The sequence below is a fragment of the Synechococcus elongatus PCC 11801 genome, assembly GCF_003846445.2.
GTDB classification, from domain to species: domain Bacteria; phylum Cyanobacteriota; class Cyanobacteriia; order Synechococcales; family Synechococcaceae; genus Synechococcus; species Synechococcus elongatus_A.
The window spans coordinates 112,819-168,065 of the sequence record NZ_CP030139.2 but is presented as its reverse complement, the minus strand read 5'-3'; the positions used below and the strand labels follow the sequence as shown (position 1 = coordinate 168,065).

Sequence of the window (55,247 nt, the reverse complement as noted above, 5' to 3'; positions counted from 1 at the left end):
GCGAATTGTTGCCCTCTCTTTTGGCGATCGCCCTGGCGATCCGCCGCGCTTTCAACTGCTGCTGGAAGTGATGGGCAAATACAGCAACCTCGTCCTGCTCAATGCCGATGGCGAAATTGTGACGGTGGCACATCAAGTTAGCGATCGCCAATCGCGGTTACGAACCGTACGGACGGGCGAACCCTACGAATGGCCGCCGGCGCTAACGACACAGATTCCCAATCTGGATGAACCTTTTGAACGCTGGCGCGATCGCCTGCAGTTGGTCCCGGGACGCCTCGATCGCCAGTTAATCCAGTGCTATCGCGGTCTCAGTAGTCGCCTAGTGCAGCAGCTCTGCCGACAGGCAGACTTGGATCCACAGCAGAATACAGCCGCGATCGCCCCGACAGGATGGCAGCAGTTGCATAGCGCTTGGCAAGACTGGCTGCGAGGCTTGCAGGGCACAACAGCATTTCAGCCGCAGTTGCAGGAGTCGGGCTATCGCCTGTTGCCCACAGGGCCAGACTCTGCCGATAGCGTCAACGCGGTGATTGCTACTTACTACGATCGCCAACTGCTTTCGCAACAGTTTCAGCAACTGCGCCAGCAACTCTCGCAACGATTGCAACAACAACAGCAGAAGCTACAGCAAAAACAACAGGACTTTCAGGGCCGCCTAGATGCCGCTGAAGATGCCGATCGCTGGCGACAGCAGGGCGATCTCTTGATGGCTTCTTTAGACCAGTGGCAGCCCGGACTAGAGTCCCTGAGTTTGCCGGACTTTGAGACGGGTGAACCCCAGCAGCTCCAGCTCGATCCGGCTTTGAATGCTGTGCAAAATGCTCAGCGTTTCTATCGTCGCCACCAAAAAGCCAAGCGATCGCGCCAGGCGGTTTTACCCCTGCTGGCGGAAGTAGAGGCCGAACTCCGCTACCTCGACAGCATTGCGGCGGCCTTAGCTCCCCTGCAAACAGCTCAAACCCGCGCTGACTGGCTCGCCTTGCAGGAGATTCGTGAGGAGCTGGCGCAACAGGGCTACTGGCCCTACAAAACTGATCGCCCTCGACCGACACGATCGCAGCCTGATTTTCTGCGTTACCAAAGCCCCAGCGGCTATGAGGTTTGGGTCGGGCGCAACAATCGCCAGAACGAAATTCTCACCTTCCAAAGCGCCACAGATTACGACCTCTGGTTTCACGCCCAAGAAATTCCCGGCAGTCATGTCCTGCTGCGCTTACCCGCAGGCGATCGCCCAGATCCGGCTGACCTCCAGTTCAGCGCCGATCTCGCAGCGCTCCACAGCCGAGCAGCTCAAGCGGATCAAGTCCCCGTCGTTTGGACTGAACCGCGTAATGTCTGGAAGCCCAAGGGAGCCCATCCGGGCATGGTGCTCTACCGACAAGAGCGGGTAGTTTGGGCACAACCCCAACAGCGGCGATCGCAACTCACCGATAACCTAGCGTTATCAACCGCTAAGTAATTATTCCTAAATCTCTATGGGCTGAAAACGTAGCCACGATTACATTTTTGTTACACTTGAACCATAAGGGTACTCCCAAGCTTTACAGGGGTTGTCTGCGGATTGGGACTGCAGAACAGCTACTAGCCTGTATCAACTTCATTCAATCAGCTAAGGTCAGCACAGGCTGGCCTTTTTGTTTGACCTGAATTGCTGAAATGCGAGCAGCAATCGAGACAGAACAAAATTGTCAGCGATCGCTGCGACCTTCCTGATCCCCCAACTCCCGCTCTCCGTTTTGTATCGGGAGAGGAGTTGAGAGGAGGAAAGCATTGTCTGGGTTGGACTGATAGATGCTCGATCAAGTCGCAACTAAGGCTTGATTCAGGCTGGCGCTACTGCCCTGAGTTCGTGTCAAAGTTTCCTTTGATCGCCCGCAGCCGTGTACTAAGGCTGGCGATCACATCGAGGGCAAAGACAGGCGAATTGTGGATCAGAAAGAGGAAGCGCTCACGATCAAGGGTCGCCAGTTTGCAATCCGTTGCAGCAATCGCGGTGGAAAACCGTTGGTGCTGATCTTGTGCGATCGCGCCTTCACCAAAGACATCCCCAGCCGAAATCCGCTCAAGCTCTTGATCGCCTCGTTTAAGAACGACTTCTCCTTCTAACAGCCCATACATCGTATTGCCTTCTTCCTCTGCGCTGAAGATGACGGACCCTGCAGGCACCAACAGGGGTTCCCCATGCTTCTGCCAAGCTTCCACAATTTCGGCAGGGCGAATACGAGGCATGACAGCATCTCCAATCAGCAACAGCTAGGCGTGGTACTCGCTGAGCATCACACCCTTTTCGACCTATAGCAGGCTTAGATTCAGAAGGGGTTAAGACGATGGGATTTAACTGCGATCGCAGAGCTGGCGATGACTGACTAGGCGCTGGAACCAACAGGATCGATCTCAGCAGTTCCCTCATTGCCGAGGATCTGTAAGCGTGTGAGATGCTCGTTCATCTCTTCATGGAAAATGTGCAGCTTGGCATCCAGGAGCGAGTCCAGACAGGACTGCTCTCCACCGCAGTCCGCAGCTGGGTCAGATGCATCCGCCACCAGCAAATCGCCCGGTTGACAGTTCAGCGCCTGGCAAAGGCGATCGAGTTCGTGAGCCGTTAGCGGCGGCATCAACCGCTGTTGGAGCCAGCCTTCGACCAAGGTTAGCGGCAGCCCCGTCACCTCAGCCAGAGACGCTGCATTGAAGCTGCGATCGCGTGCTAGCCGAGGGAGATTCCAGAGAATGGCCATGGTAGGTCCTCTTCTTGGCAGTCCGCCTTTCAGGGTGCCACGCAAAATCTGAATCGACCTGAAATGTCAGGATTTTTCCGCACACTGGAGTCTTCAATAGCCCCGAATTACCGACTCAACAACCGTGAGTGACATCGGTTTTTCAGCACGGAGCGACCCAAGGGCACGGTAGGCTGAAGGGTGCTTCTTTGCTCAAGATTGCCACCATGCGCCTTTCTCAGATGCTGTTTGTGACCCTCCGCGAGGATCCAGCCGAAGCGGAAATTCCCAGTCACAAATTGCTCTTGCGGGCGGGCTACATCCGCCGGATTGCCAGCGGTATCTATGCCTACCTACCGCTGATGTGGCGGGTGCTGCACAAGGTGTCGCAGATTGTGCGCGAAGAAATGGACGCCACCGGCGCACAGGAAACTTTGTTGCCGCAACTCCAGCCAGCGGAACTCTGGCAAGAGTCAGGCCGTTGGGAAACCTACACCAAAGCTGAGGGGATCATGTTCTCCTTGGACGATCGCCAGCAACGGCAGTTGGGCTTGGGGCCGACCCATGAGGAAGTGATCACGGCGGTGGCGCGGGATCTAATTCGTTCCTATCGCCAGCTACCCCAGAACCTCTATCAAATTCAGACGAAATTCCGGGATGAAATTCGGCCGCGCTTCGGTCTGATGCGGGGTCGCGAATTCATCATGAAGGACGCCTATTCCTTCCATGCCGATGAGGAGAGCCTGCGCCAAACCTACGCGACGATGGATCAGGCTTATCGCAATATTTTCCGGCGCTGTGGTCTGCAATTCCGTGCGGTTGAAGCGGATTCGGGGGCGATTGGCGGTTCCGCCTCACAGGAATTTATGATTCTGGCAGATGCGGGCGAAGACGAAATTCTCTACACGGAAGATGGGCGCTACGCTGCCAACGTCGAGAAAGCTGTCTCATTACCTGCAGAAGCGATCGCCTCTCCCTTCACGACCTTTGAAAAGCGAGAAACCGTCGGTACTGACACGATCGCTACTCTCTGTGAGTTCTTGCAAGCCGATCCAACGCAGGTAGTGAAGCAAGTTCTCTATCAAGCAGTCTTCGATAACGGCAAACTGCTGCCCATTCTGATCAGCATTCGTGGCGACCAAAGCGTCAACGAGGTCAAGCTGACCAATGAGCTGACCCGTCGCGCGGCGGACTACGGTGCTAAAACCGTGATTGCCCTGACAGTGCCAGATGCGGAAGCCCTGAAAAAATGGACAGCGGCTCCGTTGCCCCTCGGTTATCTCGGCCCGAATCTGGCGGATGCGGCGATCGCAATAAACGAGGGCGTCATTCCCAAGTTCCTGCGCTTGGTGGATGCGACAGCTGCCGATCTCCAGAACTTTGTGACGGGTGCCAACGAGATCAACTTCCATGTGGTTGGCGCCAATTGGGAAACGAATTTCCCGAAACCAGCGGTCGTAGATCTACGGACAGCCCTAGTCGGCGATCGCGCTCAACATGACCCCAGCCAAGTTTTGGAATCTGCTCGCGGAATTGAGGCCGGTCATATCTTCCAGTTGGGGCTGAAATACTCCCAAGCGATGGGGGCGACCTTTACGACGGAAAGTGGTGCCGAACAACCACTCTGGATGGGTTGCTATGGCATTGGGGTGTCGCGGGTGGCTCAAGCCGCAGTGGAGCAGTCCTACGACAAGGACGGCATCATTTGGCCGGTGGCGATCGCGCCCTATCAAGCGGTGGTGGTAATTCCCAACATCACCGATGCGGAGCAAGTCGCAGCGGCTGAGAAAATCTATGCGGAGCTGACGGCTGCGGGCATCGAAACGCTGCTCGACGATCGCGATGAACGGGCGGGCGTCAAATTCAAAGATGCGGACTTAATTGGTATTCCCTATCGAATCGTCACAGGGCGATCGCTCAAGGAAGGCAAGGTCGAGGTGGTGCAGCGGGCTAGCAAGGAATCGAGTGCGATCGCAGTGGAAGCGGTGGTCGAAACCTTGCAGGGTTGGATTGCAGAAGCGATCGCCTAAAGGCAGATAAGATCGCCTCCAGCCAAAATTAGTTTGGTAAGGCGATCTCATCGCTAGCAGAACGCTTACTACAGCAGACGACTCAACTCAGGGATGGTTTGCCACTCGCCACTCCGCTGCGACTGCCAGCAGAGATCAATCAACAACTGCGAGTACAGCCCTTCCCTGAGGCTGGGCGCTGTCATCTCACCACAGCGAATATCCGCCAGCCAGTGATCGACCACTCGGAGCACCGGCGCTAGGCGGCCATCGGCAAATTCCTGCGGGAATGCTAGTCGGCTTGGGATGCTCAACGCTTGCAGCTCCTGCCCAGCCGCAGCAAACCAAACCTGAAAGCCGTGGACGTAGTCCTTTTGATTGCTGCTGCCCAGAATGAGGGTGCCGCGATCGCCATAGACTTCCAGCCAGTGACCACGACCCTGACGGCAGACAGAACTCAGGCTGATTTGGCACGGAACGCCGTTGGCTAATTCCAACTGAATCAGATCCGTGTCGTCGGAATCGACAGGCTTTAACTGGCCATCACTGGGATCAGGTCGTTCTTGAATCGCAGTAAACAACCGAGCTTGCAACCGCCGAGCTGGACCCAATAACCACGCCAGGTAGTCAAAGCTGTGGCTGCCTAAAGCCCCAAGAGCTCCGCCCCCCTGCGATCGCTGAGCGTACCAATTCCAAGGGCGACTGGCATCAGCTCGGCTAGACATGAGCCAATCGAGTTTAACCAGCCAGGGCTGCCCGATCGCGCCTTCTGCTAGTAGTTCAGCCACATACTGCCAGGCCGGCACAAAGCGATATTCAAAGTCGAGCGTGACCGTCAAGCTTTGACTACTCGCCAGTTTCCAGAGAGCGCGGGCTTCTTCGACATTGAGGGTGGTCGGCTTTTCGAGCAGGACTGACTTCCCCGCCGAGAGCGCCGCCCAAGCCATGGAGTAGTGCAAAAACGGCGGGCTGGCGATCGTGACGGCTTCGATCGCGGGATCGGCCAGTAACGCTTCGAGATCGCTGTAGGCCGAGGGGATGCCAAATTGTTGGGCGATCGCAGCAGCTTGCTCCGGCCGGCGATGGTAAACCGCCTGCACCGTTGTTTCAGAATGGTGCTGCAGAGCTGGAATATGAACCTTCGCTCCAAACCCCGTTCCAAGCACCGCCACACGCAGTGGCTGACGGGCATCAAATGGGCGCATGGGGCTAATCAAAAGGGATGGGAGTGGGTCGGGTCGATGAAGCAGTCGTCGTCGATGCGCCACGACTGGCTAGCCACGATCGCCACGGCTCTTGTTGCGGCGATTGCTGAAGCACTGCACTGAGGAGTCCTGCCCCAAAAGCGATCGGATCTTTCTGAATCCGTTCCCACAGTGGTGTCAACTCATCCAAAGCCATCGCTCACCATCTAGCTGCATTCATGGCGTATGGTACCGCGATCGCCCTCCGCCCGTTCTGAAGCTTGGCCGGCCTAAGATCGCAGACCTCTCGCTGCCACGACAGTTCATTGAAGGACGCGCAGGTCTCGGTCCCAAGGGCTAGGGCAGCTCAATCCACTGGGTTTGTTCTGGCGTCAAGAGATAAGCCGACAAATGCGAAATGCGAGACAGAAAGGCGTAGCGCAAACGATGTCCCCCGTCGATCAAAACCGGTAACACGGTTTCCGGATGCTCCTGACGTGCTTGGGCGACAATCAAAGGCCGACTGAGGTCAAATTGCTCCAGGCCTTTGAGCGCGCGATCGATCCGTAGGTCATTGATGGAACGTCCCTGCGCCAGCCGGTTCTTGTCGCGGAAGGGACTGGGTTGTTCAGGATGGGGATAGTCGATGCCCTCAAAGCGCGCCATGGCGGGCACATGGATGTGATTCCGCAGGCAGGCAACCTGACCTTGAGCAATCAAAAACTTCGCCTTAGCAACACTCCAGACCCGGCGATAGAACCGAAACTGTTCATCACATTCGGGATAGGGGAGGCTTTGGCGAAAGCGCTCATATTCCTGCTCGCTGGGCAACCAGCAGGTGGGGGCGGTCAGTATGGGCATCGCGTTAGCCCTCAAAGTGCTTAACATCCAAAGCTAGGTCGGGACTGACTTTTAATTCGTAGCTGCGAATACTGTTTGCAAGCGCAGTCTCAACGTTGTTGCAAGTCTTATTCAAGTTTGTGGTGAGCACTGACTTCCCCTAATCTGTTGCAAGTTGGATCCGTGCGTGTTTCTGTCCGCTTCCCCCCCTTTGCATGACCTATTGCCTCGGCATCGTTACCCAAGCTGGCCTGATCATGGCGGCCGATTCTCGCACCAATGCGGGGATTGATTACATCTCGACCTATCAAAAGCTGTTTGACTTTTCGCTGGCGGGCGATCGCACCATCGTCATCTGTTGCTCGGGCAACTTGTCGATTACCCAAGCAGTTCTCAGCCAACTCCGCCGCGATTTGGCCGGGCATTCCGACCTCAATCTGCACACCCTGCCCACGATGTATGACTTGGCCCGCTATCTGGGGCAAAAAGTGCGGCAGCTGCAAGAGAGCGATCGCAACTGGTTGAAGCAGGATGGCATTGACTTCTACTGCAACTTCTTGCTGGGTGGCCAGATTCGGGGTGGGCCGATCGAGCTGTACTTGATCTACGGCCAAGGCAACTGCATCCACGCCACGCCCGAGACACCCTATCTCCAGATCGGCGAAACCAAGTACGGCAAGCCAATTCTCGATCGCACGATCAGTTTCGAGACCTCGCTGGACATGGCTGCCAAATGTGCCTTGATGTCCCTCGATTCCACCATGCGATCAAACCTCTCGGTGGGACCGCCCCTCAACCTCGCCCGCTACGAGCGCGACAGCTTCGTTGCACCGATGCTCGTGCAATTCCCTGCAGGGCATGAGTACCTCGTGGAAATGCGTCGCCGCTGGGAAATTTCCCTCAAGGATGCATTCATGCGGCTACCAGACATCGAATGGAGCCAACATCTGCCGCGATCGCTCAGTCCGACAAGCGAACCAGTACCACTTGATAGCTCAGAGTTGCGCTAATCCCAGGACCGTAGTAGCTGCCCTCAGTGGGGGCAGCTTGACTGGGCAGTGGCGCACTAGCGATCGCGATATGGGCTTCTGCCGTCGCCAAGCCGATGGTGGGATCGAAGCCACGCCAACCGGCACCAGGCAAGTAAACCTCAGCCCAAGCATGCAGATCAAACGTTTCTGCCTCTGGCCCGCCCCAATGGTAGCCACTGACAAAGCGACCGGCCAGACCCACAACCCGACAAACTTCGAGAAAGAGCACCGTCGTATCGCGGCAAGAGCCTTGACCCAGCGCAAGGGTTTGACCGGGCCAGCGAGGATCTCCAAAGGGTCGCTGGACATAGCGAATCCGTTCGTACAAATATTGGTTGAGCAGCAGCAGGAAGGACAGGGTGTCGTTCTTAGCCTGTTCGAGTAGCTGTTGGGCGAGGCGGACACAAGCCGGATCAAAGCCACCGGGCAAGAGGCTGCAGCGGTAGGGCGCTAGGCGATCGTGCTGGGACTGGGCTTCAGATCGCAGGGGTAAACGAATGGCCCAAGGTTCCAGCAGGAACTCAAAGGGGTTGTCGAGACAGGTCACCACTTCTGCAATCGCTTGCAGCTTGAAGTGATCGCTGGGGCGATCGAACCAAGCGCGCTGGCAGAGGTTACCATCCAACTCCTGCACCTCAAACAGGCGATTGGGCTGGGGATGAATTTGTAATTGGAAGGAGCGGAGTTGCTGGAAGTGATTGCCTCGAGGCTGGAGTCGAATCCAATGGGGCTGCAACTCCACCGGAGCATCGTAGCGATACTCAATCTGATGCTGAATGCGAAAGTGAGGCATTCGGTTAAGCCGCGATCGCGTCCAGCGTAAAGAACGTTTCAAAAATTTGCTGATCGACGTGGTTCATTTTCTGTTCCAAATCATCTAGAAATTCGTGCAGACCAATATCAAAAATTTCAGACATGGTTAGATAGCCAAGTTCAGCGCTCAGGCGTCCGATCGCTCGTTGTGCCAAGTTCGACCAAGTGCCTGCTGGCGTGCCACAAATCTTATGCAGTGAAGACTCGACGCGACCTAAGGAATGACGAATAGACCGGGGGAAAATCGGATTCAGGATTAAAAACTCCGCTACGCCCAAGGGGGTAATACGTCGTCTTCCCTGTTTGCGATACATTTCATAGGCACTGGCGGATCGCAATAAGGCAATCCACTGCAACTCATCGAGCAGTGTCCCCACATCCTGGGGTGAAGGGAGCAGGATGAAGTACTTAACATCCAAGATGCGTGCAGTTTTATCAGCTCGCTCCAACATCCGTCCGAGATGACCAAAGTGCCAGCCCTCATTGTGAGAGAGCGTCGCATCCATCACTCCTGCAAAGAGATGGCTCGCCATCTTAACCTCTTGGAAAAAGCGCGGGAGATCCACCTCATCAATCTGTTTAGAGGTGTCCTGAACCATCCAGTAAAACGAGTTAACCTGCTCCCACATTTCTGAGGAGATGATCTCGCGGATTGATCGTGCATTTTCCCGAGCAGCTGCTAGGCAACTCAAGATTGAATTGGGATAGTTGCGATCGAAGGTCAAAAATTTGAGTACATTTTCTTCTGTAGCTTCGCCATAGCGATCGCGGAATAGATCATGATCGCCAGTTGTAATAATCAGAGGTTCCCATTGCTGAGAAGTATTGGAACCAATATCCAGATTCAAGCTGAAGTTAACATCTACAAAACGAGCAATATTCTCAGCTCTCTCGATATAGCGATTCAGCCAATAGATTGAGTCAGCAACTCGGCTCAGCATCAGACAGCCTCCTAGGGTGTTATTGCACTTGAACTTGGGTAGAATTTAAATCTCCGGCATCAGTCAATACCCAAGTATCTTTGCTGCCGCCTCCTTGAGAGGAATTCACAACCAATGACCCTTTCCGCATGGCAACTCTTGTAAAGCCGCCAGGGGTTACATTGATCGTTTCGCCACAGAGAATATAAGGCCGTAGATCAACATGACAGCCGACTAGCTCACCATCAATTAATGTGGGCGATCGCGACAAGCTCAGAGTCTTCTGGGCAATGTAGTTACGCGGATTTTCCTGAATTAAGCGAGCAAATTTTTGACGCTCTTCTTCACTGGCCTGCGAACCAATTAACATGCCGTAGCCTCCGGACTCACCGGCTGCTTTGACCACGAGCTCATCGAGGTGATCCAGGACATAAGCCCGCTGGTCTTCTTCCCAACAGAGATAAGTCGGTACGTTATCCAAAATCGGATCTTCACCGAGGTAATAACGAATCATCGCCGGTACATAGGTGTAGATCACCTTATCGTCAGCAACTCCTGTCCCCAAGGCATTGGCGATCGCCACACGCCCCTGGCGATAGACTTCCAGCAAGCCCGGAATACCCAAGAGCGAATCTGGTCGGAATGCAAGTGGGTCAATAAAGTCATCATCAATCCGCCGATAAATGACATCCACCCGCTTCAGTCCACGGGTTGTCCGCATTTGTAAATAGCCATCAGCAATGACTAAATCCCGACCTTCAACTAACTCTGCACCCATTTTCTGGGCGAGATAGGCATGTTCAAAATAGGCTGAATTGTAGATGCCAGGACTGAGGACAACAACCGTTGGATTATCAACTTGATCCGGCGCTAAATGGAGCAGCGTATCTAGCAGATGTCCCGGATATTCATCAACCGGTAAAACCCCACCTCGGTTGAACACCTCAGGGAAGGTTCGCTTCATCACTTGGCGGTTTTCCAAGAAATAGGAAACACCAGAGGGACAGCGGACATTATCTTCAAGAACGTACCAAGCACCATCGCGATCGCGCACCATATCAATGCCAGCAATATGGCACCAAATTCCATGGGGTGGCTTTAGGCCAATACAGGGTTTAAGAAAACCATTTGCCGAAAGAATTAACTCCTCAGGAATCACCCGATCCTTGAGAATTTTTTGGTCGTTATATACATCTTGTAGAAAGCAGTTAAGCGCTGTAATTCGCTGCTTTAAGCCTCGCTCTAAGGGCCACCATTCAGTAGCATTCATTAAGCGCGGAATAATATCAAAGGGAATAATGCGCTCAATGCCGCCTTCTGCACCATAGACATTAAAGGTGGCACCCATTTTCATCAGGAAGTTTTGGGCAAGTTGCTGCCGACGCTGGATTTCTTCAACCGGTAGAGAATCCACCTTGCGCACTAGAAGCTCTGCTTCAGGCCGTGGTTGTCCAGCAGCAAGGAACAGCTCGTCGTAGAAGTCCCCCGGATCGTAGCTTTGAAAGAGCACGCCCGTCTCACCCCGTAAATGTCATGAAAGGACTATAGAAATCGCCTAGAGTCGACTTCTGTAGTTCGGGATACGGCAGGATCATCTTTCGGATTTGATTAAGATGCGACCGCATGTCGATGGATGGTGGCGATTCAGTCGGACTGGTGCTGTTCTCGGGTATAGCAACAGCAGGACAGCGATCCGCGATCGCTCAAATTGACACAGTTGCGAGATCCCTGTCTAAAATTTGGATCCCTGTGTGGTGCATCACAGAGGATCCGATAACTTTGCGGTCTAATGAAATCGAGTTCAATCGCCGACCTATGATGAACTTCCGCTTTCTGCAGCTGGGCAAATCCGTCGGTTCTTGCTTAATTCTGCAAGGGCTGTTACTGCTGCTCATTTCTAGCATTCTCAAGGTTGATCCCCTTCAGCCAGCGCATTACAACAGCACAAGTTTCTTTTGGGAAAACTGGGATGTTGATCAGCCGCAGCCCATTCCTCAAATGCCTTAAACCAAGGGCTGAAGTGTCTGGGCGATCGCAGTTTGTAAATGGGAGCGTGTCCGCTGATTTTCCGCAGGGCTCCCAACGGTAATTCGCAGTCCACCCGCCGTCTGACGCACGAGCGTTCCTTGGGCTTTCAACTGCGCTGCAAGGTCTGTGACCCGCAAGGAATCGTTCGCTTTCACAAAAAGAAAGTTAGCAGCGCTGGGCCAAACCTGAAGTTGGGGCAAGGCTTGCAGGTCATGATAGAGGCGATCGCGTTCCACCAGTAATTCAGGGATAGCAGACAGCAGCTGCGATCGCGATTGTAGGGCGAGGGTTGCCGCCAGTTGCGCCACAGTCGGCAGGTTATAGGGCAAGCGAATCGCTTCGAGGGCGGCGATCAGTTGAGGATCACCGACCCCATAGCCGACGCGATGCGCTGCCAGCCGCAGTGCCTTGGAAAAAGTCCGCGTAATCAGCCAGTTAGGGTGCTGAGGGAGCTCGGCTAGTAAAGTCTCACCGCTGAACTCGAAGTAGGCCTCATCAATCACCACGAGAATTTGCGGCGGCACTTGGCGCAGCCAGTCCATCTCGGCTTCCGTCAGCGGATTAGCCGTGGGTGAATTGGGATGAACGACGAAGCAGAGCCGAACCGGTACCCCTTCCGTTTGGGTAATAGCCTGCTCAGCCGCCACCAGATCCATCTCCCAAGTTTGGGGATCCCGCCCGACTCGAACCACCGGAATTCCCAGCGTTTCCGCCACAATCCCGTACATCGAGAAGGTGGGGTCTGCCACCAAGACCGATCCCTGTCCCCCAAGACAAGTGGCAATTAAGATCGAGCGAATGAGCTCATCAGAACCATTACCAACGGTCACATGTTCCAGCCCAGGTTCCCAGCAACCTTGGGTCTGCTCACCTAGGTAATCTGCGATCGCCTCCTTGAGATCTCGGTGGCTGCCGTCGGGATACCGGTTCGCTGCGATCGCTTCCACATAACGCTGAGCCAAGGTTTGCTTAAGGGCAATCGGCAAATCGTAGGGACATTCATTGGTATCAAGAATGTCCAGCGCGATCGCGTCGCCGCCCGGATTGGGGTGATAGGGCTGACAATTGGCAAGCTCAGGGCGGAGAAACGGCAGCATGGGGCAAGGGGGGTGAGGAGAGAGGCGGAAGTTAACGCAGGGCGATCGGGAAGACCCAGTCTTGATAGGCCGGAAGTCGTCCTTCGGTAATCAGAGTCAGCTGCTGGCGAATTTTGTCAGTGATCGGGCGATCAGACGACAAGTAGTAGTTTTCTACCTGCTTGACCGGCGTCACCTTGGCAGCCGTTCCGCTCAGGAAGACTTCATCAGCAACGAAGAGTTCAGATTTATCGACTGGACGCTGCTCCACCGGAATCCCCAAATCTTCAGCAACACGAATGACGCTGTCGCGGGTGATACCTTCCAGAATGTCTTGATCGTAGCCGGGGGCAATCAAGCGGCCATTGCGAACAATGAAGAGGTTCATGCCTGTAGCTTCAGACACTTTGCCCTGGCTATTCATCAAGATCGCTTCGTCAAAACCGGAGGCGACGGCTTCTGTCTTGGCTAAGGATGAGGAAATGTAGGCGCCGCTAATCTTGCCGCGCAGCGGTAGGCTGCGGTCCTCTTGGCGATACCAAGAGCTAATCCGGCAGCTCACCCCTTCAGGCGAGAGGTAGTCGCCCAGAAGCAGGCCATAGATGAAGAAGTCTTTTTCGATGTTGTGCAGACGCGGCGCAATCCCCAAGTCGGAGGTGTAGACGAAGGGGCGCAGGTAGAACGACTGGCGAGGCTGATTCTTTTGTACAAAAGCTTCGATCGCTTTGTAGATATCCTCAGCACTCAAGTCAAAATGCAAAAACTTGGCACTTTGGCTCAGCCGCTGACAGTGGCGATCGAGGCGAAATAAAAGCACGCGCTCGGGGTTTTCAGGATCGGGGATGCCCCGCAGACCGCCAAAAGCACCCGTACCGTAGTGCAGGGCATGGGTGGCAATCGAAATTTGAGCCTCAGGGAAGGGCACTAACTGTCCACGGAAAAAGGCATAGGGCAGAAAGTTGTAATCGTGCATGGCCCCGATCGAGACTCCCAATGGCGATGGATCAAGCAAGGCTGCAGTGTGATGACTGGGCCTGCGTTATTTTCTCACCATCTCGATTGCGTCCACAAATCCAGAAACCCTAACGAGTCGCTCAGCATGGGGATTTTGGCGGGCAGGCTACTGCTGGTGACTACTGCAGCAGGTCAGCGGATCGATGCTGTGATCAGCGATCGCGAGGACGGTCAAAAACAAAGACGGGCGATCGCAAAAACCCCCGATGATCGGCCAGCGTTCAGCCACATCATCGGGGGCGATGGAGTTCAACAGGAGCATCACAGGGACAGGCGACTAAACAGCCGCTTCCATGCTTTCGAACAGGCGATCGCGAATCACTGAGGTGAGCTGGGGATCGCGGTTAACGTCACGATCAGTGAGGAGGAACCACCAAAGGCGTAGATTGCTCAACATTTTGTAAATACCTCGAAAAAATTCTTAACTCTTGTTAACAATCTAGCAGGCAACTCCTGATGGGGGAGGTGAGGAAACCGACCCTTCAGGATCGGTTGTCTTGAGTGCAGGGCAACGTAGAGCCGCAAAAGTCGCTCGAGCAGGGCGTTTTCCCTCGTTGCAACGCGGTCAAGGGGGAGTGCGTCAAAATGCGAAAGCACTGTTCCAGACAAAGACCGCATGACTGTCGCTATGGCTACCGCGATCGCCCAAGACTGGCATTGGCAAGGGCATCAGATCCGCTGGACTGTAGCTGGAGAAGGCCAACCGTTGATTTTGCTGCACGGATTTGGTGCGAGCTTGGGGCACTGGCGCAACAATATTCCCGTGCTTGCAGCCGGGGGCTACCGTGTCTACGCCTTAGATTTGTTGGGCTTTGGTGCTTCGGATAAGCCCGATCGCGATTACAGCCTTGATCTATGGGCTGACTTAGTCACGGACTTTTGGGACGCCCACATTCAGCAGCCCACTTGGGTGATTGGCAATTCGATCGGAGCGCTCCTGAGCCTGATGTTGCTCGTCAATCAGCCCGATCGCTTTTGCGGCGGTGTCTTACTTAACTGTGCCGGTGGTCTCAATCACCGCCCTGAAGAAATGATCTGGCCCTTGGGCTGGGTGATGAGCAGCTTTGCCAAAGTCGTCAACACCCCCAAGATTGGCCCGTTTTTGTTCAATCAAGTCCGCCAGCGCTTCCGCATTCGTCAAACCCTGCGGCAGGTCTATGGCAACCGCAAAGCAGTCACCGACGAGCTGGTTGACCTCATCTATGAGCCTTCCTGCGATCCAGGAGCCTATGAGGTGTTTGCAGCCATTTTGCGATCGCCCGCTGGCCCCTCTCCCCAAGAACTGCTGCCACAATTGCAACGACCATTGTTGGTGATCTGGGGTGAAGCCGATCCTTGGACACCAGTTTCTGCCGGCAAGATTTTTCAGAAGGCTAGCGGCCAACAAACCATTGAATATCTGACCTTGCCTGCCACGGGTCACTGTCCCCACGATGAGCGACCGGAGTTGGTGAATCCGCTGATTCTGAACTGGCTCGATCGCCAAACGATCACCAATCGAGCCCTTGCCGTCGTCTAGCATCAGAGTCAGGCACCGGCAAGATCGCCCCGACTATTGAGGATGCGCCCTGCGATCGTTTCCGGTTGCAGGGCTGACAGAATTACATGGCCCGAATCAGCAACCAGCACAGCACGGGTGCGACGGCCACAGGTTACATCAACGAGTTGCCCGCGATCGCGGGCTTCGGTAATGGTGCGTCGAATTGGAGCGGAGTCGGGGCTAACGATTGCAATCAGGCGATCGGCAGCGACAAAGTTACCAAAACCAGCATTGAGTAAGGCTTGTGCCATCGCTGCACCGATCGTGGGCTCTCGCCCCATGCTAGGGGCTGCGATCGGTTCTGTCCGAAGGTCAATCAAAGAATATTGCGCTAGAGAATCACGTCAGAGCGTTCCTCGCCTGCAGCAATCGCAGCAAGGCTTCATTTCCTCTGGAGCGCTAACTGGGAGGAAATAGATCCTCAAGAGTAGCGACGAGACTGCTCTGCTGCCGCCAATGTTGCAGGAGTTGCTTCGCCCGAGCCAGAGCGGTCGTTGCGCCCTCTTGCTCAAAGGCGTTGCACGCTTGTTGTAAATCAGCGATCGCCTCTTGGGGCTGATGCAGTTGCCACTGAGCCAAGGCTCGGAGGTAGCGGGCTCTTGCTGCACTCGACTGGAGTTCTAGTGCTTGGGTGCAGGCACTCACGGCTCGAATGGGCTGGGCGCGGTGCAGCTCACTCATGCAGAGGTCGGTGTGCAAATCAACAGCCGCGATCGCGTCTGAAGCGGGGAGATGCGAGAGCGCTTGTTGAAAGTCGGCGATCGCTTCCTCGGTTTGGGCGGCATCCAAATGCGCAAGGCCGCGATTGTAATAAGCCCGATAGTCGTTGGGGGTCTGCTGGAGGATCTGGCTGAAATCTGCGATCGCTTCTCGGGCTTGACCTTGGCGATAGTAAGCCAAGCCTCGATTCAGCCAAGCTTCGGTTTCATGGGGCTGCAGGGCAATTGCTTCACTGCAGTCAGCGATCGCCTCCTCGTACTGTTCGAGGAACAAACGCGCTAAGCAACGATTGCTGTAGAGCACAGACTCCGCTGGCGATTGGGCGATCGCATGGGTCAGTTGCCGATTGGCGAGGGAATACTGTCCCGCTTGGATCGCCGCAAAGCCAGGAACGGGGGGCTGAGCCCAGACCGATCCTGCCCAGCAGATGAGACAACCGCAGATCAGAATCAGACTGAGCTTCAGCCAAGCAGTCATCAACCTTGCCAGCCTTTCTCAGATTGGTCGAGGACATAGCTTGCCACGTCAGCGATGTCTTCGGCACTCAGTTTGCTACCAAAAGCAGGCATCGCACCCTTGCCATTGGTCACTTGAGTCGTGATGGCTTCAATCGAGGCCATGCCGTATTGTTCAAGGTCAGCTTTCTGCAAGGTTTTCGCTGCATTGACAACGTTGCGGCCACCCAAGTGACAAGCAGCGCAGTTCGCAGAAAAAATCTGACCACCGTGGGCGAGGTCGGCGGCTTGGGCGGGGGCGACAAAGGCCAACAGCGCGACGATGGCGGCGAGCGCCGTACCCAAAACTCGTTTCATAACGTGTGGGGGCTTACAAAACTGCGTCTATCTTGCTGAAGCCTTCAAGTTAGGGTCAATCACGGGATTATGAAAAGTTACACTTTTTTACATTACCAGCAATAAAGTAATTGCATAGAAAAATTATCATTTTTGCGACTCAGCAGCAAGCATTTATGATTTGTGTTTGACAATCATTTCCAAGCGAAACAAATTCAATAACAGAGTCAAGATTTAGCTAAGCTTGACAACTACTTAGAATAACTCCGGTTAATCTATAAATCAGTGAGAACTGAAATTTTTACAAGATAATTTGTATAACAAGCGGGTATCGCTTTAGCTTTATGCAAGCTATACGGCTTGATTGTCATCAGGCTTCTAGAATTGATTTGGCGCCATATTTATTCAGGGAAATTCACACACTTTATAGAGATTATAAGATTAGCGATCGCCAGCATTGAAAAGCATCATGAAGAACTCATTAAGAATCCTGTGTCGCACGAACAAGAAACTAAATTTGAAGTAATAGCTTTTAATGCTCAGCATTGAGCGGCCAAGGGAAGGGAACGCTATGAAAAAGGTCTGTGCTGTTTTTGGTCTGCTGCTGCTGATTAATACTGCGTTAGTGCTCCCTGCTGTTGCACGACCGACAAGAGGGGGAGGGGGTAGTCGACCCAATGTCAGCCGACCAGCACCAAGTCGACCAGTGAGTCGACCGAGCCGACCAGTCAACGTCCCCAATCGACCCGTCAATACACCCAGCAGACCGATCAACGTCCCCAATCGACCCGTCAATACACCCAGCAGACCGATCAACGTACCCAACCGACCCGTCAATACACCGAACAGACCGATCAACGTACCCAACCGACCCGTCAATACACCGAACAGACCGATCAACGTACCCAACCGACCCATCAATACACCGAACAGGCCGATCAACGTCCCTAATCGACCCGTCAATACACCGAACAGACCGATCAACGTACCCAACCGACCTATCAATAATCGGCCCGTTATTAATCGCCCGATTGGTTCTGGGAATACGATTATTAATAATCGCCCCATCAATATCAACAACATCAATACTCGTCCAGCTTGGGTTAATCGAAATTGGGCTGTCTCGCGTCCATGGGGAGGTTATGGCTGGTATGGTGGCTGGACTAGTCCTCCCTGGGGCTGGTGGACAGCAAATACAGCAATCTGGGGAATTACAACACTCGCTAGTGCAGCAATAATTAGCAGTTCTGTGAATAATGCAATTAGTAATAACGTGGTTTATATCCCTGTTCCCAACAGCTCTTACCAGCTCTACTACGGAACCATTAATCCCATTAATACTTCTCAAGTTGAGTTTGCCTTTGGCTATCAGGATCAAACCTTCCAAGTCAATGCTGACTGTGAACAAGGACTACTGAATGGGCAACCTCCTAGTACCGCTGAAGAAGCGGAATTGCTCAATGCAGCTTGCCAAATTGCCTTTGCTAGCTTTTAGGGCAAGTCATCTTTGAGAATGGCGATCGATGAGCGATTGCTCATGTCTCAATACTCAAGTTATTGAGGCTTGAGACATGAGCAACAGTGGCGAGAAGTCAGAACAATCTGCGCTGTCATAGTCATGCATTCTGGTGCTTGCTCCAGTCCACTAAGCGATCGGCGTTTGCCCTGAGGGCACCGCATGGAGATACTCGCTGCCCGATGCAGGCCATTGCCGCCAGGTGTGCGCCTCAGCCGGATCACCCCAGCTAAGCTGCAAAATCCACTCTTGACCGCCCGATCGCGGCTCTTGTCGAAGGGTGGCCCATTCACTCCGGGACACAATCAGCGCGATCGCCTCAGGTTGAATCGGTTCGAAGGCGCGACGGCGATCGACCGCTAAGAAGCAGTCCAAGCCCCGACTGACTTGCTCCCAAAAGGCCAACACCGACGGTAAGGCCGCCTGCAATTGCTGGCGATCGTTTTCCAAAGCCAGCAAATCAGGATGCACCTCAGGAAACAGCAAGAAGGCTCCCTCGGTACGGAACTGCTGCCAGACTAGACCCGAAATTTGATGTTGTTGCTGATAGTCCTGTACCCGACTGCGGAAGCCCGCAAAAGCAGCATATTTCTGCAAACCTTCGGTTTGAAAGAAGCGATCGAAGACCGGATGGCCGGTCGGGGGGGTGAGTAAATCCAAGCGATCGCCCCGTAAACAGGCCTGTCGTTCACGCGCCAAAATCTCGATTAAGTCAGCGGTGCTGTAGGTCATGGCCGCAGTGTAGGCAGGATTCAGCGAAAGGTCCTGCGCTGATTTTGAAGGATGGCGGGCCTCGTTCACTGCTCCAGAGTCTGGATGTGAGCCTGTTTTGGTCTCCTCTGCCGCAGGATTGGCGATAACAATTACCCTTGGCGCTCACAGATCCGCTGGCATTCACCCGTCCGCCACAAGGCCGGAGATCCCTATCTCTCAGTCGCTTGTCGCGGTTGGGGGCGATCGCTAGCGTGGAAACACTCGCGTTTTGGTTGGCGATCGCAGTGACAGATCCCTCCCTTGAGTCTCATCCAGCGACAGCTTCCCCAGAACCGATATGGCAAAAAGCGCTGGAAACTTGGCGACAGTGGTTTGGCCTCGATCGGGCGCGCGCAACACAACTACTGGAATCGGTACAGCAACAGCTCGCACCCACCGAAATTATTCTGATTGGCAAAACCCAAGCCGGAAAAAGTTCGATCATTCGGGGATTAACAGGAGCTTCATCTGACATCGTCGGTCAGGGCTTCCAGCCTCATACGCAGCACACCCAGCGCTACGACTATCCCTCTGAACTCCTTCCGCTGCTGACTTTTATTGACACCGTGGGGCTGGGCGAAGCAGGGTCGGAACCCGCAGCAGTCCTCACGGAACTCAGCCAGCAATTAGACCGTGAAAGTCATCGCCCCCGTCTCTTAGTTTGGACGGTCAAGGTCAGCGATTTTGCGGTTGATGAGGTCTTGCAACTTGCCCACAGCCTACGACAACGCTTTCCAACGGTGCCGGCGCTCTTGGTGCTGACCTGCCGCCATGAGTTGTATCCGCCGGAGCAAGTAGATCACCCCAGTCCAGGCGCATTGGAACAACTCGTCGATCTGCAACGGGCGATCGCGTCTCACCGCCAGACCTTTGCCAGTTGCTGCGATCGCGTAGTCGATATTGATTTCACGCGACCCGAAGATCCCTTCCATTGCCAGTTTGAGGGGCGCGATCGCCTAATTGAAGCCCTGAGTGAACTTTTGCCCCAAGCCGAGGCTCATGCCTTGCAACAGCTCGTCTCGGGCGAAGTGGCCCAAGCCCTAGAGCAGCTCTATCGCAGCGTCAGTCATCGCTATCAACTCTCTTTTAGCCTCGCAGCGGCGGGAATTGCTGCCACACCCCTCCCATTTGCAGCAATGCCGCTGCTGACAGCACTCCAGACATTGATGGTCGTGGCCATCGGTCGTGTCTACGGCCAAACCCTCAACTGGGCTCAGGCCAGTGCCCTCATTGCCAGTATTGGCGGAGGCTTCTTGGCACAGCTAGCGGGGCGAGAACTGCTGAAATTCATTCCCGGCTTTGGCAGTGCTGTGTCAGCTGCTTGGGCAGGTGCCTACACCTGGGCCTTAGGTGAGGCAGCCACCTTTTACTTTGCAGAAGGCTGGCAGGGCAAAATTCCCGATCGCGATCGCATTCGTCAACTGTTGCAGCACAGCTTCGCCCGCTACCGCGCCCATTGGCCCCCAGCCGACGGAGAGGAGGAATCACCATGATGCGTCTGACGCCACTGCAGTGGACTGTGCTAGCCATTCCCCCAGCCCTCCTTCTGACAGGGCTCGTGGGAGCTGCCGCCTGGCAACTCCACAACTGGCATCTGACTTGGCTCTGGCCTTGCTTTTTTCTTGGATTTTGGGGCTGGCGCTGGCTCTTGGTCCGCTGGACACAACCAACAGCGGTTGAGCGATCGCCCGTTGCTGAAATCTTGCCCCTCGAGTCAGATCGAGATGCCCAAGCTCGAGACCTCTTGCAGCGCGTTTTGGCTGCCAGCCGCACCGACCGACCCTTTTGGGAAGATTGGCCAGGGTTTTGGCAGCGCTGTCTAGAGCTGGTGCAGGGTGTCGCCAGGATTTACCACCCAGAAGTGGAGTATCCCCTGCTTAATATCCAAGTTCTGCAGGCCTACCGATTGGTGCGCGACACCGTCGATGACTTGGATCGCTGGCTGCAAAACTACGGGCCACTGCTCGATCGCCTGACGATTGCCCAGGCCTATCAGGCCTATCGCTGGAGTCTGAAAGCAGCCCCCTGGCTGAAACGAGCGCAACAGGTCTGGGAAGCAGCTCAGTGGCTCCTGCATCCGGCTTGGGCGATCGCTCGGGAGGCCACCCGCGAGGCGAGCGATCGCACCAATCAAGCCCTGTTTGCCAACCTCGGTCAACAGATGCGCGAAGCAGCGCTCGAGAATCTCTGGCAGCGATCGCTAGAACTCTATCGGGGCCAGCCTTTGCCTACGGCGATCGCGGCACCCGAGTCAGCCCTCTCCGCCAGCCTGCTCGACCAAGTCCAGCAATGGCAAGCTGACACCCAAGTCGTCGAGTCCGCACCGTTACGGTTTCTATTGATCGGTCGCACCGGTGCGGGCAAGAGCAGCTTAATCAATGCGCTGTTTCAAACAGAGACAGCGACCGTTGATTGTCTGCCCAGTACACCTGAGATTCAGACCTACGATTGGCAACTGGAGAGCGGCGATCGCCTTCAACTCCTCGATTCACCGGGCTATGAGCAGGCTGGGCGATCGGATCTGTGGGAGCAAGTCCTCGCAGCCGCCACGACCGCTGATGCAGTGGTGCTGCTGACCCCCGCCACCGATCCGGCGCTAGCTAGCGATCGCCGCTGTCTGCAGGATCTGCAATCGCGTCGTCCCGACCTGCCACTGCTGGTGGGGATGACCCATTCCGATCGCCTACGGCCTTGGGCAGAATGGCAACCGCCCTACGACTGGCAACAGGGCGATCGCCCCAAGGAAATTGCAATTCGAGAAGCAGTCGCCTACCGTCAAACGGCACTGGCCGACTTCACTGAGTGCGTCCTTCCCCTCGCCAATGCCAACGGCTCACGACCGAGCTGGAATCTCGAAGCGATCGCCGCGGCTCTTCTCCAGCACTGCCCCGAAGCGTCTCAAATCCGACTAGCCGCCCATCTGCGCGATCGCCAGCTACGGGCAGATTTGATCACCGCTACTATCCAGCACCACCAACAGCACCTGCAGCGACAGCAAGATTTAACCGGCGCCCTCAAGCGCCCAGTCTTGGGTCTGCTGGCACAGTTGCTCCAGCAAGATCCGCGGGTGGGTGTCCTCTTAGCCGATCGCCTCCCTCTAGAGGATCTGCCACAGGTGATTGCCGAATTACAACTGGCCAGTGAGCTACTCCCACTCCTCAGTGGCGATCGCCCCCTCACGCTCACCAGCGAACTGGGAACGATTTGGCCGCTCCTCAATCAACAGCGCGGCGATCTCCAAACTTTTAGTACTGCTCTCCTAGCTCACTATCAATCTGCAACCAGCCTTGTTGGTTCCTTAAATCTGAAACCGATCGATCACTGACACTCAGATTTGGAAAAAGGTGAGCGCTCACTCATTTACGGTTATCTGTCGCAATCGCTGCCAGTCAAGGAGGTAACAATCGCGAGTGGATTACGAGGGTGATCTGAATACCGCGATCGCCCGTGGTGCTGTCCAAGCAGTCATCATTCAAGGCCCCATCAAGGTTTACAGGCTTCTCAGGCAAAGCTGCTCATCAAAATGCCACCTCGAGCGAGATACCCCACAAGTCAGTGCTTTTGTCAATTTAATCGTAAACTTTTGAAAATTTTACGGTTTTTTTGAACAGCCCCAAAACACTGATCCCATCGGGGCTCATCGGGGATCGACAAAAATCAAGTTAATTAATGTAAATTTTATGAGAAAAACTCTTCGGAAACCCGTGGTAACGTGAGGGGGTTGTTTACCTAGGACGAGTAGAAACGAGCGCCTAACAGTTGGTACTTTCTGAACTGTCCAGAACGTGGCGATCGCTGCAGATAGCGAAACCCTGTTCTCGAAGAGTCACCAAGCTCCTGCTGTTACGACGAGTCGGTCACTCCCCTTTGGCAAGACATTTGCTGCACTCCGGTGCTGGGAAAGGCTCACCCCTCGATCGAGTGTGCTTATTTCGCCCGTTATGCAGAAAAGAACTCTTAGCGGTCTGACCTCGACACTCTTGCTCGCCAGCTTGAGTCTGGTTCCCGCCAGCCGCGCCGAGCAGACCCAGCAGCCCTCCGTTGCCACTGCCGTATCCCCTGCGATCGCAGCCCCCCAACCTGACGCGACTGCTGATGCTGAGACGCTCAAAGTTGGGAGTTCTCAAGCGTCAAGGGTTCTAACGCCCCCCGACGACGTGGTTGCCAAGGTGCAACCCCATCAATATCAAGGTCGTTCTGCGGCCACACTCTACGTCAAAAATCTGCCCATTCTCACCTTTGTGGCGCCGCAGCGTTCTGCTGTGACAGCTGCCGCTTCAGACAGCAAGCTGCCAACCCCTGACCAAGCGGTTGATCCCCTCAACGCCAAACAAGATCCGCTCTGGCGGGCCACCAGCATCGCTGCGATTATCAATCAACTCAGTCAATCTGGCCTCCAAGGTGACGCCATCCAAGTTCGCTGGGACGAACGACAAGCAGCACCGGTGATCACCAGTGGCGATCGCGACTTACTCAAAGTCGATCCCTCTGTCATCGTCCGAGGTGCTCGCACTCCCCGCCAAGCCACGCTGATTGCGGCCAATCGTCTGCGCCAAGCGCTGGGAGCCAGTGCCCTCAATGCCCTGCCCGACCTAGTGGGTGGAGAGATTGCCGCCGCTCTGCAACAGGTTGTCAGTAGCACCGTGGGCATGGCCTCTTGGTATGGCCCCGGATTTCATGGTCGTCGTACGGCCAATGGCGAAGTCTTCAATCAGTACACACTGACGGCAGCCCATCGCACTTTACCGTTTGGAACACTGGTGCGAGTCACGAACCTGCGGAGTGGCTCTAATGTCGTTGTTCGCATCAATGATCGTGGGCCCTTCCATGGCAACCGCCTAATTGACCTCTCCAAGGGCGCTGCTGAGGTGATTGGCCTGCGAGCCAGCGGTGTTGGTCAAGTGCGAATTGACGTCTTGGATAGCGTCAGACAAACCGCCCAGCGCTAGCGCGATTCACCTTTGCTCCACACTGCGTGGCAGGATGCCCAAGGGAGTTCTGCCACCCTTTTGATTCAGAGCTGGCGAAGATGCGTCAATTAATTAGCCCGGAAGCACTGCGAGTCTATCGTCAGGCCGTCACGGGCACCGTTGGCTTGGTGCCAACCATGGGGGCTTTGCATGCGGGTCACCGCAGCCTGATCGAGCGATCGCGGCAGCAAGATGACATTGTGATCGTCAGTATTTTCGTCAATCCCCGCCAGTTTGGCCCCCAGGAAGACTTCAGTCGCTATCCTCAAACCCTGACCGCAGACCTTGAACTCTGTGCGGCAGCAGGCGTCGATGCGGTCTTCTGTCCAACGACAAGTGCCATCTATTCCCGCCCCAGCGATCGCAGCACCACAGTCCAGCCACCGGCTGACCTGATGCAGCATCTCTGCGGCCCACAACGGCCTGGTCATTTTCAGGGCGTGGCAACGATTGTGCTCAAACTGCTGCAGTTGGTGCAGCCGCAGCGCGCCTACTTTGGCGAAAAGGATGCTCAGCAACTGCGCATCATTCAGCGGCTGGTCGAAGATTTGAACTTGCCAGTCCACATCGTTCCCTGCCCAACGGTGCGAGAGCCCGATGGCCTAGCACTTAGCTCTCGCAACCGCTATCTCTCACCTGAAGAGCGCAGCCAAGCCGCTGTTCTCTATCGCGCCCTGCAAGCGGCCGCCGATCGCTTTCAGGCCGGCAGTCGTGATCGCCAAGCGCTGATTGCTGCCGCCAAGGCTGTGCTAGCCACAACACCAGCGGTGCAACTGGAATATTGCGACTGCGTCGATGCCGACACGCTCCAACCCTTGACCCCAATCCCCGATCGCGCTTTGCTGGCGATCGCGGCACGTTTAGGAACTGCTCGTTTGATCGATAACCTGACCTTGCAAGGGCGACGACCGATCATTGCCATTGATGGCCCCGCTGGTGCTGGGAAGTCGACAGTCACCAAGCGCATTGCGCAGCAACTGGGGCTGCTCTACCTCGACACGGGCGCGATGTATCGAGCCGTGACCTGGCTGGTGCAACAACAGGGCATCGATCCTCAAGATCCGATCGCTTTGACTGAACTGCTAGCCCAAGCGGATCTGCAGCTGCAATCGCAGCCTGCAGCGGATGGCAGTGAACAACTGCAGGTGATCATTCAGGGCAACGATGTCACGGCCGCGATTCGTACGCCAACGGTCACCGCGCAGGTTTCCGCGATCGCAGCGCTGCCCGTCGTCCGTCAGTTTTTAGTTGAGCAACAACGACAGCTCGGTCAGCGTGGCGGTCTAGTTGCAGAAGGGCGGGATATTGGCACCCATGTCTTTCCCGACGCCGAACTAAAAATTTTCCTGACAGCGACCAGCACCGAACGGGCCCGGCGGCGCGCCCGCGATCTCGAAGCGCAAGGGCTGACCGTTGATTTGGCACAGCTCGAAGCCGAAATTCGCGATCGCGATCGTCAGGATAGTGAACGGGCGATCGCGCCGTTGCGCAAAGCCGATGACGCTGTGGAAGTGCTGACCGATGGTCTTAGCATTGAAGCGGTGACCGATCAAATCGTCCGTCTCTATTGCGATCGCGGTCTGGGCAGCTCCAGTCAATCGGCTAACCCAGTCAATGCAGCGCCGATCTGAGCACCACTTGGAACCGAGGAGCAAGCGGGAGCAATCAGGACTCTGCGGGAACAGCGGGTGGAAAGAGGCGATCACCCTCTTGCAACAGGTCATCTAGCTCGACTAAAGCCTGTTCGACATCAAGTTGTAGTTCCCCAAGGTTCTGCCTTTGCAGGGTCACCAGCACTTGGCGCTGTTCACGCAGCAGCGTCAGGCGTTGGCGAATTTGGTCGGCGGGCGATCGCGAGTCGTCAGTCATTTCAGCAGTAAAGCACTCGTTCTATCTTGACCGCTGCCGGAAACCTGGAGGAGCGATCGCCAACATCTTAGGATTGGAAGAGTCTTGTCTGCCTAGACGCGCATGCTCGGTTTTCCCCTTGGCAATCTTTTGACCGTCGTTGGCACCGTGCTGACCTTGGTCGGCTTCTACGCCTACTTCATCACGGATAACGCCACACTCAACTTGGCCGGTTTCTTCTACGGCATCCCGCTGCTCTTAGGCGGCCTTGCCCTCAAGTCTGCTGAACTGAAACCGGTGCCCCTCGCCAAAGCGTCATCGGTGGTGCTAGAGCTGCGCAAAACCCAAGCAACTCCCACTCAACAACAAGTGCGTCGCGATGTCACCCGCTTCCGCTACGGCCAAGAAGCGCACCTTGATGTTGCCCTCGAAAAACTCGGCCTCAGCCCCAGTGATGATGAGCGACCCGAGTTGGTGGCCCTGCGTGAGGAAGACCGCAATGGTGCCTATACCCTTGTGCTCGACTTTGCCTCACCTGCCGTTCCCCTGGAGACGTGGCAGTCGAAACAGGAGCGGATCAGTCGCTTTTTTGGCCCCAATATTCGTGCTGAAATTCAGCAATCGGCCAGCGATCGCATTGAATTGGCACTGATCACCACGGTCGAGGCAGCGGCTAATGTCTAGCGAATTTATCGAAGCAGGGGCCGCCGATCGCGTTCGCATCCTCAGTGAAGCCCTGCCCTACCTGCAGCAGTTCGCTGGCCGCACGGTTGTCGTCAAATACGGCGGCGCTGCCATGAAGCAGGAAGAACTCAAGGAAGCGGTGATGCGTGACATCGTCTTCCTGGCCTGCGTAGGCATGCGGCCAGTTGTCGTCCATGGTGGCGGGCCCGAAATTAATGCTTGGCTGGGCCGCGTCGGCATTGAGCCACAGTTCCACAATGGTCTCCGCGTGACCGATGCCGCCACGATGGATGTGGTGGAAATGGTGCTAGTGGGCCGCGTCAATAAGGACATCGTCTCGCGGATCAATACCACGGGCGGCCGTGCCGTTGGCTTCTGCGGCACGGATGGTCGGTTAGTTCTTGCCCGTCCTCACGACCAAGAAGGAATTGGCTTTGTTGGCGAAGTCAACAGCGTCAACAGTGAAGTGATTGAACCGTTGCTGGAGCGGGGCTACATCCCTGTTATTTCCAGCGTGGCCGCTGATGAGAAAGGTCAGTCTTACAACATCAATGCCGATACGGTTGCCGGTGAAATTGCCGCTGCCCTGAATGCAGAAAAGCTGATTCTGCTGACGGACACCCGTGGCATTCTTGAAGACCCGAAGCATCCCGAAAGTTTGATTCCGCGACTCAATATTCCCCAGAGCCGTGAGCTGATTGCCCAAGGGGTTGTGGGCGGCGGCATGATTCCCAAAGTGGATTGTTGTATTCGGTCCCTAGCTCAAGGTGTGCGTGCGGCTCACATCATTGATGGCCGCATTCCCCATGCTCTGCTGCTGGAGATTTTCACAGATGCGGGCATTGGCACGATGATTGTTGGCTCGGGCTATCACGAGGCTCATCAACCCTGGCAATGAGCGACCTCGATTCAGTTTCGCCAGAGCAGGGGTTAGCGATCGGGCAAGCGGCGATCGCTCGCGGAGACTATCGACAGGCGATCGCAGCCCTTGAAGCGGCAGCGGAACAGGCTGGTGTCGCAACTGCGATCGGGGCGGACATTCGCTATTGGCTGGCCACGGCCTATCAAGCCAGTGGCGATATTGAGGCAGCGCGGTCAGCCTGCCGACAGTTAGCCAATCATCCCCTGCGAGAACAACGCCAATTGGCAGCGCAGCTGCTCTACATCCTTGAAGCACCCAAACTGGCGCGGCGGGCCGATTGGCAGGTAGAGATTCCTGACCTAACGAGCCTTTCGGACGATAGTTCGGCACGGCTTCGGCAGGCTTCGGGCAGCTTAGCCAAGGAGAAAAAAGAGACGGACTATCGGCTCACCCCCGTCGATGACCTCAGTCGGATCAACACCCGTGATAATCGCTTTCTTGGGTTTGGCTTGCTGTTCTTGATAGCGTTGTTGGGTTGGATTTTATTTCGTCCAACCTGAAGCTTCGGCGTCTTCCGAGGAGTTCCTGTGGCTTTCCGTCGTCTGTTGCCTTTGCTTTGCCTCGTGCTTGCGATCGCGCTTGGGGGCTGTGTCCAAGCTGAGACGACGATTCGCTTTCAGAGCCAAACAGCGGGCGAACTGATCCAGCATGTGAAGTTGAACGATCGCCTCAGTGCCCTGAATCGACCGGCGGCCAAACAGTGGTTTCAGCAGCTCTCGCAGCGCGGCAAACAGTTGGGCGGCAAGGTACGGCGCGATCGCAACGAGTGGTGGCTAACTCTGCCTTTTGATAATGGCCGTGATCTCGAGACAAAGTTCGCGCAGCTCTATGCTCCCTTGGAGAGCCCGGAGCAAACCCCGCTGCTGTTACCAGAACCGAGCCTGAGGGTGCGGCAGAGCAATGCCCTCCTCGCAATTGGTAATCAGCTCGATTTGAGCATAGACCTCTCGGACTTTGCGATCGCCAGTCGCGGCCAACAGGTGCTGTTTGACCCCGGTGCATTGCTGGATTTGGAAGTCTGCCTCGAAACACCGCGCGGCAGTCGCAGCCAACCTGAGCCAACCACAAGTAGTCGTCAGGGCAAGCTACAGCGTCAGTGCTGGAAGCTGCGATCCGGCGAGAACCAGCTGCAATCCTCGTTCTGGCTGCCAAGCTTTATCGGCATCGGCAGTTTAGTGATTGGCTTGCTCGTAGCGATCGGCTGGCAAATCCGCAAGCAATTAGTTGCAACAGAGCCTTGATAGGCTAGCGATCGCAATTGAGACACTAGACAGACGATTGCCCTAGCTCACGCTTGGCCTGCTGCCAGAGTTTTTCGAGGGCTTCAATCCCCAAGCTATCGAGGGACTGACCCGCAGCAGCTTCGACCTTCTGAAAGCGAGCCACAAAGCGATCGTTGGTGCCTTGGAGAGCTGCGACAGGATCCAGTTGGCACCAGCGGGCAATATTGACCAAGCTAAACAGGAGATCGCCCAGCTCTGCCTCAGCATGGTCGCGATCGCCGCTATCGAGGGCTTCCTTCAGCTCTGCCAACTCTTCTTCGAACTTGTCCCAAACCCCTGCCAAATTCGGCCACTCAAATCCCGCCTTGGCTGCCCGCTGAGAAATCTTCAGGGCAGCCGTCAGGGGCGGCAGGGTCGCAGCATAGCGACTGAGCCGGTAGGTCAGGGTTTCGGACGCCTCGCCTTTCTCATTGGCTTTGATTGCCTGCCAAGTTTCTTGCACGGCTTCGGGTGTCTCAGCGATCGCCTCCCCAAAGACATGGGGGTGGCGGCGAATCAACTTCTCGCTGATACCTTCAGCCACCGTCGCCAGATCAAACTGCTGGGTTTCGCCGGCAATTTGTGATTGCAACACCACTTGCAGCAGCAAATCCCCCAATTCTTCGGCGATCGCGCTGGGATTGCCTTGTCGCAGGGCATGAACGACTTCGTAAGCCTCTTCCAAGACGTAGGGAATCAGACTGGTCGGCGTCTGCTCTCGATCCCAAGGGCAACCCTGCTCAGGATCGCGGAGCTGGGCCACCACAGCCACCAGCCGCAGCAGGGCTGCCGCGATCGCTGTCTGTTCTGGTGACAGTTCCGACTCAGAGAAATCAAGACCCATACCCACTAAGTCCGAGAAGAACGCGAAGTAACAGGGCGTTGGCGGGCAGTTTTGCGGGGCGATCGCCGCCAGCGTTTCCAAGTTGAGCCAACCCAATCGCTGAGGCTATGGCTCATTGCCCCTAACTCTAAACCCAGTAGAGCCCCAAGGCCCAAGTCGGGTCGGGTGCTCAGCCCTGTCCAAAACCATTGCTGATGTTGACCGAGGCGATCGCTCAGCCCGTTCCAGTTTCCTCCTTGCACCAGCGCGATCGCACCTTCGATGAGCAGCAAGAACAAGAGCAACCACAGCCCTAGGTAGAGAACACGCCCCACTGTGCCTAAAATCGGGCCATGCGAGAACCACGATCGATGGCGCAGACAACGCCGATAGGGCAGCCAAATCCATCGGAGCGGCCCCCAGCGCTGAGATTGGCGCGACTGCACATCCAAATCTGGGCCAAACATGAGCCCCGCAAAGAGATAGCTGCCACTCAGCACTAAGCTGACATCACTCTGGCGGCTGATCAGCCAGCTACCAGCAGCAACCACCGGCAAAAACCACAGCGTGAGGCGATCATGGGTACGTCCAGAAGGCACAGCAATGACTGACAGTAAACGCTCGCATCACATCACAGCGGCTCGCTATCTGGCAAGGGTCTTGGTCAGCCGCTGCCAGTCATCTGCTAATCATGCAATGGCTCAATCGAGTGTTTAGCTGCAATCAGACTAGGAAAGCGAGCGCCTTTTAATTCTGGAATGTTTGAACATAAAGACGGGCTAAGCGAGCTGCGATCGGATTGCTCAAAAGCCGATTGATAAAATTCTCAGGATTTTTCCATTTAAAAACAAAAATATCGTTACCAACATCTCGCCCTGCTTGACGAAAACACTGAAGGTCGCGATCGCCCTGTTGCGTCCCATCGTGATAGACCGCGATCGCTGATTTTGGGCGACCCACCAGACCTAAGGCATAGGCTAAATCAAGTGTTTCTGGGCAGCTTTTGCGATAGATTTGCACGTCAACATGATCACAGGCTTGCGCAAGCGATTCAGTAAATTGGCTGGGTTGAAAAGAGCACCAAAGCTGTTTTTCGCCAATCATCGTCCGCAATTGACTGAGACTCATCAGAGGGTCAGCAAAAAAGTGATCATCCACTTGTAGAGCCGTGTACCCACGTAAGGCTCCAGCCCGCTTTAGACGATCCAAGGTTGGTCGCTGAATCCATGCCACAGATTGCAGGTTCTGAAGCGAAGCGCGCCAAGCCACCCAGCGGAGCAGCAGCGGTGGCAAACTATCCGCATGCACCAGCAGGGTTTTCCCACCCTCAATGCGCATCTCAGCGAGTTCTGCATCCAGTCGCCCTGAAGCCGTAAACAGCACCACCGCATATTGGTCAATCCACCAACCGTCTGCCGCGATCGCGGGTTTAGCCCAAAGACCAGTGGCCAGTAGACTTCCTAGAACTACTGGTGGCCAGAGACGACAGTTAAATCTCAAGTTTTGATTCCAGAAGCAGATAGCTATTTTCAATCATTGCACTTGAGCTGCATTGAAATGAAAGTTACTGGATACAGGACTGTATTGAGATCAAAATTGACTCTCTACTGACGCAAAGAATGCCTACCACTGATGCCATGCCTGGGATCGCGCTTGTCTGACCAGTCTTTACAACCAAGAGAGTGGATAGCGACGATGTTGGCGATCGGGCGCCCAACGACTATATAGCGCTGTAATGACGCACAAAAGTACAGACCCACTCAAAACGGGCAATAAAATATAAGCCCATTGCGCTTTGACAATCACGCCTAAGAGAGCCACTGCACCGGCCGGTGGATGCACGCAACGCAACAGTTGGGTAAGCGCGATTGTAACTCCGACAGCAAAGCCCATACTCCAAGGACTGCCGCCCAACAGCAAAACGCACAGGACAGCCACAACGGCACCTAAGCTGTTGCCTAAGATGACGTTTCGCGGCTGCGCTAGAGGACTACTAGGCACGCCAAATAACAGTACCGACGTCGCGCCCATCGGAGCAGCGACTAGGGGATAGCCACTAATTTGGGTGAGCCAACTCAGTAGCCCAATCCCAACAAGTGCCCCCAGCCATGACCCCAGCACTTGCTGCCGAGAGTAGCGCGGTTGCAGGTGTACGGACTGCGAGCGTTGTTGCTGCCAGTACCAGTGCAGACGTCTGAGCGATCGCGGGATCATTCTGTAGTCTTTGCTACTTTTTAGGGTTGTGCCCATTAAAGCACTTCGATTTATCCTGCCTGGGCAGCCCAAAGATGCAAGTTTCTAATCACTGTCATGACTCCCTAAAAACAAAGCCCGAAGGAGTTAGCTTCGGGCGATTTGAATCTTGATTGTTTCCCTGCTAGTTGCAGCTGCTGCCTGAAAGCCTCGCTGGGTCTAGCTAGCAGCATATTCTGCCAAGAGGCGACTGCGGCGGCGCAGATGATCCATGGCTTGACGCTCAAGTTTCCGGACGCGCTCACGACTGATATTGAGACGTTCACCGACTTTGGCCAAGGAAAGGCTATCACCTTCATCCAAGCCGTAGCGCAGAGCAATGACCGCCTGCTGCTGCGGTGTCAGTTCCGCCATCAAGGTACGGAGATCACGACGCAGTGACTCCTGTTCAACGTAGTCCGAGGGAGATGACTGTTCGTCTTCCAACAGTTCCTGCAATTCCGTATCTTGGCTATCGCCGACTTTGACATCGAGCGACACAGGCTGGCGGTTCATTTGGATGTATTCCCGCACCTGCTCGAGCGGTAATTCCAGCACTTCCGCCAACTCGGACGCTGTAGCGCTACGACCCAATTGCTGCGAAAGCTCACGCTGAGTTTTTTTGAGCTTGTTCAGCTTTTCAGTGATGTGGATCGGCAGGCGAATCGTTCGGGATTGCTGAGCGATCGCCCGAGTAATGGCTTGGCGAATCCACCAGTAGGCATAGGTCGAGAATTTGTAACCCTTGGAGGGGTCGAATTTCTCGACACCGCGCTCGAGGCCTAGCGTGCCTTCTTGGATGAGATCCAAGAATTCCATGTGACGCTTCTGGTATTTTTTTGCGATCGAAACAACAAGGCGCAAGTTAGCCTCGATCATTTTGCGTTTCGCCCGCTGACCTTGCTCAACTTGGCGATCGAGATCCTCAAGATCAAGTTCAACGGCTGCCGCCCACTCTTCTTTACTCGGCTCGTGGCCTAGGCGATCGCGCAGCTCGGCTTGGATATCCAAAAGGGTCATGAGGCGCTGGACTTGCCGACCGTAGCGCAGCTCTTCCTCAGCGGTGAGCAGTCGTACCCGACCAATCTCTTGCAGGTAGGCACGGACTAAATCAGGACTATAGGCGGTAGAGGAGGTAGACATGGCGGCGACACGTGAGGGAGAGTGAGATGGCTAAATCGTAGTCGTTATGAGTTTGAATGACTAGGTAGGGAAAACCGAAGCGAATAGTTTCAGTAAGTTGCAGACCCAGCAATCAATACCAGACGTCCTTGAATGCTTCACACCTGACAGGGACGTCCTCTGCTTCCTTAAAGTTCCCTAAAGTCTGGGCGATCGCGCAGGGGATCACGAGATCCACTAGTCGCTTTGTGAGAGCCGCGCTACCGCTGTTCCTCCCAGCAGCGAATCCATTTCCTGAAGAATATTGAGAATGCGATCGCGGTGAGGGCTCTGATTGAGAACAGTAGCCAAAGTGCCGCGATCGAACCGACCGGCTCGTTGTCCCGGAAACCAGTGACCACCATTCCCAAGCAAGTTATAGCGAGCCTTGGCATATTCGACCATGTCGAAGGCTTGAACTAAGTTGTGAAGCCAAACAATCGTCGGAATGTTGATTTCGCCCGGAGTAGTTTCGGGGGCCGGTAAACCGTCCCGCCATGTGTCCAACCAGTCATGACCGAGGGCATCAGCCATTGCTTGCTCAAGGCGGCGCAGGATCGGGGCGAGGATGGTTTCAGCTTGATCGAGCAGGGGCAGCGTTTCCAAATGGCGATCGAAATCGCTGGGACGAGCCGCGCCAATGCTGAGGGTGTGGATCTGCGGCTGGCTCAAGCAAAAAAGGTCGTTGAAGACCATGGGGTGCAGGGGCTGACAAAGATCGACCAACTTCTGTGGCGGTGAGTAAAGATGCCCACCTTTGTCGGAAGGACTGATGATAAACACGCCCATGTCGTGTTCTTGGGCGGCTTCTAGCGCGGCTTGATTGGTCTGGAAGATGTAGTACCAGTGCAGGTTGATGTAGCTGAAGCGATCGCTAGCAATCGCCTCCAGAATCACCGGCAACGGTGCATGGGTCGAAAAACCAATGTGGCGAGCCCGTCCCTCTGCCTGCAGCCGTTCCGCCAGATCAAGACAGCCACCCTTACGCAGCGTCCAAGCCAGCAATTCGGCATTGTTGACGCCGTGGATGCTGAGCAGGTCGACGTAATCGGTCTGGAGCAGACTCATGCTGCGATCGAAGGTCTCCAGAAACTCCGCCGGATCTGCGCTGGGCGGCACTTTCGTCTGCAGGATGATTGCCGATCGCGGATAGGCGGCTAGTGCTTTGCCCAACTGCCGCTCGGAGCTGCCGTAGTAGCGAGCCGTTTCAATGTGATTGATGCCCAACTCCAGCGATCGCGCCAAAGTCGCTTCTAGATTGTTCTGGCTTTCAGGCGTGATCTCCGGCCAATCAACATCCTTCCAGGACTGCTGATAGCGCATGCCCCCACAGGAAAACACGGGCATTGAGAGCTCGGTTCGGCCAAAGCGTCGGTAGCGCATCGAAATGGATCGGGCGGCTCTGTGATCCTAGCGAAGGCAATCGGGCTGCCAGCGCCCGACCTTGGCAAATAGCGGCCAGGTCATCCGCCGATAGCGTTGGGGTTCGCCCCAAACCCGTTGCAGTTCCGGCGCGATTGCCCAAACCGGATCAAAGCCACGCTGCCGTTGAAACTGCTGCACACCCGACCAAGTTCGCAGGTAAGCAAGGAAATCAAACAGTGTCCAGTCACACTGCATTGAAAAAGTGGGAACAGGCAGCGACTCAAAGGGGAACGGCAGACCAACGTAGGCTTGCTCAACCCATTGCCGTTCCGGTGGCCAGTAGGGGTCAAGCCAATCGCGGTAGAAATGGTCAAAAACGCGATCGATATCAGGATTGAAGCTGCCCCGACCATAGCCCCAGAGAGCAATCACGCCGTTGGGTTTCAGTAGTCGTTGTGCCTCGGCATAAAACTGCGGCAGATCAAACCAATGAGCCGCTTGAGCAACGGTGATCAAATCCAGACTGGTATCTGGCAAGGGCGTTGCTTCTGCCGGAAAGACTTGATACTGAACACGCGAATGCGATCGCGCCTGTCGAACTTGAGCGGCACTGGCATCACTGCCAATCACTTCGCTGAAATCATCTGCAAGGGCGATCGCCGCTTGACCATTGCCCGTCGCACAGTCCCAAACCCGCTGGCGATCGGGTGCAATTCGGGCCAAGTAGCGAAACCAGCGGCGTGGATAGCGAGGTCGAGCCCTGGCATAGCTAGCTGCGACCGCTGAGAAATGGTCAGAGAAAGACACGTCTAAGATCGCCGACGCTGCTTCGATCGCTCTTGGGGAAAGCCCAGCGGCATGATGACTTGGTTACGGCGTTCCGCTTCCAACTGCCGGAGTTCGCTGGGATTGACCCAGTGGATGCAATCGACAGGACAGGTATCGATCGCCTCTTGTACCAGGTCTTCAGGGTCACCGTTCTGCCGAACGACTCGCGAACGCCCGTAATCCGGCTCAATGTAGAACGTATTGGTGGCCACATGCGAACAATAGCGGCAGCCAATGCAGGTGACTTCATCCACCCAGACCAGCTTTTGCCGCAGTTCCCCGCCCAGTTCCGGCTCGAGTCCGCTACGGGCTTTGCCACTGCGGAGACTTCCCCCCAGTTCTGGCTCCAGCCCGCTGCGGTCTGCATCCATTGTTAGCCGTTCCAGCGTTGGACAACCAAGCGAATCGAACCATCCGCTTGTTTCACTTCTTCCGCCACTTGGAAGCCTTGATCGGCGGTGGTGGAGAGCACCGTGCGGTAGGCATAGCGCTGGGTAACTTGGCTGAGGAAACGCTCCACCGTCAGCGGTTGCTGCCAATATTGGAGGTCGGCGACCAGTTCATATTCTTGGCCATTCCAACGGAAGCCAATGTCGTAGCCATTATTTTGTTCGATCGCCACGGTCGCAGTTTCCGTTTGCCCTTGATAGCCCCGCACCGGCACCGGACCTGCTTTCCAGTCAATGCCGAGATCTGTCAATGCCGACTGAAGAAAGTTGAGGTTGCGGATCTGCGTTTTGATGCGGCTGAAGTGAGACATAGAAACCTCTATCCGACAAACGAACGGGGCCAGCGATCGCGATCAGTAGTCGGTCGATTGCTCGACCGAGGTAACAACTGCAGCATTAGCGAAGTAGTCAGCTGAAGGATGTTGGGTCACAACCTGCCCCAGCTGTGCTTCGATTTCGGCAGTGATTTCGGTGCAATGCTTGCCCTGAATCCCCGTGACTTGTTCTTCAACCCGTCCATCGGGATGAATCACAAACTCCAGCGTTTCCAAGGTCATAGCAGCAATCCAAGCGATCGGGATGCGGTGAACGACTCAGACAATGATCAGGACAAGCCGAGCTGGCTGTCGCAAGATGCTCTTACCGTAGCTCAAATATTCGGTGAGGTTAAGGCTCAGTAATTAGGTTTTTGGCTGAGCTGCAACTGCCAGAAACCAATGGAGCGATCGCACCCAAGTTTGTCCCTATCATGCGCTTCAGCACTACTGCGAGCCATCGAACGGGTCTGGCTTGCCTGCCACACAATCACCTTAAGCAGGCAAATGAATCGGGGTGTGCTTCAGCGATCGCTACCAGAGCAGGCCATCTTGCTGGAGGGTTTCAATCATTTGCAGGGCGCGAGCATCGCCGACTTGCAGTAGCGAGGCTTTGGCATCTTCGCGCACACTCATATCTTCGTCTTCCACCAAAGCCTCGATCAGGGCATCGATGACTGTGGCGTAGACGATATTGGCAGGCAGTGGTCGGCACAGTTGGCCCAGCGACCAAGCACAGTTGCTGCGTACATCGGCTTCCGGATCACGGCGTAGGGCTTCAATCAAGCTGGGAACCGCACCGATCACGGTTTCGTAATCAACGACGGCCGTGTTGCCCAAGGAGCTGGCTGCCCAAAGGCGAACCGGCGCAATGTCGTGGCGCAGCGCTTCGATTAGGGGTTGAATCGAGCGGCGATCGCTGTAGTTGCCCAGCGCCCAAGCCACTGCTTTGCGAACATTGTCATTTTGATCGTGGCGCAGACATTCAATCAGAACATCGACGGCTTGGTGACTGACATTGCGCCCCAAAGCATAGGCAGCCGCTGTCCGAATATTGGGACAGGTATCATCCAGCGCTTTGATTAGGTGAGGAATCGCCCGTGGTTCAGTCAAAGCCGCAAAAGCCCGAACCGCTGCCAGACGATTGAGCGCGTTGGCATCCTGAAGCTGCACCAGCATCACTTCGGGATCTGGCGGTGTGGTGTCTTCTGTCTGAAGGAGCTGATCGAGGGGATCGACCAAAGCCGATTCCACGTCCTCAATCAAGTAGAGATCATCACTGCGCATAAAAAATACTTTAACCAAAGAGGGGTTCGGGTCGATCTGTCCCGTTCGCTCTGGGCTAGCGGCAGTCTATCGAAGGACCTCCACGGACAGTCAGGACTCGCTGGCAGCGTTGCGGATCAGTGGCTTGCTGAGACTCAAGCTTTCTACACAGAACCCCGCACGTTGGTACAGGGCGATCGCGCCGGGATTATCGGCATAGACCTGCAAACTGAGGCTGCGATCGCCTTGCAACTCGGCCCAGTCTTCTGCTTGGGCCAGCAGTGCAGTGGCTAGCCCCCGCCGCCGATGTTCCGGCTCCACATAGACGAGAAAGATGTAGGTCTGGCGATCGCCTGTGCGTTGGTCTTGCGACTGTCCTAGCCAAAGACCCGCGACAATCTGGCGATCGCCAGCCGTCACGATCCACCAGATCGACGTCTCTTCGCTCAGAAAGCGATCGAGGGTTCGGGCAAGATGGCTAGGTGGTAGTGATGCCGTGCCTTCGCTGTAGCCCGCTTGGAGATAGCGCAACAGTTGAGCGCGATCGCGGGGCTGACCACGCTGCCACTCATAGCCGGCAGGTAAGGCTACCGCCACAGCACCACAGCAGCAGGCTCGATCGGTGCCGGTGCTGACATGTCATCGGGCAGAAAGGCGCGGGCACTGACCGCAACCAACGCCACAAAGAAGGTCAGCACAATCAACAGCGGCAAAACGTACTGGCGGAGAACGGTGATCATGGCAAGAGTGTTGGGGTGGGTAGGGTTGGAAGACGGTGATGGCTCAATTTCCGCAACCAGAACCCACCCAAAACAGCGGTGAGCAGCGCGAGCCAGCCAGTCAGAGGCTGCAAGAGCAAGAAGCCTCCAACACTGAACATACTGCCGAATAGCAGCAAAGAGGCTGCGACAATCCGCAGGCCATCAATACGAAGGTCTTGAATTGGAGCCAGCCCCGACTGTTGTTGTTGTCGTCGCCAGCCAGGGCCACCCGGGCGAATTCGCGCGTAGAAGCTCTGCAAAACCGATTCGGGCTCGGGGGGGGTCAGCAGCATGACCGTAATCCAGATTGCCGCTGAAATCAGGGTTGTGACCAGAAGCCGTAACCCAAAATCAGGGATTTTCAGCCAAGGCAGCACTGAGGTCGAAAGGCCAACAACGAAGCCTGCCAGCATCGCCGCCAATTCCGCTGCCGCGTTAATCCGCCACCAATACCAACGCAGAATCAGGACAACGCCAGGACCAGTCCCGATCGCAATCACCAAGCGGAAGACCGTGCCGACATCATCACTGAAGAAAGCGGTGACAGCCCCCAAAACAGTCACGAACACGGAGGCAAGCCGACCGACTGTCACCAGTTCCGCTGCCGAAGCCTGCGATCGCCAGAAACGGCGGTACAAGTCATTCGTCAGATAAGAGGCGCCCCAGTTGATGGAGGTCGACACCGTACTCATGAAGGCGGCGAGTAACGAGGCAGCCACCAACCCCAGCAACCCCGGCGGCAAAAAGTCCAGCATCAGCTTGGGATAGCCCAACTCTCGATCGCTCAGGTTGGGATAGAGCACGAGGGCTGCTAAGCCAACAATGACCCAGGGCCATGTCCGTACAACGTAATTGATGATGTTGAACAGCCAAGCCGCTTTGGCGGCGTCGCCCTCGGTGCGAGAGGCTGCCAACCGCTGAATAAACTCCCCCCCACCATCGCTGCGACGGAAAGTCCACCACTGCAGGCCGAGATAGGCCAAAAATGTCGTTGTGGTCAGGCCAGCCGTTTCAGTCCAGTCGAAGCTGCCCCCGCTCCAGCGGAAGGGAAGAAAGTCGAGCGATCGCCCCAAGCCCATCGCCTGCAGCTGATCGACCAAGTTACCCATACCGCCAATGCTGCTGACGGCACTGGCCGCCACAATCAAAGCCCCGACCAGCGCTAGGACGAGCTGGAAGAAATCGGTAACCACGACCCCCCAAAGACCAGAGACCCCCGAGTAGACCAAGACGATCAGGCAAATTGCAATGACACTCCAGAGGCGACTGTTCTCGCCCACATCGAAGCCCAGACTGTTCCAAACGCCCAGCGCCTCGATTGTTTTGGTCATCGCCAGAATGGCGTAGCCGATGCCGATACAGTTGATCGGCACTGCAAACAAAAAGGCCTTGATCCCCCGTAACCAAGCTGCTGTCTGACCGCCGTAGCGCAGCTCTGTTAGTTCCGCATCGGTGATGATCTCCGATCGCCGCCAAAGACGGGCAAAGATATAGATCAAGCTGACGTGGGCAAGACCAAAGCACCACCACTCCCAGTTACCAGCAATCCCGCGCGTCCCAACCAGTCCAGCAACGTAGAGCGGCGTATCAACCGAGAAGGTCGTAGCGGCCATACTGGCGCCGGACAACCACCACGGCAGCGATCGCCCCGACAGGAAGAAGTCTTCAATGCCCCGCGAGGCTCGGCGGGCAAAGTACAGACCAATACCTAAGCTGATGACCAAGTAAAGACCGATGACCACCCAGTCTAGAAGCTGCATCGTGGTGAAAGGCTAACTGCGGCCTCATCTTCGCACTGTTCTGCAGCTTAGAAAAAGAATTACGATTGCGCGATCGGAATTCTCTTTAGAAAGTTTTTAGATTTTCTCTCAACTTTAGGCAAGGCATCGTGACAGGGTAAGAAGCGGCTCAGCAGCGCTACTGCGATCGCGGTTTCTCGCTTTGATTGATGCAGCGCTCTTAGCATAAATGTCACTTAGCCAACAGGAAGCCAATTCAAAAATGTGATGTAGTTATTTGAAGCATTTAGGAAAATTTCCAATTCCCCCAAAGCATTCAGCCTGCTAGGTTTTCTTAGAAACTAAAGAAAGTTCGCAGTTTTCCCTTGATCCCCGTCTAGTTTTCGCCGATATGATGCCATTAATTGCCGATTCTGTTCAGCAATCGGACTACAAAAACTGTTAATGCAGCCTGTTCTCTCTTGCGGACTAAGGATCGATATAACCATGACAACGATTCAACAAATTCGCTGCCCTAATTGCGGCCGTCCCGCAGAACGGGAGCATTTTGCTAGCCGCCAAGTGCTGCAAACCCAATGCCCCTGCTGTGACTATTTGTTAGTTACCTGCAGTCTGACGGGCCGCGTCATTGAAGCCTATGCACCGGGCATTGGTTCTCGGCCACCCCAGTGGGGTTAAGTCCAACCAAGCCTTGACTACCAACCAAAACAGAGTCATGAGAAGCGATCGCTGAATTTTAGCGATCGCTTTGATTTTGTTGAGTTTGCGACAACGGTCAGGAAAGCTCTGGCTCAGCTTAGACCGTGAGAGAGGTTGGCCGTCGATTGGCTCGCAGTTGCCCACAGGCTGCATCGGCGCCCAATCCTTTAGACCAACGCACAGTGACTGCAATTCGCTGCTGGCGCAACGCTTCGGCAAAGGCATCCACTCTCGCCTTGCTGGGGCGCTGATATTCAACCTCATCAATGGGGTTGTAGGGGATCAGATTGACGTGGCTTTGGAAGCCTCGCAGCAGTTTTGCCAGTTGCTCAGCTTGAGCAGGATGGTCATTCAACCCTGCCAGCAGAATGTATTCGAAGGTGACGCGCCGCCCTGTGATCTGAACGTAATCGCGGCATTCCTGCAGCAAGTCAGTGATGGGGTAGTGACGTGAGCTGGGGATAATTTGGTCGCGCACTGCTTGGCTGGACGCATGCAAACTGACCGCCAAGGTGAACTGTAGAGGGCGATCGCCCACGCGACCGGTTTCGGCGAGGCGGCGAATATGGCCGGGGATCCCAACGGTCGAGACTGTGATGCCGCGCTGGCCAATGCCGATGTCTTGGTTGAGGCAGCGAATCGCCGACAGGACTGAGTCAAGGTTGAGCAGGGGTTCACCCATGCCCATGAAAACGATATTGCTGACTCGTTGCTGCCAGTTTTCTTGAACGGTCAACACCTGATCGATGATTTCGTGGGGCGCGAGGTGCCGCCGGAACCCCCCTTTGCCCGTGGCACAAAAGTCGCAGGCCATGGCACAACCCACCTGCGAGGAAACACAGACTGTCAGGCGATCGCCCGAGGGAATGCCAACCGCTTCAATGATTTCGCCATCATCGAGCTGCAGCAGGTATTTAACCGTGCCGCTCGGCGATTGACTGCGCTCAGCGATGCGCGATCGCCCAACGGGAACCGATTGCAAGGACTGACGCCAGTCTTTGGGGAAAACGCTAATCTCCGCCAAGTTATGGACGCTGCGCTCGTAGAGCCATTGGTGCAGCTGCTTGGCACGGTAGCTGGGCTGCCCTTGGGCAACAACCCAATCCTGTAACTCCGGCAGCGATCGCCCCAATAAAGGAGTCGTTTCAGCAACCGCTTGCGGTTCTAGACCAGACCGAGCCAATGGAGGAAGCCCTCGTGAGTGGTGATTTCAAAGGCGATTAGCGTGATAAAGCCCAGCATGGCCAAACGCCCGTTCAGCTTTTCAGCAGTCTCATTGAAGCCAAAGCGAGGACGATCGCGGCGAGGCGTGATGGTTGGTTCTAGGGTGGTCATAGCAGCAGCAAGCTTTTCTCCATGATGTTGCATTTTGTCAATAAACGGAGGTGACGTTCGCGATCGCTGGAATCTGCCACAATAAGCCCGTTCAGTCGGGACCGCAGCATGGACATCGGAGTGCCGCGTGAGCTCAAGGATCAAGAATTTCGGGTCGGGCTGAGCCCTGCCAGCGTGCGATCACTCAGTCTGCAGGGACATCAGGTCTGGATTGAGCAAGGGGCTGGGGTCGGATCGGGATTTCCAGACGAAGACTATTTACAAGCAGGTGCCAAGGTCGTCGCTACGGCCGCAGAAGTCTGGCAACAGCCGCTCGTGGTCAAGGTGAAGGAGCCGCTGCCCCAGGAATACGACTACCTGCGATCGGACTTACTCCTGTTCACTTACTTACACTTAGCAGCCGATCGCTCCCTGACTGAGCGACTGATCAGCAGCGGAACGACCGCGATCGCCTATGAAACTGTCACCGCCCGCAATGGCAGTTTGCCGTTGTTAATGCCGATGAGCCGGATTGCAGGTCGACTGTCGGTGCAATTTGGAGCTCGCTTTCTAGAACGCCAACAAGGGGGACGAGGGGTTTTACTAGGTGGGGTTCCCGGTGTCAGTCCTGGCACGGTGGTGATTCTGGGTGGCGGGATCGTCGGAACCGAAGCTGCCAAGATGGCGATCGGCCTGGGTGCCAAAGTCCAGATTGTCGATATCAATGTTGAGCGGCTAGCTGAACTGGAGACACTGTTTGGGTCCCGGGTTGAACTGCTCTACAGCAGTCCTGCCGAAATTGAAGCCCGCGTCCCGCAAGCTGACCTGTTAATTGGTGCAGTTTTAGTGCCCGGACGCCGTGCACCGGTGCTCGTTAGTCGCAACCTGATTACCCAGATGCACCCCGGCTCAGTTGTCGTGGATGTGGCAGTAGATCAAGGTGGTTGCATTGAAACCCTGCGTCCTACTAGCCACAGCCAACCAACTTACGTAGAAGCAGGCGTTGTTCACTACGGCGTGCCCAATATGCCTGGGGCTGTTCCTTGGACAGCGACACAGGCTCTGAATAACAGCACACTGCCCTACGTCCAAGCGATCGCCGCCCACGGCTTGGGTAGTTTGGATCGCGATTCTGGTTTGGCGGAAGGACTGAACGTGGCTCAGGGACAGATCGCCCATCCGGCGATCGCGGCCGCCTTCCCCGACCTACCCCACCGTTGAGCGATCGCAGCTGAGAGTCTCACTAAAAAGCGGCTGTTTCCTGAGTTCTCGGCGATTGAACAGCGCAATGGGAACTCAGTGCAAATGTTGCGGTTCTCGGTACATTAGGCAAGGATTCCCTGAGCGAAGAAAATTCTCTAACTGCGGATCCGCTTCCCTTTGACCCTGCTCTTTTGTTCAAACACCTCCATGGCTGCTTTTCTCTACCGTCTCTCTTTGCTGAGCGCTCTGGCGATCGCAGCCCATGGAATGGAGCCGCCTGCGGCGATCGCGGACATTGTGGATCCTCAGGCTACGGGCCCATCCCCCACGATTGCCCAAAACTCCCCACCACCAGCCGCAACCACGCCGGCACCGACGACGCCTCCATCGAGCCCCGTCAAGGAAGTAGTTCCTGATGCCAATCTGCTCAAGGAGTTGCAAGCTAACCCAAATCCCTTCCAGCTTCCGAATCAGCCCAACCAAGTTCAAACCGAATCGCTCCAACCACTGACTTTGGAGCAGGCGCTGAATTTAGCTCGCCTCAACAATCCCCAAGTCCAAATTCGCCAGCTCCAAGTTGAGCAACGGCGGGCAGCGCTGCGAGGAACAGAAGCTGCTCTTTACCCAACCCTTGGGCTTCAAGGTAATGCTGGCTATCAGCAGAGTGGCAACCGGCTCAATGTGACTGAAGGGTCTACCGTTCAGCCCACAGGCAGTAGTCTCTTCACCACTCTGGGACAATCTTCGATCGGGGCAACCCTCAACCTGAACTACACGATTTTCGATTTTGTCCGGGGTGCCCAACTAGCTGCCAGCCGCGACCAAGTCACCCAAGCAGAACTGGATCTCGAAGCCACCCTCGAAGACCTGCAGCTCACTGTTTCTGAAGCCTACTATCAGCTCCAGAATGCCGACCAGCTCGTTCGAATTGCGCGGGAATCGGTTGTTGCCTCGGAACGAAGTCTCAAAGATGCAGAGGCTCTATTCAGAGCTGGCGTTGGTACCCAGTTTGATGTGCTGCGGCAACAGGTTCAGCTTGCTCAAGACCAACAAAATTTGGTTGACAGCATCGGAAATCAAGATAAAGCTCGCCGTTCCTTAGTGCAGGCTCTCAACCTGCCGCAAAACGTCAATGTCTTGACGGCCGATCCTGTAGAACTAGCCGCACCTTGGAATCTCAGCCTCGACGAGAGTATTGTCCTTGCTTTTCAAAACCGTCCAGAGCTCGAGCGGGAAGTGCTGCAACGCAATATCAGTTACAACCAAGCCCAAGCAGCCCGAGGACAAATCCTGCCGCAATTGGGCCTGCAAGCCTCCTATGGCGTAACCGGGTCAATCAATAGCAACCTCCGCAGTGGCAGCCAAGCTCTGACCTTCCCATCACCAACGCTCACGAATAACAGTAACTATTCTTATTCCATTGGATTGGTACTCAACGTGCCGCTGTTTGACGGTGGCTTAGCCAATGCCAATGCCCAGCAACAGGAACTGAACGGCCAGATTGCGGAGCAGAACTTTGTGCTGACGCGCAATCAAATTCGGACCGACGTTGAGACTGCCTTCTACGACCTGCAGACCAACTTGGCAAACATCGGCACCACCCGTAAGGCTGTTGAGCAGGCACGAGAAGCCCTACGCCTGGCACGTCTGCGCTTCCAAGCTGGTGTTGGCACCCAGACGGAAGTGATCGACTCGCAACGAGACTTGACGCGGGCAGAAGCTAACGCCCTCAATGCCATCACGGCTTATAACTTGGCGCTCGCCCGGATCAAGCGAGCTGTCAGCAACGTCAGTAACTTGGCTCGCGTCGGCAGCTAACGTTCTACCAGCCCGCCACCAGGTAGGTTTGATGTTGCATTGTTAAAAGGTGTCTCATTTGTCTGTGTCCACCATGGTTGAGTCGCAGCCTGTGCCGCCATCCCTCAGTCTGGGGACGATGTTACGGCTTGGGCTTTTTCAAGCATCCCTTGGCGTGATGTCGATCTTGACGCTGGGGGTTCTCAACCGCGTCATGATCGATGAACTGCGGTTGCCGGCTCTACTGGTGGCAGGCGCGATCGCCATGCACCAATTTGTCGCGCCGGTTCGGGTCTGGTTTGGGCAGCTCTCTGATACGCGACCGCTTTGGGGACTGCACCGCAGTGGCTACATCTGGCTGGGTAGTGCCACCTTTTGCCTCGTGGCTAGCTTGGCTGTCCGCTTAGTCTGGCCTTTAGCCGCTAGTTTTGAGCAGAGTGGCTGGGGCGGTAATACCTGGCTCTATGCGATCGCCCTAGGTTTGACGTTCGCCCTCTACGGTGTGGCTATCAGCGCCAGTTCGACTCCGTTTGCGGCCTTGCTCGTCGATGTCACGGATGAGCGCACACGACCCAAGTTGGTCAGTATTGTTTGGTCGATGCTGATGGTGGGGATCGTCATCGGTGGGATCACAACGGGGATTTTGCTGAAGTCAGTTGGTGCTGAGTCTTCCCTGGCTGAAATTCAAGGCTCGCTGCAGCAACTCTTCACTGTCGTGCCACTGCTCGTGTTCGGCACCATCCTGCTGGCAACGGTAGGGGTTGAGCGGCGTTACTCCGGATTTGTGGAGCGATCGCAGAGCCGCGACCGCGAGGACAGCATTACTCTCGGTCGTGCCTTACGGGTGCTGACGGCGAGTCGTCAAACGGGCTTCTTTTTCGCCTTTTTGGCCGTCCTGACCTTCAGTCTTTTCTTGCAAGAAGCGATTCTGGAACCCTATGCCGGTCAAGTCTTTGGCTTCAGTGTCGGGCAATCCTCGCAGCTCAATGCCTACTGGGGCTTTGGCACCTTGATTGGCACGGCAGTGACTGGCTTTTTGGTGGTGCCGAAACTAGGGAAAGAACGGACTGCGCAAGTTGGCTGTGGACTGAGTGCCCTCTGCTTCTGTCTGATCATTGCGGCGGGCTGGGGACCTTGGCCGACGTTATTGCGATCGGCGATCGTGCTGTTTGGCCTCGGTGCTGGGATCGCTACGAGTGGCTCAATCATTCTGATGCTCGATTTCACCTTGGCTGAGACAGCCGGAACCTTTATCGGCGCTTGGGGGCTGGCGCAAGCCCTGTCCCGCGCTATAGCGACTGTCAGTGGCGGCGCAATTTTTGACTTAGGTAAATTAGGGCTTTCAGCGGAAGCACTGGCAGCCGGAGGAGCGGCCCTCTTCCCAGCCTATGCCTTGGTCTTTGCCGTCCAAGCGCTGGGGATGTTGGTGGCGATCGCCTGTCTCAGTCGCGTCAATGTGCAGGAGTTCCGTCAGCACAGCCGTGTTCGACTCAGTGATGTCTTGGCAGCTGAGCTGGACTGATGACTCAACCCAATTGGCGATCGCTCGCCCAAACGATTGAAGCACTCTGCCAAACGGTGGGCGATCGCCTCCTAGAGGAATTTGGGACACTCCAAGCTACGGAAAAGGAAGACGGGAGCTTGATTACAGCGGCCGATCGCTGGGCCGACCAAACCCTGCGCGATCGCCTGACTCAGCTTTTTCCTGACCATGCCCTGCTGACTGAAGAAAGCCACCAAACTTTTGGGGGGTCAGACTGGACTTGGGTGGTTGATCCCTTGGATGGCACCACCAACTTTGCCCAGGGCATTCCGCTGTGGGGAATCTCTCTGGCGTTGCTTTACCGAGGCTTGCCTGTGTTTGGGGCGATCGCTCTGCCGCCGCTTAATCGCTTTTATTGTGGCGTCTGCACTACAGGGACTGACTTGGCGCCTGCGGCTTGGGCAGAACGTAATGGACAGCCGCTGAAGTTGCGACAAACTCCCTTGGGCTCGAATCAGTTATTTAGCCTTTGCACCCGCAGCGCGATCGTGCTGCAACGGCGAACCGATCCCTTCCCCTGCAAAATTCGGATGCTGGGAGCCTCGACTGCTAATTTTCTGACGGTGCTGGAGGGAACAACCCTCGGTGCCCTGGAGGCAACTCCAAAAGTCTGGGACATTGCGGCAGTTTGGGTGCTGGCCCAGGCGCTCGGGGCAGACTGGCAGTCTTTATCTGGTCAACAATTTCCTCTGCAAGCTGGGCAAGACTATGGCGCCATCAACTGGCCGACTCTGTTGCTTGCAAGACCCGATCTGACTCCAGCCTTTGGCATTTGGGCAACGCTCTTAAGTTAGCTGCCAAGAGGATGGTGAAATGCGATCGCCCATGGCACTGGGGCGCCTTGAGACATGGGCAATCACCCTGTTAGTCACGCCGGAGTTGATGCCAGCAGGGTCAACAAGCGTCCAGATTGTTCTTTCCCACTGACCGATAAATCGCTGTGGCAGAGAATGATGCGATCGCCAGCACGGGCCAGCAGGTCAGCTAAACAGCGGAGCAAACGGGTTTGGGCAGCTTCAACCGGGTCAAACGGTTGCACTGGCTGCTGAAGAAAGGCGGCGTAGCCATAGTAAGCCGGTTGATCTCGATCCCAGAGGGGGGAGCTGATATCAAGCCAAAACTGCCAGCGGTGATGCACTTGGAAGACGCGGTACTGATATAGGGTCGCGAGGGTAACGGCTGGGGTTGCAGGATGCCACAGACTTTCTGGGAAAGGATCCGCGGCAAACGTCCCCTCCATTACCAGGTCGTAGAAACGGTGTGCGATCGCGGCTTCAGCCTCGATCCCCAAGGCAGCTTGGAGCTGCCAATGATGATCGGCCACTTCCAGCAGCCGCTGGAGATGCGCGGTTTCAGCCAAGCTGAGGCGATTGCGGGGAAAAAATTGTTGGGCAGCAGCTTCCAGTTGTCGCAGGGCAGAGGTCTCGCTGCGCATGGATTGAAGCCAATTTAGAAGTGCTTCATACGCACAAATAGCAGTATCACCAAAGCGATCCCAGCGCGGTGCAGCTTGAACGGCAAGTAGTTGGGGCTGTTCTCGGTGCGGTACGTACAAAACATCCGCCATCAAGCCTGCGCGGACGGCATCGATCGTGCAATCGCTCAGGGTTGTCAGCATTTCTGCCACTGCTTCCCGTCGTAGGCGCGTCCCTAAACTCGGCTGCAAAAAAGCTAGGAGCGTGAGGAGCGATCGCACCAGCGCAGAACTGGGTAAACGTCGCTGCTCAGCAAGCGGTCGCACAGCAACGCCGCGGCGCTCCAAAATCTGGATCAGGGTGTAGCGAGCGATCGCATCAATGCCTGGGCCAATGATGGCAATCTCATGGGGTTGAACCTCACCGCGATCAATGGCCTGTGCGACCGTCTCGGCCACCTGACGCAAGAGTTGCCCCCGAGATACAGTTTGCAAACTCGAGAAAGGAGACGCTGATCCCGCGCTGACCAACATTGAGTTTTCATCTCCCAAAACACTGGCTTGGACTGCTGCTTGCCAACGTCCAAGGCCAGCGGGTCTTAGGGAGGGAGAGGAGTATTCCAGTCCCGCCGCGAGCGCCCAAGCCTGCCAGGCATCCGGATCCGCACCCTGACCTTCTCGGCAGCGCCCCAGTGGGTTGAAGGTACAGCCATAGGGCAATCCTGCCGCCGCAAACTGTTGAAATAAGGGCAGCAGCAAAGCGGGATACTCATCGACATCATCGCCGTAGCAACCACTGAATCGCTGGCTCAAGCGATCGCGATAGGCAGCGAGCGGCCAGAGGGCTTGACCATAGAGCAGAGCTGCTAAACCATAGCTCAACAGTCCCCGCTCCAAACACCAGTCCACCCAAACTTCCAGAGCAGTGACCAATGCTGGCGGTGGCAGTGAGGGTAAGACAGCTTGCAGTCGTTGGGGAATCTCAGGAATCGGCACACCGGCTAAACCTGCTAGCAACAGCAGATCCAAACAGCGCCGGGCTGAGGCAGCTGCGACAGTGCCCGGCCAGAGTAAGCTTTCATCGCTCAGCCATGCTTGCCAGACTTGACTAGCGAGAACCTGCTCACTTTCCGAGGGCAGTAAAACGACGGATTGAGCTGCTTGGGGCGATCGCAACCAAGGCCAAAACAACTCGACTTCCTGTTGGATAAACCCAAGAGGCGTGACCGTTTGGTAAGCCATCGTCACGCCGGTCGTGGCCCGTAGTCGCGCCTCTAATTGCAAGCGGCGATCGCCGGTGGCTGCAAAAACAAGGAGCGGTTCAGCCGTAGCGGTCTGTGATTGCCCCGCCGCCTGCAGCCACTCCAGTAACTGCTGTGTTCGCCCTTGGCGGCTGGGACACTCAAACCAAATCGCCGTCGACATTGCTCCGATCTCAGGGCACTACAATCAGGGGACAGTCACTGCTGGCATCGCGGCGATTTCCTCTGATTTACTATGGCGCTCTTTGCAGGGATTTCAGACTGGGTCGCGCGACGCCTCAATCAGCATTCTGAAACTGCACGGCTCGATCTAGAGCAAGCCTACGAAGCAGCCCTCTACATCTGTGCGCTGGAAAGCGAGTATGCAGGCGGGCGATCGCTGCAGAGATTACCTCCACAACTCAGCAGTCAACAGCGATCGTGGCTGCAGGCCGAACTCAGACAAACCCTGCGTACCCTACATCGCCATCGGCAACGCTATGTTCGGCGTCAGCCCGTCCAGCTTCAGGCCGGTCTTGCCTTGGGGCGCCCTGGGATGCGATCGTCCACCATTTCCTATGAGAAGCTACAACTCATTGACCAAGTTTTAGAGCGCTACGGTCAGCCACCTACTCACGTTTCTACTCCTGACTCCTCGCCGCTGATGACCTCGAAAAATAACGTCAAGCCCACTCCCAATCCTGAGGGTGAGGATGAGTATCTCATCAGCCAGACCAGCTTTTTACCGCGATCGATTTTTGGGGCTTTTGCTGATTTACGGCAGCAACTCGACCCCAAAGCAGAGGATCAGCTGGTTCAAAACTTTCGATCGCGCAAGGGCAAAACCCTTATTGCACTGCGCTTCGTCCTACTACTGATTTTGGTACCGCTCCTCACGCAGCAAATTAGCAAGTCCTTTATCGTGGGTCCGATTGTCGATCGCCTGCGTAGCGAGGATCCCGAAGCGATTTTTCTTAACTTCCAGATGGAAGAAGAAGCCTTTGTCAAACTCAATCAATATCAGCAGCTGCTTCGCTTTCAGCACTATCTCAAAGAGGCACCTCCCCTGACAGAGGCAGAGATTGATGAGCGGGTGCGCGAGAAGGCGGAAGAGATTGCCGCTGAATATCGCCACGAAAGCTCGAATGCGATTAAGAATATTTTTGCTGATTTGATCTCCGCCGCCGCCTTTGCCATTTTATTGATCTCCTCTCGGGAAGAAATTCAGCTCCTCAAGTCCTTTATTGATGAGGTTGTCTATGGCATTAGCGATAGTGCCAAGGCTTTTATCATCATCTTGTTTACTGATGTCTTTGTCGGCTTTCACTCACCCCACGGCTGGGAAGTGATCCTTGAGTCGATCGCTCGACATTTTGGCGTCCCTGAGAATCGCTCCTTTATTTTCTTGTTTATTGCAACGTTTCCAGTGATTCTTGACACGATTTTCAAATACTGGATCTTCCGCTACCTCAATCGGATTTCACCCTCGGCAGTGGCTACCTATCGCAATATGAACGAGTAGGCTTCACCCATGCTGACAGTGGTTACAGGACCCAGTCGTTCCGGCAAAAGTGAGTGGGCTGAGGAACTTGCACACCAGTCCCAGCAAAAAGTCATCTACATCGCAACTGCTCAAGTTGACCCCGAAGATCCCGAATGGTGCGATCGTATTTCTCAACATCAACAACGGCGACCTTCAGATTGGCAAACCCTGAATATTCAGGATGAATTAGCAACTGTTATTGCAACCACCAGCGATCGCGACTGTTTGTTGATTGACTCCCTAGGAACATGGGTAGCTGCCTATTTAGATCAGTCTGAAGCTGACTGGAATCAGCAGACTCAGGCTTTCTTGGCAGCGCTTCACAATTGCTTAGCTTCCGTCATTATTGTTGCGGAAGAAACTGGCTGGGGAGTTGTCCCTGCCTATCCACTAGGGCGACAATTTCGCGATCGCCTCGGCAGCTTAACTCGCCAAGTTTCAAACCACGCTGATCATGTTTTTTTAGCAGTAGCAGGTTATGCGATCGATCTCAAACAGCTGGGTGTTCAGATCCCGGGATCGATATATAGAAATCCTCAAGATTTAAATCACTCATTAGCAGACTAGGATGAATGGGAGGAGAAACCGATAATTCACACGCATTCCACAAAGGTGTTGCAATGGCTTCTCTACAACAAGTACAGCAATATCTTGCCTTGTGGTTCCAAGTTGGTCAGGGCATCATTGCCGATGACAAAACCTACTGTCCTCAGCCGGTGTTGGCTCAAGGTCAGTATTCGCCAGAGTTTCAGCAGTGCTGGGAAGCCTTAAAATCCCTCGGCTTTGAGAATTGCTATCTCGATGGAACGGTGATCAGCCTCGAAGAACTGCTGAGCCCCGCTTGGGAAATCACGGACTGCGCTCGCTGCTTAATGCCTGTTGCTCTGCCCATTGGCCAAGTGCTCAGCAATGCTTGCCCCTGCAGTGACTCTCCAACTTGGCCGAATTTCGATTTGCCGATGCCCCATGTGCCCAAAGGAGCAAATGCTTCCCTGCAGCGCATCTGCGATCGCATTGCTGCCGGCGATCGTCGGCGCGACTTCGTTTAAGTGGCAAGGGTCAACTCTCCTCAACCACTGACTTGTCGCTCGCGTTCGCCGCTAGAGACTCAGCCCGTGGGATTAGTCTCAGTTTCAACCTTGGCAAGAAACGGCGGGTCTAGCAGAAAGGAACCGCGATCGAAAAGCACCACCCAATAGCCACCGGGACGCAGTCCTGTGATCGTGCCAATTTCACCGACTGCGAGAAGGTCAGGCGGCCGCAACATCGGCAGCGGGTCAGCACTTTTCAAGTAGGGCGGCTGTGCGGCCAAGCGGACGCGATCGCCAATGGCAAAATCCATAGGGTGAGCGTGAATCAGATCCCAAAGAACTATTTTCGGAGATTGAACCGTGTTGTAACGAGCAATTGAGTAAAGCGATCGCCTTCAGCAACACCTGTCGAGGGCAGGAATTAGCGGCCGGAAACAGTGGGCAAATCTTTTTGCAAAATCGCTGCTGCTTTCACCAAAACGGGCTCTTGATCCGCGCCCACTGACTGAAATTGGCAGCTCATGCGCCGAGCTTCAAGGTTGCATCGACCCTCTCCTTGCAGAACTGGCAGGGGATCTTGGGGCTTAAAAATGCGGAAAGCTGGAATTCCGTAGCGCCCCGACCAGTTCGTGTTACTAACTGGGTCAGCGGATTCATAGGGGGCAATGAAGCTGAAGAGGACTTCCTCTCCTTTCTCTGGCACCACGAAATGGAAGTTGAAGCTGGTCTGGCCTTCCGTCACCAAAACCCGCTCGCAAGGAATCGCACTGGGCGGATCTTGATCCACCTGCAGGAGAATCTGACAGTCTCGCGCTTCAAGATAGGTGGCGCGGCTGGGCTTCACCGAGCGAAAGTCGGATTGCGCCACAGCAGGGGTCGCTGCGATCGCGCTGATCAGCAGAGAAAGGCCAAGGCTGCGCATCACAGCTTCCTTTGATGACAAGACTGCCTTGATTCTGACGGTTCTCGCGGGTCAGTCAATTAGCTTTGTCGCAAGACTTCAGCATTGACTGAGCGCAGCTGACCTTCGCGAAGGCGATCGCAAGCACCCCGTAAGATCAGAGGACTGCATCAACGCGATCGTGTCTGTTTACACCCGCCCGCTGGCCCGTCTGATTGAGCATCTCCAAAAACTGCCCGGGATTGGCCCCAAATCAGCTCAACGTTTAGCCCTGCACTTGATCCAACGGCCAGAAACAGAAATTGCCGCATTTGCCGAAGCCCTACTGGCAGCGAAGCAACAAGTGGGCCATTGTCAGCGCTGTTTCCATCTCTCCTCAGAAGATCTGTGCAACATCTGTCGGGATCCCAAACGCGACACGCAAACCATCTGCGTGGTCGCCGATCCCCGCGATGTGATCGCTCTTGAAAAGACACGGGAATATAAGGGGCTCTATCACGTTCTCGGTGGTCTGATCTCGCCGATGGATGGTATCGGGCCCGAACAGCTGACCGTTCAAGCCCTCGTACGTCGAGTCGCTCAAGAAAAAACACAAGAGGTGATTATTGCTATCAGCCCCAGTGTGGAGGGCGAAACCACAACGCTGTACGTCGGGCAACTCCTAAAGCCGTTTACTCGCGTCACACGCATTGCCTTTGGCTTGCCAATGGGAGGCGATTTGGAATATGCCGACGAGGTCACTCTAGCCCGTGCACTGGAAGGGCGCCGCGATCTGACTTAAATAGGCACCACTTCAGAAAACGGTCAGGACTGTACGTTAAACTGTCATCAAGGTTACAAAAGTTAAAATATGCCCAAGGCAAGTCTGCTTTAGCAAAATTACTCGTTAGCTGGATGCCTCCTCGGCCCTGTCGAAAGAGGATTGTGAACAGTCTGCAAAGAGCAATGACTTTTGAGACCGTTAGACGTTATCACTGCAGTTTCTAGGGGTGCGTTGTGACCGCTCATCATTTTCTTCTCCAAGTTCAGCAGTTCTTCCCCCAAGCGGGTCTTCGCACAGCTGGCCCTCGCATGTACGCCGCCTACTGTCGCGATCGCCAAGCCTATATCTGCTACGACGTTGAGACTCGGCGCTGGCTGGTCGAAACTGCAAATGACTACCTCTTTGACGATGATCTAGCCAATGCTGTCTCTCGGATGACCTCTCCCATCGCTCTCTAAGACCTGTCTTCAGAAGCCCTGCTGCACGCTTCTCAAAACCTGATCTTGAAACAGTGCTTTCAGCGCCCTGCCTGCACGATGCGTTTCAAGAACCATGAGTCAGAGCCTGACAGCTCATCAGCGTTGCTTTTGCCCTCACGCTTCATCTGGGAGAAATCTCAAGTTTGCTGGCCTTTGCCTGTACTGCTAGCAACAGGGTTTGCGGTGGCCGATCGCTAAGCCACCGCCTAAGCTAAAAGCAGCGTGAGGGCAGGCTGATGTGGTCCATGATTCTACTGGCACAGGCTGCGACCGGTTCGGTTGAACCCGCCAGCGCAGCCGATCAGCTCCAATTCCCGATCGAGCAGCCCAAGCTGGAAATTCAAGCGGATTCTCCACCTGCCGATCAACAGCCTCGCTATTCGACCTTGGAAGAGTTACTGGGCGGGGTCAAGATTGAGCTTACTTTTGGAGATTTGGCACGGTACGGTGCTTCTTTTCGGGTTTGGCGCTGGTAACCCAGCAGCAAAGAGGTCCGTCGAAGATTTGTTCCACATCAGTGCCTCTCTGTCTCACCGCTCATTAGCGTCAGCGGCAGATCGTTTGTAAGCCATTTTCCACCACTTCTGGATAGCTCTCCAGCCAACGCGCTTCTAGCTCCAGCAGTTGATCCTCAGGAGCATATTGGCTGCGGACAATCCGCAAATCCGATCGCCGCGTTTCCCGGAGCATCTTGGGCAGCAGATCCGGACGCAGACGAGCGATCGGACGTGCGCGTCTGGTTCCAACCCGACCACGATTTGCCAGGCAACTCTGAACTACATGCCAGCTTTCGTGCACAAGTGTGCGAAAGACCTCTTCATCACTGTCATGGGCTTCAGGGCAAATACGAATTTCGCGACGGCGATCGCTAAAGCTCCCCAACAACCCCGGCTCACAGGCTTGGGTGACGCGAACACCGACGCGGCGCAGTTCCGCCAGCAGACTGCGGGCACTGCTTGCCTGCCCCCAGGCGGGCATTCCCAGCAGCAGAGTGAGGAGGATCGGCAAGGGAAGCCAACGCGACGCCACCATGAGAAAACCGCCCAGCACAATTCCGAGAGAGGACAGCGATCAGCTTTGCTACGGGAAGACGCGATCGCTTCCCACTAGGTTTCCCGAATTAAGCACAACCCAGACTATCGCGGGTGGCAACGCCCGTTTTGGAGTTGACGCCCTCAGCGCGGAGACAGAGTTGCTTTTGTTCGTAGCGATCGAGGATCGCATCCGTGAAATCTGCGCCAGTGATGTTGACATCTTGGAAGCTGGTGCGGGTTGCCGTTGCCTCAACTAGCAGCGCATCGGAGAGATCAGCACCAACCCAAAAGACGCGATCGAGCAACGCGCCACTGAGGTCTGCCCCATGAAAGTTGGCATCCAAAAAGACACCCAGCGTCAGAATGGCATTGCGTAAATTAGCCTCTTCCAGATTGGCTTTGCGCATCTCAGCCGAGACGAACAACATCCCCGACAAGTCTTCGTGGGAGAGGTCAATGCCGTTGCGAATCAGGTTGCTGTAGTTGTTGGTTTCGGGCTCTGCGATCGCCGGTCGAGCGAAGACCAATAGCAAGACGAGCGCCAGCAGCATCGACAGCCATCGCCACCCGAATCGACGGGGCAAAACCATAGCAGAGTCCTGGGAGGGGAACCCCCTTAGCTTAAGGCTTGAGGCTGGTGGTCGGCTGCCAGTCGCGGCCGATACGGATCGTTAGGTCAGAGCCAATATCCCCATCGGAACTAGCCAGG

General features: G+C 55.4%; 64 protein-coding genes (2 of these 64 only partly in view). 25 read left to right on the top strand and 39 right to left on the bottom strand.

Translation table 11 applies throughout. The features are described from left to right. A protein-coding gene (locus DOP62_RS00885; RefSeq protein WP_208673804.1) for an Rqc2 family fibronectin-binding protein crosses the window boundary here: on the top strand, positions 1–1,462 show its 3' portion. The gene continues 293 nt to the left of window position 1, outside the view; the window shows 1,462 of its 1,755 coding nt (coding positions 294–1,755); its start codon lies off the left edge, out of view; it ends in the stop codon at positions 1,460–1,462. Positions 1,463–1,836: 374 nt separating this feature from the next. Here DOP62_RS00885 and DOP62_RS00880 read toward each other — a convergent pair whose 3' ends face one another. After that, a complete protein-coding gene (locus DOP62_RS00880; protein ID WP_208673803.1) occupies positions 1,837–2,232 on the bottom strand; it encodes a cyclic nucleotide-binding domain-containing protein in 396 nt (131 codons plus the stop codon). 137 nt (positions 2,233–2,369) lie between these two features. Further along, positions 2,370–2,738: a helix-turn-helix domain-containing protein gene (locus DOP62_RS00875; protein ID WP_208673801.1), complete on the bottom strand. Its 369-nt coding sequence runs from the start codon at positions 2,736–2,738 to the stop codon at positions 2,370–2,372. Positions 2,739–2,944: 206 nt separating this feature from the next. Between DOP62_RS00875 and DOP62_RS00870 the strand changes: the two genes are divergently transcribed. After that, a complete protein-coding gene (locus DOP62_RS00870; protein ID WP_208673799.1) occupies positions 2,945–4,747 on the top strand; it encodes a proline--tRNA ligase in 1,803 nt (600 codons plus the stop codon). A 68-nt stretch (positions 4,748–4,815) separates the two neighbouring features. On the opposite strand, the gene DOP62_RS00865 is transcribed toward DOP62_RS00870, so the two are convergent. From DOP62_RS00865 to DOP62_RS00855, 3 genes are all read right to left on the bottom strand, one after another. Next, the gene (locus tag DOP62_RS00865; protein ID WP_208673797.1) at positions 4,816–5,931 is read right to left on the bottom strand and encodes a Gfo/Idh/MocA family protein; all 1,116 of its coding nucleotides are present in this window, start codon (positions 5,929–5,931) and stop codon (positions 4,816–4,818) included. A gap of 4 nt (positions 5,932–5,935) precedes the next feature. After that, on the bottom strand, positions 5,936–6,127 hold the full coding sequence (locus tag DOP62_RS00860; RefSeq protein WP_208673795.1) for a hypothetical protein: 192 nt from the start codon (positions 6,125–6,127) through the stop codon (positions 5,936–5,938). A gap of 140 nt (positions 6,128–6,267) precedes the next feature. Beyond that, the gene (locus DOP62_RS00855; RefSeq protein WP_208673793.1) at positions 6,268–6,771 is read right to left on the bottom strand and encodes a hypothetical protein; all 504 of its coding nucleotides are present in this window, start codon (positions 6,769–6,771) and stop codon (positions 6,268–6,270) included. Between the two features lie 194 nt (positions 6,772–6,965). Here DOP62_RS00855 and DOP62_RS00850 point away from each other — a divergent pair, with 194 nt between their 5' ends. After that, entirely contained in the window at positions 6,966–7,760 is a 795-nt protein-coding gene (locus DOP62_RS00850; RefSeq protein ID WP_208673791.1) for a proteasome-type protease, read from the top strand. Here the strand turns inward: DOP62_RS00850 and DOP62_RS00845 are convergent. The 3 genes from DOP62_RS00845 to DOP62_RS00835 are packed head-to-tail and all read right to left on the bottom strand — an operon-like array spanning position 7,711 to position 11,024. Further along, complete coding sequence (locus DOP62_RS00845; RefSeq protein WP_261789834.1) at positions 7,711–8,616, bottom strand: transglutaminase family protein; 906 nt, start codon at positions 8,614–8,616, stop codon at positions 7,711–7,713. The genes DOP62_RS00850 and DOP62_RS00845 overlap by 50 nt on opposite strands. Next, complete coding sequence (locus tag DOP62_RS00840) at positions 8,579–9,535, bottom strand: alpha-E domain-containing protein (RefSeq protein WP_208673789.1); 957 nt, start codon at positions 9,533–9,535, stop codon at positions 8,579–8,581. Before DOP62_RS00840 ends, DOP62_RS00845 begins: the two co-directional genes overlap by 38 nt. A 19-nt stretch (positions 9,536–9,554) precedes the next feature. Continuing rightward, entirely contained in the window at positions 9,555–11,024 is a 1,470-nt protein-coding gene (locus tag DOP62_RS00835) for a circularly permuted type 2 ATP-grasp protein (protein WP_208673787.1), read from the bottom strand. 269 nt (positions 11,025–11,293) lie between these two features. Between DOP62_RS00835 and DOP62_RS00830 the strand changes: the two genes are divergently transcribed. After that, complete coding sequence (locus DOP62_RS00830; RefSeq protein ID WP_338462093.1) at positions 11,294–11,521, top strand: hypothetical protein; 228 nt, start codon at positions 11,294–11,296, stop codon at positions 11,519–11,521. On the opposite strand, the gene DOP62_RS00825 is transcribed toward DOP62_RS00830, so the two are convergent. From DOP62_RS00825 to DOP62_RS00815, 3 genes are all read right to left on the bottom strand, one after another. Then, complete coding sequence (locus DOP62_RS00825; protein ID WP_208673784.1) at positions 11,518–12,639, bottom strand: histidinol-phosphate transaminase; 1,122 nt, start codon at positions 12,637–12,639, stop codon at positions 11,518–11,520. The genes DOP62_RS00830 and DOP62_RS00825 overlap by 4 nt on opposite strands. A gap of 31 nt (positions 12,640–12,670) precedes the next feature. Further along, a complete protein-coding gene (locus DOP62_RS00820; protein WP_208677065.1) occupies positions 12,671–13,591 on the bottom strand; it encodes a branched-chain amino acid transaminase in 921 nt (306 codons plus the stop codon). 147 nt (positions 13,592–13,738) lie between these two features. After that, the gene (locus DOP62_RS00815; RefSeq protein WP_222610240.1) at positions 13,739–13,894 is read right to left on the bottom strand and encodes a hypothetical protein; all 156 of its coding nucleotides are present in this window, start codon (positions 13,892–13,894) and stop codon (positions 13,739–13,741) included. A gap of 354 nt (positions 13,895–14,248) precedes the next feature. On the opposite strand from DOP62_RS00815, the gene DOP62_RS00810 reads away from it, so the two are divergent. Then, positions 14,249–15,151 carry an alpha/beta fold hydrolase gene (locus DOP62_RS00810; RefSeq protein WP_208673781.1) on the top strand — a complete coding sequence of 301 codons (903 nt, stop codon included), beginning with the start codon at positions 14,249–14,251 and terminating at the stop codon, positions 15,149–15,151. A gap of 8 nt (positions 15,152–15,159) precedes the next feature. Here the strand turns inward: DOP62_RS00810 and DOP62_RS00805 are convergent, their stop codons facing one another. The 4 genes from DOP62_RS00805 to DOP62_RS00790 all read right to left on the bottom strand — a co-directional run bounded on the left by DOP62_RS00805 (position 15,160) and on the right by DOP62_RS00790 (position 17,676). Beyond that, positions 15,160–15,423: a DUF370 domain-containing protein gene (locus tag DOP62_RS00805; protein ID WP_208677064.1), complete on the bottom strand. Its 264-nt coding sequence runs from the start codon at positions 15,421–15,423 to the stop codon at positions 15,160–15,162. A gap of 148 nt (positions 15,424–15,571) precedes the next feature. Next, a complete protein-coding gene (locus tag DOP62_RS00800) occupies positions 15,572–16,369 on the bottom strand; it encodes a tetratricopeptide repeat protein (RefSeq protein ID WP_208673779.1) in 798 nt (265 codons plus the stop codon). Further along, positions 16,369–16,704, bottom strand: coding sequence for a cytochrome c6 PetJ (gene petJ / locus DOP62_RS00795; RefSeq protein ID WP_208673777.1), 336 nt, complete (start codon positions 16,702–16,704; stop codon positions 16,369–16,371). The genes DOP62_RS00800 and petJ overlap by 1 nt, the downstream gene beginning before the upstream one ends. A 420-nt stretch (positions 16,705–17,124) precedes the next feature. Continuing rightward, entirely contained in the window at positions 17,125–17,676 is a 552-nt protein-coding gene (locus tag DOP62_RS00790; RefSeq protein ID WP_261789833.1) for a hypothetical protein, read from the bottom strand. A gap of 256 nt (positions 17,677–17,932) precedes the next feature. On the opposite strand from DOP62_RS00790, the gene DOP62_RS00785 reads away from it, so the two are divergent. Then, positions 17,933–18,178: a hypothetical protein gene (locus DOP62_RS00785; RefSeq protein ID WP_261789832.1), complete on the top strand. Its 246-nt coding sequence runs from the start codon at positions 17,933–17,935 to the stop codon at positions 18,176–18,178. Positions 18,179–18,328: 150 nt separating this feature from the next. Here DOP62_RS00785 and DOP62_RS00780 read toward each other — a convergent pair whose 3' ends face one another. Beyond that, on the bottom strand, positions 18,329–18,931 hold the full coding sequence (locus DOP62_RS00780; RefSeq protein ID WP_261789831.1) for a hypothetical protein: 603 nt from the start codon (positions 18,929–18,931) through the stop codon (positions 18,329–18,331). 137 nt (positions 18,932–19,068) lie between these two features. Between DOP62_RS00780 and DOP62_RS00775 the strand changes: the two genes are divergently transcribed. The 4 genes from DOP62_RS00775 (at position 19,069) to DOP62_RS00760 (ending at position 25,553) form a co-directional block, all read left to right on the top strand. Further along, positions 19,069–20,445, top strand: a complete 1,377-nt coding sequence (locus tag DOP62_RS00775; RefSeq protein WP_261789830.1) for a YcjF family protein — start codon at positions 19,069–19,071, stop codon at positions 20,443–20,445. Then, complete coding sequence (locus tag DOP62_RS00770) at positions 20,442–22,277, top strand: GTPase family protein (RefSeq protein WP_208673774.1); 1,836 nt, start codon at positions 20,442–20,444, stop codon at positions 22,275–22,277. Before DOP62_RS00775 ends, DOP62_RS00770 begins: the two co-directional genes overlap by 4 nt. 616 nt (positions 22,278–22,893) lie before the next feature. Continuing rightward, on the top strand, positions 22,894–23,901 hold the full coding sequence (locus DOP62_RS00765; protein ID WP_208673772.1) for a septal ring lytic transglycosylase RlpA family protein: 1,008 nt from the start codon (positions 22,894–22,896) through the stop codon (positions 23,899–23,901). Positions 23,902–23,981: 80 nt separating this feature from the next. Continuing rightward, the gene (locus DOP62_RS00760) at positions 23,982–25,553 is read left to right on the top strand and encodes a bifunctional pantoate--beta-alanine ligase/(d)CMP kinase (RefSeq protein ID WP_208673771.1); all 1,572 of its coding nucleotides are present in this window, start codon (positions 23,982–23,984) and stop codon (positions 25,551–25,553) included. A 34-nt stretch (positions 25,554–25,587) separates the two neighbouring features. On the opposite strand, the gene DOP62_RS00755 is transcribed toward DOP62_RS00760, so the two are convergent. Further along, positions 25,588–25,791 (bottom strand): hypothetical protein, encoded by a 204-nt coding sequence (locus DOP62_RS00755; protein ID WP_208673766.1) that lies wholly within the window; start codon positions 25,789–25,791, stop codon positions 25,588–25,590. A gap of 102 nt (positions 25,792–25,893) precedes the next feature. Here DOP62_RS00755 and DOP62_RS00750 point away from each other — a divergent pair, with 102 nt between their 5' ends. Genes DOP62_RS00750 through DOP62_RS00735 form a run of 4 tightly spaced genes read left to right on the top strand, consistent with a single transcriptional unit; the run spans position 25,894 to position 28,617 of the window. Next, on the top strand, positions 25,894–26,454 hold the full coding sequence (locus DOP62_RS00750; RefSeq protein ID WP_208673764.1) for a DUF2854 domain-containing protein: 561 nt from the start codon (positions 25,894–25,896) through the stop codon (positions 26,452–26,454). Then, complete coding sequence (gene argB, locus DOP62_RS00745; protein ID WP_208673763.1) at positions 26,447–27,352, top strand: acetylglutamate kinase; 906 nt, start codon at positions 26,447–26,449, stop codon at positions 27,350–27,352. The genes DOP62_RS00750 and argB overlap by 8 nt, the downstream gene beginning before the upstream one ends. Beyond that, complete coding sequence (locus DOP62_RS00740; protein WP_208673760.1) at positions 27,349–27,876, top strand: tetratricopeptide repeat protein; 528 nt, start codon at positions 27,349–27,351, stop codon at positions 27,874–27,876. The genes argB and DOP62_RS00740 overlap by 4 nt, the downstream gene beginning before the upstream one ends. Positions 27,877–27,903: 27 nt before the next feature. Continuing rightward, positions 27,904–28,617, top strand: a complete 714-nt coding sequence (locus DOP62_RS00735) for a DUF3153 domain-containing protein (RefSeq protein ID WP_208673758.1) — start codon at positions 27,904–27,906, stop codon at positions 28,615–28,617. Positions 28,618–28,642: 25 nt separating this feature from the next. On the opposite strand, the gene mazG is transcribed toward DOP62_RS00735, so the two are convergent. The 14 genes from mazG to DOP62_RS00665 form a co-directional block, all read right to left on the bottom strand. After that, entirely contained in the window at positions 28,643–29,482 is an 840-nt protein-coding gene (gene mazG / locus DOP62_RS00730) for a nucleoside triphosphate pyrophosphohydrolase (protein ID WP_208677062.1), read from the bottom strand. A 5-nt stretch (positions 29,483–29,487) separates the two neighbouring features. Then, entirely contained in the window at positions 29,488–30,060 is a 573-nt protein-coding gene (locus tag DOP62_RS00725; RefSeq protein ID WP_208673756.1) for a metal-binding protein, read from the bottom strand. A gap of 148 nt (positions 30,061–30,208) precedes the next feature. After that, entirely contained in the window at positions 30,209–30,961 is a 753-nt protein-coding gene (locus DOP62_RS00720; protein WP_208673753.1) for a hypothetical protein, read from the bottom strand. 168 nt (positions 30,962–31,129) lie between these two features. Beyond that, entirely contained in the window at positions 31,130–31,675 is a 546-nt protein-coding gene (locus tag DOP62_RS00715) for an HPP family protein (RefSeq protein WP_261789829.1), read from the bottom strand. 198 nt (positions 31,676–31,873) lie between these two features. After that, positions 31,874–32,836, bottom strand: coding sequence for an RpoD/SigA family RNA polymerase sigma factor (gene sigA2, locus DOP62_RS00710; RefSeq protein WP_208673751.1), 963 nt, complete (start codon positions 32,834–32,836; stop codon positions 31,874–31,876). A gap of 216 nt (positions 32,837–33,052) precedes the next feature. Then, on the bottom strand, positions 33,053–34,237 hold the full coding sequence (locus DOP62_RS00705) for an aldo/keto reductase (RefSeq protein ID WP_208673749.1): 1,185 nt from the start codon (positions 34,235–34,237) through the stop codon (positions 33,053–33,055). Between the two features lie 27 nt (positions 34,238–34,264). Beyond that, the gene (locus tag DOP62_RS00700; protein ID WP_208673747.1) at positions 34,265–35,026 is read right to left on the bottom strand and encodes a class I SAM-dependent methyltransferase; all 762 of its coding nucleotides are present in this window, start codon (positions 35,024–35,026) and stop codon (positions 34,265–34,267) included. 2 nt (positions 35,027–35,028) lie between these two features. Continuing rightward, positions 35,029–35,418, bottom strand: coding sequence for a ferredoxin (locus tag DOP62_RS00695; protein ID WP_208673745.1), 390 nt, complete (start codon positions 35,416–35,418; stop codon positions 35,029–35,031). 2 nt (positions 35,419–35,420) lie between these two features. Next, positions 35,421–35,807: a DUF1257 domain-containing protein gene (locus DOP62_RS00690; protein WP_011378170.1), complete on the bottom strand. Its 387-nt coding sequence runs from the start codon at positions 35,805–35,807 to the stop codon at positions 35,421–35,423. Positions 35,808–35,849: 42 nt separating this feature from the next. Further along, a complete protein-coding gene (locus DOP62_RS00685) occupies positions 35,850–36,053 on the bottom strand; it encodes a DUF2997 domain-containing protein (RefSeq protein WP_208673744.1) in 204 nt (67 codons plus the stop codon). Positions 36,054–36,344: 291 nt separating this feature from the next. Continuing rightward, on the bottom strand, positions 36,345–37,097 hold the full coding sequence (locus tag DOP62_RS00680) for a HEAT repeat domain-containing protein (protein WP_208673742.1): 753 nt from the start codon (positions 37,095–37,097) through the stop codon (positions 36,345–36,347). Between the two features lie 90 nt (positions 37,098–37,187). After that, positions 37,188–37,673, bottom strand: coding sequence for a GNAT family N-acetyltransferase (locus tag DOP62_RS00675; protein WP_208673739.1), 486 nt, complete (start codon positions 37,671–37,673; stop codon positions 37,188–37,190). Then, positions 37,664–37,816: a hypothetical protein gene (locus tag DOP62_RS00670; RefSeq protein ID WP_208673737.1), complete on the bottom strand. Its 153-nt coding sequence runs from the start codon at positions 37,814–37,816 to the stop codon at positions 37,664–37,666. The genes DOP62_RS00675 and DOP62_RS00670 overlap by 10 nt, the downstream gene beginning before the upstream one ends. Then, positions 37,813–39,597, bottom strand: coding sequence for a sodium:solute symporter family protein (locus tag DOP62_RS00665; protein ID WP_208673735.1), 1,785 nt, complete (start codon positions 39,595–39,597; stop codon positions 37,813–37,815). Before DOP62_RS00665 ends, DOP62_RS00670 begins: the two co-directional genes overlap by 4 nt. 465 nt (positions 39,598–40,062) lie before the next feature. On the opposite strand from DOP62_RS00665, the gene DOP62_RS00660 reads away from it, so the two are divergent. Further along, the gene (locus tag DOP62_RS00660) at positions 40,063–40,254 is read left to right on the top strand and encodes a replication restart DNA helicase PriA (RefSeq protein ID WP_208673733.1); all 192 of its coding nucleotides are present in this window, start codon (positions 40,063–40,065) and stop codon (positions 40,252–40,254) included. A 118-nt stretch (positions 40,255–40,372) separates the two neighbouring features. Here DOP62_RS00660 and rlmN read toward each other — a convergent pair whose 3' ends face one another. After that, positions 40,373–41,458, bottom strand: coding sequence for a 23S rRNA (adenine(2503)-C(2))-methyltransferase RlmN (rlmN, locus tag DOP62_RS00655; RefSeq protein ID WP_208673731.1), 1,086 nt, complete (start codon positions 41,456–41,458; stop codon positions 40,373–40,375). Then, positions 41,440–41,610: a chlorophyll a/b-binding protein gene (locus DOP62_RS00650; protein ID WP_208673729.1), complete on the bottom strand. Its 171-nt coding sequence runs from the start codon at positions 41,608–41,610 to the stop codon at positions 41,440–41,442. Before DOP62_RS00650 ends, rlmN begins: the two co-directional genes overlap by 19 nt. A 108-nt stretch (positions 41,611–41,718) precedes the next feature. On the opposite strand from DOP62_RS00650, the gene ald reads away from it, so the two are divergent. The 4 genes from ald to DOP62_RS00630 all read left to right on the top strand — a co-directional run bounded on the left by ald (position 41,719) and on the right by DOP62_RS00630 (position 46,926). Beyond that, positions 41,719–42,810 (top strand): alanine dehydrogenase, encoded by a 1,092-nt coding sequence (gene ald, locus DOP62_RS00645; protein ID WP_208673727.1) that lies wholly within the window; start codon positions 41,719–41,721, stop codon positions 42,808–42,810. Positions 42,811–42,999: 189 nt separating this feature from the next. Then, on the top strand, positions 43,000–44,610 hold the full coding sequence (locus DOP62_RS00640) for a TolC family protein (RefSeq protein WP_261789828.1): 1,611 nt from the start codon (positions 43,000–43,002) through the stop codon (positions 44,608–44,610). Between the two features lie 73 nt (positions 44,611–44,683). Then, positions 44,684–46,111, top strand: coding sequence for a BCD family MFS transporter (locus DOP62_RS00635; RefSeq protein ID WP_370538827.1), 1,428 nt, complete (start codon positions 44,684–44,686; stop codon positions 46,109–46,111). Further along, positions 46,111–46,926, top strand: a complete 816-nt coding sequence (locus DOP62_RS00630; RefSeq protein WP_208673725.1) for an inositol monophosphatase family protein — start codon at positions 46,111–46,113, stop codon at positions 46,924–46,926. Before DOP62_RS00635 ends, DOP62_RS00630 begins: the two co-directional genes overlap by 1 nt. Before the next feature lie 74 nt (positions 46,927–47,000). Here DOP62_RS00630 and DOP62_RS00625 read toward each other — a convergent pair whose 3' ends face one another. Next, the gene (locus DOP62_RS00625; protein ID WP_208673723.1) at positions 47,001–48,971 is read right to left on the bottom strand and encodes a hypothetical protein; all 1,971 of its coding nucleotides are present in this window, start codon (positions 48,969–48,971) and stop codon (positions 47,001–47,003) included. A gap of 72 nt (positions 48,972–49,043) precedes the next feature. Here DOP62_RS00625 and DOP62_RS00620 point away from each other — a divergent pair, with 72 nt between their 5' ends. From DOP62_RS00620 to DOP62_RS00610, 3 genes are read left to right on the top strand one after another with little or no spacing between them, the layout of a single operon-like run. Further along, the gene (locus DOP62_RS00620) at positions 49,044–50,309 is read left to right on the top strand and encodes a proton extrusion protein PcxA (RefSeq protein ID WP_208673721.1); all 1,266 of its coding nucleotides are present in this window, start codon (positions 49,044–49,046) and stop codon (positions 50,307–50,309) included. 9 nt (positions 50,310–50,318) lie between these two features. Beyond that, the gene (gene cobU, locus DOP62_RS00615) at positions 50,319–50,897 is read left to right on the top strand and encodes a bifunctional adenosylcobinamide kinase/adenosylcobinamide-phosphate guanylyltransferase (protein WP_338441762.1); all 579 of its coding nucleotides are present in this window, start codon (positions 50,319–50,321) and stop codon (positions 50,895–50,897) included. A 53-nt stretch (positions 50,898–50,950) separates the two neighbouring features. Then, positions 50,951–51,379, top strand: a complete 429-nt coding sequence (locus DOP62_RS00610; RefSeq protein ID WP_208673710.1) for a hypothetical protein — start codon at positions 50,951–50,953, stop codon at positions 51,377–51,379. A 59-nt stretch (positions 51,380–51,438) separates the two neighbouring features. On the opposite strand, the gene sipA is transcribed toward DOP62_RS00610, so the two are convergent. Both sipA and DOP62_RS00600 read right to left on the bottom strand, forming a co-directional pair. Beyond that, entirely contained in the window at positions 51,439–51,672 is a 234-nt protein-coding gene (gene sipA, locus DOP62_RS00605; protein WP_208673708.1) for a regulatory protein SipA, read from the bottom strand. A gap of 110 nt (positions 51,673–51,782) precedes the next feature. Beyond that, positions 51,783–52,283 carry a hypothetical protein gene (locus DOP62_RS00600; protein WP_208673706.1) on the bottom strand — a complete coding sequence of 167 codons (501 nt, stop codon included), beginning with the start codon at positions 52,281–52,283 and terminating at the stop codon, positions 51,783–51,785. Between the two features lie 160 nt (positions 52,284–52,443). Between DOP62_RS00600 and recR the strand changes: the two genes are divergently transcribed. The 3 genes from recR to DOP62_RS00585 all read left to right on the top strand — a co-directional run bounded on the left by recR (position 52,444) and on the right by DOP62_RS00585 (position 53,980). Beyond that, positions 52,444–53,043, top strand: a complete 600-nt coding sequence (recR, locus tag DOP62_RS00595) for a recombination mediator RecR (RefSeq protein WP_370538826.1) — start codon at positions 52,444–52,446, stop codon at positions 53,041–53,043. Between the two features lie 215 nt (positions 53,044–53,258). Next, the gene (locus DOP62_RS00590) at positions 53,259–53,483 is read left to right on the top strand and encodes a hypothetical protein (RefSeq protein ID WP_208673704.1); all 225 of its coding nucleotides are present in this window, start codon (positions 53,259–53,261) and stop codon (positions 53,481–53,483) included. Positions 53,484–53,740: 257 nt separating this feature from the next. Beyond that, positions 53,741–53,980: a hypothetical protein gene (locus tag DOP62_RS00585; protein ID WP_208673700.1), complete on the top strand. Its 240-nt coding sequence runs from the start codon at positions 53,741–53,743 to the stop codon at positions 53,978–53,980. Between the two features lie 70 nt (positions 53,981–54,050). Here the strand turns inward: DOP62_RS00585 and DOP62_RS00580 are convergent, their stop codons facing one another. From DOP62_RS00580 to DOP62_RS00570, 3 genes are all read right to left on the bottom strand, one after another. Then, positions 54,051–54,536, bottom strand: coding sequence for a hypothetical protein (locus DOP62_RS00580; RefSeq protein ID WP_208673698.1), 486 nt, complete (start codon positions 54,534–54,536; stop codon positions 54,051–54,053). An 88-nt stretch (positions 54,537–54,624) separates the two neighbouring features. Continuing rightward, positions 54,625–55,128, bottom strand: coding sequence for a pentapeptide repeat-containing protein (locus tag DOP62_RS00575; protein ID WP_208673697.1), 504 nt, complete (start codon positions 55,126–55,128; stop codon positions 54,625–54,627). A 31-nt stretch (positions 55,129–55,159) separates the two neighbouring features. Beyond that, positions 55,160–55,247, bottom strand: the 3' end of a protein-coding gene (locus tag DOP62_RS00570) for an LCP family protein (protein WP_338441760.1). Its footprint extends 1,196 nt past the window's final position; the window shows 88 of its 1,284 coding nt (coding positions 1,197–1,284); its start codon lies off the right edge, out of view; the stop codon is at positions 55,160–55,162.

Coding starts and splice junctions, on each gene's coding strand:
- DOP62_RS00850 (WP_208673791.1), top strand. CDS start 6,966: ATGACCTATTGCCTCGGCATCGTTACCCAAGCTGGCCTGATCATGGCG.
- DOP62_RS00760 (WP_208673771.1), top strand. CDS start 23,982: ATGCGTCAATTAATTAGCCCGGAAGCACTGCGAGTCTATCGTCAGGCC.
- DOP62_RS00635 (WP_370538827.1), top strand. CDS start 44,684: ATGGTTGAGTCGCAGCCTGTGCCGCCATCCCTCAGTCTGGGGACGATG.
- DOP62_RS00575 (WP_208673697.1), bottom strand. CDS start 55,128: ATGGTTTTGCCCCGTCGATTCGGGTGGCGATGGCTGTCGATGCTGCTG.
- DOP62_RS00650 (WP_208673729.1), bottom strand. CDS start 41,610: ATGACCACCCTAGAACCAACCATCACGCCTCGCCGCGATCGTCCTCGC.
- DOP62_RS00705 (WP_208673749.1), bottom strand. CDS start 34,237: ATGCGCTACCGACGCTTTGGCCGAACCGAGCTCTCAATGCCCGTGTTT.
- DOP62_RS00750 (WP_208673764.1), top strand. CDS start 25,894: ATGCTCGGTTTTCCCCTTGGCAATCTTTTGACCGTCGTTGGCACCGTG.
- DOP62_RS00810 (WP_208673781.1), top strand. CDS start 14,249: ATGACTGTCGCTATGGCTACCGCGATCGCCCAAGACTGGCATTGGCAA.
- argB (WP_208673763.1), top strand. CDS start 26,447: ATGTCTAGCGAATTTATCGAAGCAGGGGCCGCCGATCGCGTTCGCATC.
- DOP62_RS00800 (WP_208673779.1), bottom strand. CDS start 16,369: ATGACTGCTTGGCTGAAGCTCAGTCTGATTCTGATCTGCGGTTGTCTC.
- DOP62_RS00780 (WP_261789831.1), bottom strand. CDS start 18,931: ATGACCTACAGCACCGCTGACTTAATCGAGATTTTGGCGCGTGAACGA.
- DOP62_RS00770 (WP_208673774.1), top strand. CDS start 20,442: ATGATGCGTCTGACGCCACTGCAGTGGACTGTGCTAGCCATTCCCCCA.
- DOP62_RS00665 (WP_208673735.1), bottom strand. CDS start 39,597: ATGCAGCTTCTAGACTGGGTGGTCATCGGTCTTTACTTGGTCATCAGC.
- DOP62_RS00865 (WP_208673797.1), bottom strand. CDS start 5,931: ATGCGCCCATTTGATGCCCGTCAGCCACTGCGTGTGGCGGTGCTTGGA.
- DOP62_RS00715 (WP_261789829.1), bottom strand. CDS start 31,675: ATGATCCCGCGATCGCTCAGACGTCTGCACTGGTACTGGCAGCAACAA.
- DOP62_RS00875 (WP_208673801.1), bottom strand. CDS start 2,738: ATGGCCATTCTCTGGAATCTCCCTCGGCTAGCACGCGATCGCAGCTTC.
- DOP62_RS00620 (WP_208673721.1), top strand. CDS start 49,044: ATGGCGCTCTTTGCAGGGATTTCAGACTGGGTCGCGCGACGCCTCAAT.
- DOP62_RS00855 (WP_208673793.1), bottom strand. CDS start 6,771: ATGCCCATACTGACCGCCCCCACCTGCTGGTTGCCCAGCGAGCAGGAA.
- DOP62_RS00685 (WP_208673744.1), bottom strand. CDS start 36,053: ATGACCTTGGAAACGCTGGAGTTTGTGATTCATCCCGATGGACGGGTT.
- DOP62_RS00670 (WP_208673737.1), bottom strand. CDS start 37,816: ATGATCACCGTTCTCCGCCAGTACGTTTTGCCGCTGTTGATTGTGCTG.
- DOP62_RS00580 (WP_208673698.1), bottom strand. CDS start 54,536: ATGGTGGCGTCGCGTTGGCTTCCCTTGCCGATCCTCCTCACTCTGCTG.
- mazG (WP_208677062.1), bottom strand. CDS start 29,482: ATGGGTCTTGATTTCTCTGAGTCGGAACTGTCACCAGAACAGACAGCG.
- DOP62_RS00825 (WP_208673784.1), bottom strand. CDS start 12,639: ATGCTGCCGTTTCTCCGCCCTGAGCTTGCCAATTGTCAGCCCTATCAC.
- DOP62_RS00640 (WP_261789828.1), top strand. CDS start 43,000: ATGGCTGCTTTTCTCTACCGTCTCTCTTTGCTGAGCGCTCTGGCGATC.
- DOP62_RS00740 (WP_208673760.1), top strand. CDS start 27,349: ATGAGCGACCTCGATTCAGTTTCGCCAGAGCAGGGGTTAGCGATCGGG.
- DOP62_RS00600 (WP_208673706.1), bottom strand. CDS start 52,283: ATGCGCAGCCTTGGCCTTTCTCTGCTGATCAGCGCGATCGCAGCGACC.
- DOP62_RS00695 (WP_208673745.1), bottom strand. CDS start 35,418: ATGGATGCAGACCGCAGCGGGCTGGAGCCAGAACTGGGGGGAAGTCTC.
- sigA2 (WP_208673751.1), bottom strand. CDS start 32,836: ATGTCTACCTCCTCTACCGCCTATAGTCCTGATTTAGTCCGTGCCTAC.
- DOP62_RS00805 (WP_208677064.1), bottom strand. CDS start 15,423: ATGGCACAAGCCTTACTCAATGCTGGTTTTGGTAACTTTGTCGCTGCC.
- sipA (WP_208673708.1), bottom strand. CDS start 51,672: ATGGATTTTGCCATTGGCGATCGCGTCCGCTTGGCCGCACAGCCGCCC.
- DOP62_RS00880 (WP_208673803.1), bottom strand. CDS start 2,232: ATGCCTCGTATTCGCCCTGCCGAAATTGTGGAAGCTTGGCAGAAGCAT.
- petJ (WP_208673777.1), bottom strand. CDS start 16,704: ATGAAACGAGTTTTGGGTACGGCGCTCGCCGCCATCGTCGCGCTGTTG.
- DOP62_RS00610 (WP_208673710.1), top strand. CDS start 50,951: ATGGCTTCTCTACAACAAGTACAGCAATATCTTGCCTTGTGGTTCCAA.
- DOP62_RS00690 (WP_011378170.1), bottom strand. CDS start 35,807: ATGTCTCACTTCAGCCGCATCAAAACGCAGATCCGCAACCTCAACTTT.
- DOP62_RS00765 (WP_208673772.1), top strand. CDS start 22,894: ATGCAGAAAAGAACTCTTAGCGGTCTGACCTCGACACTCTTGCTCGCC.
- DOP62_RS00870 (WP_208673799.1), top strand. CDS start 2,945: ATGCGCCTTTCTCAGATGCTGTTTGTGACCCTCCGCGAGGATCCAGCC.
- DOP62_RS00680 (WP_208673742.1), bottom strand. CDS start 37,097: ATGCGCAGTGATGATCTCTACTTGATTGAGGACGTGGAATCGGCTTTG.
- DOP62_RS00820 (WP_208677065.1), bottom strand. CDS start 13,591: ATGCACGATTACAACTTTCTGCCCTATGCCTTTTTCCGTGGACAGTTA.
- DOP62_RS00840 (WP_208673789.1), bottom strand. CDS start 9,535: ATGCTGAGCCGAGTTGCTGACTCAATCTATTGGCTGAATCGCTATATC.
- cobU (WP_338441762.1), top strand. CDS start 50,319: ATGCTGACAGTGGTTACAGGACCCAGTCGTTCCGGCAAAAGTGAGTGG.
- DOP62_RS00815 (WP_222610240.1), bottom strand. CDS start 13,894: ATGCTCCTGTTGAACTCCATCGCCCCCGATGATGTGGCTGAACGCTGG.
- DOP62_RS00660 (WP_208673733.1), top strand. CDS start 40,063: ATGACAACGATTCAACAAATTCGCTGCCCTAATTGCGGCCGTCCCGCA.
- DOP62_RS00585 (WP_208673700.1), top strand. CDS start 53,741: ATGTGGTCCATGATTCTACTGGCACAGGCTGCGACCGGTTCGGTTGAA.
- ald (WP_208673727.1), top strand. CDS start 41,719: ATGGACATCGGAGTGCCGCGTGAGCTCAAGGATCAAGAATTTCGGGTC.
- DOP62_RS00860 (WP_208673795.1), bottom strand. CDS start 6,127: ATGGCTTTGGATGAGTTGACACCACTGTGGGAACGGATTCAGAAAGAT.
- DOP62_RS00625 (WP_208673723.1), bottom strand. CDS start 48,971: ATGTCGACGGCGATTTGGTTTGAGTGTCCCAGCCGCCAAGGGCGAACA.
- DOP62_RS00755 (WP_208673766.1), bottom strand. CDS start 25,791: ATGACTGACGACTCGCGATCGCCCGCCGACCAAATTCGCCAACGCCTG.
- DOP62_RS00630 (WP_208673725.1), top strand. CDS start 46,111: ATGACTCAACCCAATTGGCGATCGCTCGCCCAAACGATTGAAGCACTC.